The 57417-nt window shown below is 51.2% G+C and carries 58 protein-coding genes (2 of these 58 only partly in view); 28 read left to right on the plus strand and 30 right to left on the minus strand.

Annotation, left to right across the window (positions count from 1 at the left end; translation table 11 throughout):
• Window positions 1–638: the 3' portion of a hydroxypyruvate isomerase family protein gene (locus JI741_RS10640; RefSeq protein WP_369411752.1), read on the plus strand. It extends 130 nt beyond the left edge of the window; the window shows 638 of its 768 coding nt (coding positions 131–768); the start codon falls outside the window, past its left edge; it ends in the stop codon at window positions 636–638.
• 3 nt (window positions 639–641) lie between these two features.
• On the opposite strand, the gene JI741_RS10645 is transcribed toward JI741_RS10640, so the two are convergent.
• The 4 genes from JI741_RS10645 to JI741_RS10660 all read right to left on the minus strand — a co-directional run bounded on the left by JI741_RS10645 (window position 642) and on the right by JI741_RS10660 (window position 4152).
• The gene (locus JI741_RS10645) at window positions 642–1502 is read right to left on the minus strand and encodes a DUF4097 family beta strand repeat-containing protein (protein WP_202009048.1); all 861 of its coding nucleotides are present in this window, start codon (window positions 1500–1502) and stop codon (window positions 642–644) included.
• A gap of 113 nt (window positions 1503–1615) precedes the next feature.
• Window positions 1616–2167 (minus strand): hypothetical protein, encoded by a 552-nt coding sequence (locus tag JI741_RS10650; RefSeq protein ID WP_202009049.1) that lies wholly within the window; start codon window positions 2165–2167, stop codon window positions 1616–1618.
• Window positions 2168–2330: 163 nt separating this feature from the next.
• A complete protein-coding gene (locus JI741_RS10655) occupies window positions 2331–3044 on the minus strand; it encodes a methyltransferase domain-containing protein (protein ID WP_202009050.1) in 714 nt (237 codons plus the stop codon).
• A 4-nt stretch (window positions 3045–3048) separates the two neighbouring features.
• Window positions 3049–4152 carry a type III polyketide synthase gene (locus JI741_RS10660; protein WP_202009051.1) on the minus strand — a complete coding sequence of 368 codons (1104 nt, stop codon included), beginning with the start codon at window positions 4150–4152 and terminating at the stop codon, window positions 3049–3051.
• Between the two features lie 102 nt (window positions 4153–4254).
• On the opposite strand from JI741_RS10660, the gene JI741_RS10665 reads away from it, so the two are divergent.
• The gene (locus JI741_RS10665; protein WP_236675993.1) at window positions 4255–5112 is read left to right on the plus strand and encodes a UbiA family prenyltransferase; all 858 of its coding nucleotides are present in this window, start codon (window positions 4255–4257) and stop codon (window positions 5110–5112) included.
• A gap of 66 nt (window positions 5113–5178) precedes the next feature.
• Here the strand turns inward: JI741_RS10665 and JI741_RS10670 are convergent, their stop codons facing one another.
• The 6 genes from JI741_RS10670 to JI741_RS10695 form a co-directional block, all read right to left on the minus strand.
• Window positions 5179–6474: an MFS transporter gene (locus JI741_RS10670; RefSeq protein ID WP_202009054.1), complete on the minus strand. Its 1296-nt coding sequence runs from the start codon at window positions 6472–6474 to the stop codon at window positions 5179–5181.
• A 7-nt stretch (window positions 6475–6481) separates the two neighbouring features.
• Window positions 6482–6814 (minus strand): hypothetical protein, encoded by a 333-nt coding sequence (locus JI741_RS10675; protein ID WP_202009056.1) that lies wholly within the window; start codon window positions 6812–6814, stop codon window positions 6482–6484.
• Window positions 6815–6834: 20 nt separating this feature from the next.
• Window positions 6835–7422: a TetR/AcrR family transcriptional regulator gene (locus JI741_RS10680; protein WP_202009058.1), complete on the minus strand. Its 588-nt coding sequence runs from the start codon at window positions 7420–7422 to the stop codon at window positions 6835–6837.
• Between the two features lie 91 nt (window positions 7423–7513).
• Window positions 7514–7957 (minus strand): SRPBCC family protein, encoded by a 444-nt coding sequence (locus JI741_RS10685; protein ID WP_236675994.1) that lies wholly within the window; start codon window positions 7955–7957, stop codon window positions 7514–7516.
• Window positions 7958–8113: 156 nt separating this feature from the next.
• A complete protein-coding gene (locus tag JI741_RS10690; RefSeq protein WP_202009060.1) occupies window positions 8114–9109 on the minus strand; it encodes a sugar phosphate isomerase/epimerase family protein in 996 nt (331 codons plus the stop codon).
• Between the two features lie 114 nt (window positions 9110–9223).
• On the minus strand, window positions 9224–10333 hold the full coding sequence (locus JI741_RS10695) for an NAD(P)/FAD-dependent oxidoreductase (RefSeq protein ID WP_202009062.1): 1110 nt from the start codon (window positions 10331–10333) through the stop codon (window positions 9224–9226).
• A 129-nt stretch (window positions 10334–10462) separates the two neighbouring features.
• On the opposite strand from JI741_RS10695, the gene JI741_RS10700 reads away from it, so the two are divergent.
• Window positions 10463–10945 carry a hypothetical protein gene (locus tag JI741_RS10700; protein WP_202009063.1) on the plus strand — a complete coding sequence of 161 codons (483 nt, stop codon included), beginning with the start codon at window positions 10463–10465 and terminating at the stop codon, window positions 10943–10945.
• Window positions 10946–10964: 19 nt separating this feature from the next.
• On the opposite strand, the gene JI741_RS10705 is transcribed toward JI741_RS10700, so the two are convergent.
• Window positions 10965–12119, minus strand: a complete 1155-nt coding sequence (locus tag JI741_RS10705) for an aspartyl protease family protein (RefSeq protein WP_202009064.1) — start codon at window positions 12117–12119, stop codon at window positions 10965–10967.
• A 141-nt stretch (window positions 12120–12260) separates the two neighbouring features.
• Window positions 12261–12794, minus strand: coding sequence for an LOG family protein (locus JI741_RS10710; RefSeq protein ID WP_202009065.1), 534 nt, complete (start codon window positions 12792–12794; stop codon window positions 12261–12263).
• A 274-nt stretch (window positions 12795–13068) separates the two neighbouring features.
• On the opposite strand from JI741_RS10710, the gene JI741_RS10715 reads away from it, so the two are divergent.
• Window positions 13069–13623 carry a DUF2911 domain-containing protein gene (locus JI741_RS10715; RefSeq protein ID WP_202009066.1) on the plus strand — a complete coding sequence of 185 codons (555 nt, stop codon included), beginning with the start codon at window positions 13069–13071 and terminating at the stop codon, window positions 13621–13623.
• A 10-nt stretch (window positions 13624–13633) separates the two neighbouring features.
• Here the strand turns inward: JI741_RS10715 and JI741_RS10720 are convergent, their stop codons facing one another.
• Window positions 13634–15223, minus strand: a complete 1590-nt coding sequence (locus tag JI741_RS10720) for a PD40 domain-containing protein (RefSeq protein WP_202009067.1) — start codon at window positions 15221–15223, stop codon at window positions 13634–13636.
• Window positions 15224–15385: 162 nt separating this feature from the next.
• On the opposite strand from JI741_RS10720, the gene JI741_RS10725 reads away from it, so the two are divergent.
• Window positions 15386–16129, plus strand: a complete 744-nt coding sequence (locus JI741_RS10725) for a 1-(5-phosphoribosyl)-5-[(5-phosphoribosylamino)methylideneamino]imidazole-4-carboxamide isomerase (protein ID WP_202009068.1) — start codon at window positions 15386–15388, stop codon at window positions 16127–16129.
• 30 nt (window positions 16130–16159) lie between these two features.
• Here JI741_RS10725 and JI741_RS10730 read toward each other — a convergent pair whose 3' ends face one another.
• Window positions 16160–18538 carry a TonB-dependent receptor gene (locus JI741_RS10730; RefSeq protein WP_202009069.1) on the minus strand — a complete coding sequence of 793 codons (2379 nt, stop codon included), beginning with the start codon at window positions 18536–18538 and terminating at the stop codon, window positions 16160–16162.
• 55 nt (window positions 18539–18593) lie between these two features.
• Window positions 18594–18986: a hypothetical protein gene (locus JI741_RS10735; protein WP_202009071.1), complete on the minus strand. Its 393-nt coding sequence runs from the start codon at window positions 18984–18986 to the stop codon at window positions 18594–18596.
• A 160-nt stretch (window positions 18987–19146) separates the two neighbouring features.
• Between JI741_RS10735 and JI741_RS10740 the strand changes: the two genes are divergently transcribed.
• Complete coding sequence (locus JI741_RS10740; RefSeq protein WP_202009073.1) at window positions 19147–19491, plus strand: tRNA-binding protein; 345 nt, start codon at window positions 19147–19149, stop codon at window positions 19489–19491.
• Between the two features lie 3 nt (window positions 19492–19494).
• Entirely contained in the window at window positions 19495–21927 is a 2433-nt protein-coding gene (locus JI741_RS10745) for a bifunctional UDP-N-acetylmuramoyl-tripeptide:D-alanyl-D-alanine ligase/alanine racemase (protein WP_202009074.1), read from the plus strand.
• Between the two features lie 2 nt (window positions 21928–21929).
• On the opposite strand, the gene JI741_RS10750 is transcribed toward JI741_RS10745, so the two are convergent.
• Window positions 21930–22112 (minus strand): hypothetical protein, encoded by a 183-nt coding sequence (locus JI741_RS10750; RefSeq protein ID WP_202009075.1) that lies wholly within the window; start codon window positions 22110–22112, stop codon window positions 21930–21932.
• A gap of 214 nt (window positions 22113–22326) precedes the next feature.
• Here JI741_RS10750 and JI741_RS10755 point away from each other — a divergent pair, with 214 nt between their 5' ends.
• The 7 genes from JI741_RS10755 to JI741_RS10785 all read left to right on the plus strand — a co-directional run bounded on the left by JI741_RS10755 (window position 22327) and on the right by JI741_RS10785 (window position 30134).
• Window positions 22327–22560 carry a FeoA family protein gene (locus tag JI741_RS10755; RefSeq protein ID WP_202009076.1) on the plus strand — a complete coding sequence of 78 codons (234 nt, stop codon included), beginning with the start codon at window positions 22327–22329 and terminating at the stop codon, window positions 22558–22560.
• Window positions 22560–24680: a ferrous iron transport protein B gene (gene feoB, locus JI741_RS10760; RefSeq protein WP_202009077.1), complete on the plus strand. Its 2121-nt coding sequence runs from the start codon at window positions 22560–22562 to the stop codon at window positions 24678–24680. The genes JI741_RS10755 and feoB overlap by 1 nt, the downstream gene beginning before the upstream one ends.
• A 41-nt stretch (window positions 24681–24721) precedes the next feature.
• Complete coding sequence (locus JI741_RS10765; protein WP_202009078.1) at window positions 24722–25105, plus strand: hypothetical protein; 384 nt, start codon at window positions 24722–24724, stop codon at window positions 25103–25105.
• The gene (locus JI741_RS10770) at window positions 25102–27036 is read left to right on the plus strand and encodes a peptidylprolyl isomerase (RefSeq protein WP_202009079.1); all 1935 of its coding nucleotides are present in this window, start codon (window positions 25102–25104) and stop codon (window positions 27034–27036) included. Before JI741_RS10765 ends, JI741_RS10770 begins: the two co-directional genes overlap by 4 nt.
• A gap of 102 nt (window positions 27037–27138) precedes the next feature.
• A complete protein-coding gene (locus JI741_RS10775) occupies window positions 27139–28278 on the plus strand; it encodes a 5-(carboxyamino)imidazole ribonucleotide synthase (protein ID WP_202009081.1) in 1140 nt (379 codons plus the stop codon).
• Between the two features lie 5 nt (window positions 28279–28283).
• Window positions 28284–28796: a 5-(carboxyamino)imidazole ribonucleotide mutase gene (gene purE / locus JI741_RS10780; RefSeq protein ID WP_202009083.1), complete on the plus strand. Its 513-nt coding sequence runs from the start codon at window positions 28284–28286 to the stop codon at window positions 28794–28796.
• 42 nt (window positions 28797–28838) lie between these two features.
• Window positions 28839–30134, plus strand: coding sequence for a hypothetical protein (locus tag JI741_RS10785; protein WP_236675995.1), 1296 nt, complete (start codon window positions 28839–28841; stop codon window positions 30132–30134).
• Between the two features lie 5 nt (window positions 30135–30139).
• Here JI741_RS10785 and JI741_RS10790 read toward each other — a convergent pair whose 3' ends face one another.
• The 5 genes from JI741_RS10790 to gpmI form a co-directional block, all read right to left on the minus strand.
• Window positions 30140–31120 carry a TerC family protein gene (locus JI741_RS10790; RefSeq protein WP_369411753.1) on the minus strand — a complete coding sequence of 327 codons (981 nt, stop codon included), beginning with the start codon at window positions 31118–31120 and terminating at the stop codon, window positions 30140–30142.
• Window positions 31121–31306: 186 nt separating this feature from the next.
• Entirely contained in the window at window positions 31307–31723 is a 417-nt protein-coding gene (locus JI741_RS10795) for a Fur family transcriptional regulator (protein WP_202009934.1), read from the minus strand.
• A gap of 25 nt (window positions 31724–31748) precedes the next feature.
• On the minus strand, window positions 31749–33545 hold the full coding sequence (locus tag JI741_RS10800) for an ABC transporter ATP-binding protein (RefSeq protein ID WP_202009094.1): 1797 nt from the start codon (window positions 33543–33545) through the stop codon (window positions 31749–31751).
• 9 nt (window positions 33546–33554) lie between these two features.
• Window positions 33555–34190, minus strand: a complete 636-nt coding sequence (locus JI741_RS10805) for a hypothetical protein (RefSeq protein WP_202009096.1) — start codon at window positions 34188–34190, stop codon at window positions 33555–33557.
• Between the two features lie 69 nt (window positions 34191–34259).
• Window positions 34260–35786, minus strand: coding sequence for a 2,3-bisphosphoglycerate-independent phosphoglycerate mutase (gene gpmI / locus JI741_RS10810; RefSeq protein ID WP_202009098.1), 1527 nt, complete (start codon window positions 35784–35786; stop codon window positions 34260–34262).
• A gap of 167 nt (window positions 35787–35953) precedes the next feature.
• On the opposite strand from gpmI, the gene JI741_RS10815 reads away from it, so the two are divergent.
• From JI741_RS10815 to tpx, 7 genes are all read left to right on the plus strand, one after another.
• Entirely contained in the window at window positions 35954–36355 is a 402-nt protein-coding gene (locus JI741_RS10815; RefSeq protein ID WP_202009100.1) for a DUF4783 domain-containing protein, read from the plus strand.
• A gap of 84 nt (window positions 36356–36439) precedes the next feature.
• Window positions 36440–37297: a carboxylating nicotinate-nucleotide diphosphorylase gene (nadC, locus tag JI741_RS10820; RefSeq protein WP_202009102.1), complete on the plus strand. Its 858-nt coding sequence runs from the start codon at window positions 36440–36442 to the stop codon at window positions 37295–37297.
• A 44-nt stretch (window positions 37298–37341) separates the two neighbouring features.
• Window positions 37342–37878: a YcxB family protein gene (locus tag JI741_RS10825; RefSeq protein ID WP_202009104.1), complete on the plus strand. Its 537-nt coding sequence runs from the start codon at window positions 37342–37344 to the stop codon at window positions 37876–37878.
• A gap of 161 nt (window positions 37879–38039) precedes the next feature.
• A complete protein-coding gene (locus tag JI741_RS10830) occupies window positions 38040–38525 on the plus strand; it encodes a regulatory protein RecX (RefSeq protein WP_202009106.1) in 486 nt (161 codons plus the stop codon).
• A 113-nt stretch (window positions 38526–38638) separates the two neighbouring features.
• Window positions 38639–38800 (plus strand): hypothetical protein, encoded by a 162-nt coding sequence (locus JI741_RS10835; RefSeq protein ID WP_202009108.1) that lies wholly within the window; start codon window positions 38639–38641, stop codon window positions 38798–38800.
• A gap of 12 nt (window positions 38801–38812) precedes the next feature.
• On the plus strand, window positions 38813–39571 hold the full coding sequence (locus JI741_RS10840; RefSeq protein WP_202009110.1) for a hypothetical protein: 759 nt from the start codon (window positions 38813–38815) through the stop codon (window positions 39569–39571).
• Between the two features lie 83 nt (window positions 39572–39654).
• The gene (tpx, locus tag JI741_RS10845; RefSeq protein WP_202009112.1) at window positions 39655–40155 is read left to right on the plus strand and encodes a thiol peroxidase; all 501 of its coding nucleotides are present in this window, start codon (window positions 39655–39657) and stop codon (window positions 40153–40155) included.
• A gap of 83 nt (window positions 40156–40238) precedes the next feature.
• Here tpx and JI741_RS10850 read toward each other — a convergent pair whose 3' ends face one another.
• Both JI741_RS10850 and JI741_RS10855 read right to left on the minus strand, forming a co-directional pair.
• Window positions 40239–42779 (minus strand): M14 family metallopeptidase, encoded by a 2541-nt coding sequence (locus JI741_RS10850; RefSeq protein ID WP_202009114.1) that lies wholly within the window; start codon window positions 42777–42779, stop codon window positions 40239–40241.
• A 56-nt stretch (window positions 42780–42835) separates the two neighbouring features.
• Window positions 42836–43354: a DinB family protein gene (locus JI741_RS10855; protein WP_202009116.1), complete on the minus strand. Its 519-nt coding sequence runs from the start codon at window positions 43352–43354 to the stop codon at window positions 42836–42838.
• A 101-nt stretch (window positions 43355–43455) separates the two neighbouring features.
• On the opposite strand from JI741_RS10855, the gene JI741_RS10860 reads away from it, so the two are divergent.
• Window positions 43456–43932, plus strand: a complete 477-nt coding sequence (locus JI741_RS10860; RefSeq protein ID WP_202009118.1) for an RDD family protein — start codon at window positions 43456–43458, stop codon at window positions 43930–43932.
• 59 nt (window positions 43933–43991) lie between these two features.
• Here the strand turns inward: JI741_RS10860 and JI741_RS10865 are convergent, their stop codons facing one another.
• The gene (locus JI741_RS10865) at window positions 43992–44897 is read right to left on the minus strand and encodes a diacylglycerol/lipid kinase family protein (protein WP_202009120.1); all 906 of its coding nucleotides are present in this window, start codon (window positions 44895–44897) and stop codon (window positions 43992–43994) included.
• Complete coding sequence (locus tag JI741_RS10870) at window positions 44894–46003, minus strand: tetratricopeptide repeat protein (RefSeq protein WP_202009122.1); 1110 nt, start codon at window positions 46001–46003, stop codon at window positions 44894–44896. The genes JI741_RS10865 and JI741_RS10870 overlap by 4 nt, the downstream gene beginning before the upstream one ends.
• A 242-nt stretch (window positions 46004–46245) precedes the next feature.
• On the opposite strand from JI741_RS10870, the gene JI741_RS10875 reads away from it, so the two are divergent.
• Window positions 46246–47277 (plus strand): amidohydrolase family protein, encoded by a 1032-nt coding sequence (locus tag JI741_RS10875; protein ID WP_236675997.1) that lies wholly within the window; start codon window positions 46246–46248, stop codon window positions 47275–47277.
• Window positions 47278–47359: 82 nt separating this feature from the next.
• On the opposite strand, the gene JI741_RS10880 is transcribed toward JI741_RS10875, so the two are convergent.
• Complete coding sequence (locus JI741_RS10880) at window positions 47360–48094, minus strand: hypothetical protein (protein WP_202009126.1); 735 nt, start codon at window positions 48092–48094, stop codon at window positions 47360–47362.
• A gap of 112 nt (window positions 48095–48206) precedes the next feature.
• Here JI741_RS10880 and JI741_RS10885 point away from each other — a divergent pair, with 112 nt between their 5' ends.
• The 3 genes from JI741_RS10885 to JI741_RS10895 all read left to right on the plus strand — a co-directional run bounded on the left by JI741_RS10885 (window position 48207) and on the right by JI741_RS10895 (window position 50324).
• Entirely contained in the window at window positions 48207–48794 is a 588-nt protein-coding gene (locus JI741_RS10885) for a nitroreductase family protein (protein ID WP_202009128.1), read from the plus strand.
• Between the two features lie 200 nt (window positions 48795–48994).
• A complete protein-coding gene (locus JI741_RS10890) occupies window positions 48995–49534 on the plus strand; it encodes a TlpA family protein disulfide reductase (protein WP_202009130.1) in 540 nt (179 codons plus the stop codon).
• 64 nt (window positions 49535–49598) lie between these two features.
• The gene (locus tag JI741_RS10895; protein ID WP_202009132.1) at window positions 49599–50324 is read left to right on the plus strand and encodes a PrsW family glutamic-type intramembrane protease; all 726 of its coding nucleotides are present in this window, start codon (window positions 49599–49601) and stop codon (window positions 50322–50324) included.
• 8 nt (window positions 50325–50332) lie between these two features.
• On the opposite strand, the gene JI741_RS10900 is transcribed toward JI741_RS10895, so the two are convergent.
• Both JI741_RS10900 and JI741_RS10905 read right to left on the minus strand, forming a co-directional pair.
• The gene (locus tag JI741_RS10900; RefSeq protein WP_202009134.1) at window positions 50333–50860 is read right to left on the minus strand and encodes a hypothetical protein; all 528 of its coding nucleotides are present in this window, start codon (window positions 50858–50860) and stop codon (window positions 50333–50335) included.
• A gap of 47 nt (window positions 50861–50907) precedes the next feature.
• Window positions 50908–53286: a PB1 domain-containing protein gene (locus JI741_RS10905; protein WP_202009136.1), complete on the minus strand. Its 2379-nt coding sequence runs from the start codon at window positions 53284–53286 to the stop codon at window positions 50908–50910.
• Between the two features lie 188 nt (window positions 53287–53474).
• On the opposite strand from JI741_RS10905, the gene JI741_RS10910 reads away from it, so the two are divergent.
• Window positions 53475–54194 carry a hypothetical protein gene (locus JI741_RS10910; protein ID WP_202009138.1) on the plus strand — a complete coding sequence of 240 codons (720 nt, stop codon included), beginning with the start codon at window positions 53475–53477 and terminating at the stop codon, window positions 54192–54194.
• A 3-nt stretch (window positions 54195–54197) separates the two neighbouring features.
• On the opposite strand, the gene JI741_RS10915 is transcribed toward JI741_RS10910, so the two are convergent.
• Window positions 54198–54626, minus strand: a complete 429-nt coding sequence (locus JI741_RS10915; protein ID WP_202009140.1) for a hypothetical protein — start codon at window positions 54624–54626, stop codon at window positions 54198–54200.
• A gap of 306 nt (window positions 54627–54932) precedes the next feature.
• Between JI741_RS10915 and JI741_RS10920 the strand changes: the two genes are divergently transcribed.
• A complete protein-coding gene (locus tag JI741_RS10920; RefSeq protein ID WP_202009142.1) occupies window positions 54933–57020 on the plus strand; it encodes a TonB-dependent receptor plug domain-containing protein in 2088 nt (695 codons plus the stop codon).
• Between the two features lie 69 nt (window positions 57021–57089).
• Here JI741_RS10920 and JI741_RS10925 read toward each other — a convergent pair whose 3' ends face one another.
• On the minus strand, window positions 57090–57417 hold the 3' portion of the coding sequence (locus JI741_RS10925) for a hypothetical protein (protein WP_202009144.1). It continues 8 nt past the right edge of the window; the window shows 328 of its 336 coding nt (coding positions 9–336); its start codon lies off the right edge, out of view — the gene reads right to left on this strand; it ends in the stop codon at window positions 57090–57092.

The raw sequence follows: 57417 nt of genomic DNA on the forward strand, positions 1-57417 counted from the left end.
GGTCTGTGGCCCTTCGTCATGGGCTCACCTGCGCCATGGCCTATGCCAGCCCGATGGGCCTCGAAACCGGCTTCAACGATCTGTCGCTCCACGCGCAATTGTTGAAAGACTATTCCCTCAACATCCCCAAAGCGGCCGATGCCGGGCTCAAAAACGTGATTTGCTTTTCGGGAAACCGAAACGGATTGAGCGACGAACAAGGTCTGGAGAATTGCGCGCGCGGATTGGAGCCCGTCCTGAAAGTGGCTGCCAAACACAACATCACCGTGTGCATAGAGTTGCTCAACAGCCGTGTCGATCACATCGACTACCAATGCGACCGCACCGAATGGGGCGTGGCCCTCTGCGAAAAACTGGGGTCTGAAAATTTAAAGCTGCTCTACGACGTCTACCACATGCAGATCATGGAGGGCGATGTGATTGCCACCATCCGCCGTCACAGCAAATACATCGGTCACTATCACACGGGTGGCGTGCCTGATCGTCATGAGATAGACGAAAGTCAGGAATTGTATTATCCCGCCATCATGCGGGCCATTGTGGCATCGGGTTTCACGGGGTTTGTGGCACAGGAGTTCATCCCGGTTCGCGATCCCCTCACATCGCTTCGCGCCGCGGTGAACCTGTGCGACGTATAAGTGCTATTGCGCGCGAAGCTTCACGCGGGCGTCGTCGGCTTTCAGTGTCACTTTAGCCGTGCCGTTGGCCAACGCCAGGCGCGTGCTGCCTTCGTCTTCATGCAGGGTTTTGAATTTGCCTTCGGTAATCACGCGACCGTCGTCGTGATCAATGTCAAACTCCCCGCCGCCGCTGGTGATGTTGAGCGAGATCTGTCCATCCTGCGACTTCATCCAGTAGTTGCCGTCGTTGGCCAGCGAGGTTTCAATGATAAGGTCGCCATCGTCGATGTCGGCATGAATAGACGTGAAGTTGGCTTTGTAGATTTCCACATCGGCATCGTCGCCATCCACCTCCAGCTTGCCGCGACCCTGATCCATGCGGATGTCGCCGTCGTCGAGTCTGAATTCAAAACTGTCGCCCTTGCATCCGGCCAGTTCGGCGTCTGCATCGTCCATGTGCAACGCAATGGCACCGTTCACATTTTTGATGTAGTAGTCGCCGTCGTCGCCATCAATTTTCAGGCTCACACCCTCTGGCAGCTCCACGTCGATGCGATATTCTTCGGAGTAGTAGCCGATGGCCGTCACATGCGCGCTTTTCTGTTTTTCCTTAATCGACAAATTGCCGTTCGCTTCGTTCACGTCCACATGAAAACTCTCCTCGCCCCACGAAAATCCTTTCGTCGTAACGGTGCGGTCTATCTTCACGTGTGCGTTGGTTCGTGTCGACCCCGTAATAAAAACCTTGGCGTCGGAAATCTGCATTTCCAGCAATCCGTTTTTTCCAATCGTATATTCTTTGTCGAGGTGAAAGTTGCCATCGCCGGCAAAGAGATTGGAAGCCAGCGTGAGCACAACAAGCGTGAAGATGAGGTTTTTCATGGGCAGGTAGGGATTATAAACATAAGACGCAGAAGACCTGCGAGAGGTTGCACATGAAAAAGACCTGCCAGGCACGAAGCCCAACAGGTCTGATTCTACCTGTAAAGAGATCTTTAGTTCGAAGCGTCTTCGGCGTCTGCCTTCTTGATTTCTTCGTCGATAATTTTTTCAATCACTTCGCGCTGGCGCTCGTCAATGGTCTGGTCGGTTTTGGCTTGTTTCTTCAAAAAGCGGAACATGGCGTTCTTCTTTATTTCGTAGGCCATAAAAACCGTGTATTCGTTTTCCTTCTCGTTAAAAAATTTCTTCTCCCCGATTTTGCGCAGGTCGCTGATGTTAGTGTTCATCACCTGGCGCACCAGGCTTTGAAATTTGTCGGCCACATCGGCAGCCTTTTCGTTTTCGGTTTGCCCTAGATATTGGTCGGCCACTTGTTTGACGGTGGTGTTCACCTGACCGGCCAGCTGGGCCTTGGCTTCCAGGTCGGCCTTGGCGCGGGCAATGTTGTCTTGCGAGCTGGTGCCTTTGCCGGTGCCGCGAAAAAACCGGTTGTTCGATTCATAGGCATTGCCCTGAAATGGCTCCTTCACTTTCTTACCAAATGGACTCGAAGAGCAGGCGGCCAGAAATAAAGCTACGGCCAGTAGCGAACAGACGGATTTCATAGAGGTGTCCCGTTTAAAACCGCAGCAAAAGTACGAAAAATTGTGCCAGAGTAGCTCCGTTCATCCCAGACATTACGGGAAGGTAAACACACCAACACTACGCCCGTAAAATCGCCCTATCCCTTTCACAAATAACCACTTATGCGTTTCGGATGCGATTGGATCACGCCTGCCGGCGCACTATCACCTGCCATCGAAACGCCCATTTCCAGCGGATGGAGTAGTTTTTCAGCCCTGCATCTTCGAGGCACTGCACCAGTTCTCCTTTCGTGAACGCACGCAAAACCGACAACGGCGCATCAAACTGCACCATGGACGAACGCGAAAACCAGCGCGTCAGGAACTTAATAGAGTAATAGGCCAGTGGATGCCGGTGAATGTCGTTGATGATGAAGCCCACCCGCACCTGGCCGTTGAGCTTTCGAAAAAACTCAGTGAGCTGCTGTTGTGTGAAGTGATGATAGAAGAGGGTGCCTATCACAATATCAAAATGTCGTTCGGCAAATGCGGGCGCAAAGATGTTCAGCGCTTCCAGTTTGATCTGTGGCCACTTCGCCAGGTTGTGCTTTGCCGCCCGAATAATGTAGGGATTGGCGTCGATGCCCGTGAGCGATACGGCAAGATTTTTTCTTCTGGCCCACGCATCAATCAGCGCCAGCATGTCGCCCCGGCCACAGCCTAAGTCAGCGATGTGAATCGTTTCGTTGGCCGAAAGATTTTTTGTCAACGCATCAAGGGCCGCAAAGGTCACCGCGTTTCCGCCAAGCCACTTGTTGATGATCTCCAGCTCGTGCAACGTCTTGTCCATCAGTTCGCCGGCATAGTCAAGGTCGTCCATGATCTCAACCTCGGCAGAACGTTTGGAAAAGTCGGGCATCGCTCTAGTGGGTTTCTATTTTCAGGATCATGCTCTCCAAGGTCAAGCCCGGGCCAAACGCGAAGCTCAGAATGTGTTGGCCATGGTGTTCGTGTGTCAGCTTTCCAACAATGTCGTGCAACACAAACAGCACTGTGGGCGACGACATGTTGCCAAATTGATTCAACACCCGGTAGGCCGGCTCGTTGGCGATTTTGTCGAGGCCTAACGCCTGCTCTATGCTCTCCAAGATTTTTTTGCCTCCCGGGTGGATCGCAAAAAATTGAATATCGGCAAGCTGCTTATCAATACGTTCCAATAGCGAGGCCGTGAGCCGGGCAATGCCACTCTTTATTATATCCGGCACATAGGTCGACAGTTTCATTTCAAAACCCAGATCGCCAATGGCCCACGCCATGTCGTTCTCTCCCTCCATGGCCAGTTCGTTACAAAAACTTTCGGGGCGCAAGCTCAACGAGGCCGTGGTCTGCGCTTCCATCAGCAACGCCGCCGAGCCGTCGGCAAAGAGCGCGTTGGCCAGCAGGTTGTCGTCTGTGGCCACTTTTTGAAAATGCAGACTACACAACTCTGTGCACACCACCAGCACCTTGGCATGGGGATCTGATTTGCAAAACGCGTCGGCCACTTTCATGGCGTTGAAGGCCGCATAACATCCCATAAAGTTTATGCCCGTGCGTTGAACTTGTGTGGACAGACCCAGCGCTTTCACCAGGTCCACGTCAAGGCCGGGTGCATACATGCCGGTGCAGCAAACCACAATGAGGTGTGTTATCGATTTCACATCAAACCCCGGACGTTGCTGCAACATGTTGCGAATGGAAGCGGTGCTCAACGTCAACGCATGTTTTCGGAAAGTTTCCAATCGTTTGGCGGTCGACGGAAAGGGTTCGAAGTCTTCGGCATTGCTATAGAACGTGAACCCGTTGTCGCGTCCATAGTCGTCAAGCACCGAGTGGCGATGGGCGATGCCGCTGGCATTGAAGATGGCCCTGAGGCGGCGGCTGTCTTCATACGACAACTGCATGGCACGCACCATGAAGTCGGCGATTTGTGTTTGCGTGAATCGATGAGGAGGATTGGCGGTTCCGATGGCGGTGATGTGGCTCATGCATTTCAATATATTCCAAAAAACTATAATTTAGGTACGGCAGTTCTTAGCTTGAGGAAATTTAATTTTTCAGACATGTTTTCTTCGTCTTCGTGGTTGCACATGCGCATACCCTTTTCATATTTTTTGATGCCCGTGTTTCTCTTCAGCCTCGCCGTGTCTCCTAATAACAGCATGACCGGGCCAGTGTTATGGACCTTCGTGCTGGTGCACCTATTCCTCTATCCGGCAAGCAACGGTTACAACAGCTATTTCGACAAAGATGAAAAAAGCATCGGTGGTCTCAAGAACCCGCCACCGGTAAATAAAGGTCTCTATTATCTCTCGCTTTTGTTCGACACCATTGCGATTGTGTTGGGTGGGCTTATGATTAACATCACGTTTGCCGTTATGTTACTTGTCTACGGACTGGTGTCGAAAGCCTACAGTCACCCGGCGGTTCGGTTAAAGAAATATCCCATCGGTGGCTGGCTTGTGGCGGGTATGTTCCAGGGGTTCTTCACGTTTCTGATGTGCTACGTAGGCATCAACAAGTTTTCCCTCGACACCACCTTTCGCCTCTCGGTGCTCATCCCCGCCGCACTGTCAACACTCATGCTTTGGGGAAACTATCCCATGACCCAGATCTATCAGCACGAAGAAGACAGCAAGCGCGGCGACAAAACACTGAGTCTCCTGTTGGGCATCCGCGGAACATTCTATTTTGTGGGCGCCGTGTTTGGCCTGGTCACACTGGCGTTTGTGCTCTACTTCAACGCCTATTTCGCACCCCACTATGCCTTGACCTTTTTGATCGCACTCGCCCCGGTAGTAGTCTATTTTCTCTATTGGTTTGTCCAGGCCTACCGTGATGAAACCCAGGCCAACTACCAGCACACCATGTGGTTGAATTTCATTTCTGCGACATGTCTCAATGGCTTTTTCCTCTACCTCACCTTGTCCACAATGAACCTACTATAAAAAAGAAAGGCCGGCGATCATTTCTGTCGCCGGCCGCTGTTCTTTTATAAAATTATTGTTCCGTGTTTATGAAGGTGCTACTTCAGGCTCCACACTTGCCACCGGGGCAGATTTAGGAGGAGCGGCTGCCAGTTTTTGTGACACATACTGGTCAAGGAAATACATCATCACAATCGTGATCAGTGTGGCGCCCACCACTACATAGCCCAGCGTTCCGTAGTGGTCCAGCTTTCCGTTGCTGTTCTGCACCACAATGAGTCCGGCGACAAACGTGGCAATGCCACCCGAAATTTGCTGAACCGACGAGTTCACGCTCATGAAGGCTCCACGATCCAAAGGCTCGGGCACGGCCGAAATGAGCGCCGACGACGAGATCATACGCGAAGATACTCCGGTGAACATGAGCACGCTGATGACGATCACCAACCAAAGCGGAGTGATGCCAAGGTTGCAGTAGAAAATCACCACCACCGCCGTCCAGAGCGATCCCAACACAAACACTTTATACTTGCCCATAGAGTCGCTCAGCTTCCCAATGAAAGGACCTGCGGCCATGGAAAATAGTCCCGTGATGATGTAGATCAGCGGCAAATAGTCTTTGCTGATGCCAAGGTTGTTCACGCTAAACGCGCTGCCAAACGGCAGCAGCATGAAACCGCCCGTAGCCAGCAGCGTGGTGGCCGCAAAGGCCTTGGCATATTCCGGACGGGTAACCGTTTGGAAAAGATGCTTGAAGGCGTTTCGCTGCACTTTGTTGTGCAGGTGAGTGTCTACAGGTTTCATATACAACACGATGAGCACGCCCACAATAAGGCTCACTATCACAATAACCACGAAAGGCAAATGCCAGTCCCAGCGATTGGCCAGGTAGAATCCAAGTGGAATGCCCAGCACCTGGCTGCCGGCAAATGCCATCTGCACAAAGCCCATCACACGGCCACGCACTTCCATTCTGAACAAGTCGGTGATAATGGCAAAACTCACGGAGCCAATCACACCACCAAAAATGCCGGTGAAGATGCGTGCCAGCAACAGTGAATAATAGTCTTGCGCCAGCGCACAAAACACAGTGCCTACCACAAAGCCCACATAAAAAAACATGAGCAACTTCTTGCGGTCATATTTGTCGGCAAAGCCAGCCGCGAGCAATCCGGACACGCCGGCGCTAATGGCATAGCCCGACACCACCATGGCGAATTGGGCGGGAGTGATTTTTAATGTCGGCATGAGTATGGCGCCCAGCGGCGACAACACCATGAAATCCAGAATCACAGTGAACTGGAGTGTTGCCAGAATAGCGATAATAAATACTTCGTAGGATGTAAATATTTTTGGTTTTTCAGGGATAGCGGTTTTTGTCATGTTTTTTCTAATCAGTTAATTCTTCACAGTGATACCCGCACTGCCTCACCAGTGAAATGATTTCGATGGAGGCGATGCGGTGCGCTTCCACACGCAACACATTATCCACATCTTCCACATCCACACTCCATTTTTTTATGCGGGATTCTTCACCTAGAACGGGTGAAATTTTCTTTACGTCGTGATCGAGGCTAATGTTGGTTTTGAATACGTGAACGTCGGGGGTAGCTTCTGTCATAGGCGTACCCTTTGCAGGGTGGTTAAATGAGCCAGGTTTATTATTTCCATACGCGCTAGTTCTCGCATGGGTTGCATTTTTTGTAGATAAATGAATGTTCATTCTTTTTGATTAAGAAAAAATTATTTTTTCAGGGCCCGCACCACCACTTCAAACGCTTCGCGCATGCGCTCTTCGGTTAATGAAAACTTCCTGCCGGCAAGTGACTTCTTCGACATGTGAAATTTGATGAGTGTATAGAGCGGTCCATAGGCGATTGCCCAAAACACTTCCAATGGAAACTCGCGCAGCTCGCCGCGTTCAATGGCATTGCAAAAAAACGACTCCATCGCCGCCTTGAACTTCGTGATCTTGATGTCTTTGTGATTCACCAGCGGAGAGCTGCGAAACTGTTCCATAAACAAAATATGGTGCGGGTATTTCACATGATGGTTGAACCGGTTCTTCCACTGCAACCACAAGCCATCTTCAAACGACATCTCAGGATCAAATCCTTTCAAGGTGTTGTCCGTAAACACCTCGTCCACGGTCATGTAGAGCTGGTTCAAAAGATCTTCGCGATTCTTGAAATACAAATAGATGGTGGCCGGCGACACGTTGGCGGCCTTCGCCAGCTTTTGCATGCTCAGGCCGTCGAAACCCACTTTCACAATCATCTCAATTGCTTTTTCGCGGATGGCCTGTTCTTTTAATTCGTCGCGTACTCTCATGAGGCCTCAAAGATAAATGAATGTTCATTCACTTATAAAGGTCCGCACAAAAATTTTTTTCAGGCCTCCGGAAATGGTGAAAAGAAGGCTCTCAAGCCTTCTTTTCCATTAAATCCTTTAGCGTGTTCAAAACCTTGGTCCAGTTTTGCTCGCTGTGTTTTTTCTGTTTTTCGGTCTCCACACCATCTTGTGTCACCGTCAAAAGCGTTGCCGCATCGTCGGGCGTGAGGATGTAGGACACGTTGTGATAGTTTTCGGGCAGGTCGGGTGTGCCATTCATCGAACTCCAATAGGTGTAGCGCAACAGGCGGTTTGGTTCATACACCAGAATGCTGCCCTTGTCTTCATACGACTTTCCTTCCCACTCCCCCTTGAAGATTATGGCGCTACCAACGGTCCAGTCCGATTCTGTTTGCGTTCCAAACAAATACTTCTTGATGATCGACGGGGTGACGAGTGCTTTCCAGACTTCGCTCACAGGAGCATCGATGCGCACGGTGGCGTTGGCAGTCATATTCAGTTTTACCGTTTCCATGATGTGTTGTTTTGGTGAACATTTCATTTAAACACGACAGGCATGTCTACATAGATTAACTCCCGCGGCTGCGAAGAGTTCGCCCATTCACCGACGTTTTCAACAGAAAGGGCCAGTCTCCTGGCCCTCCATATAAATATCATGTCTGAAAAAAATCTACGCGATGGTGGCGCCCACTTTTTCGAGCAACGCTTTTGTGGCGCGAATGCCTTCGTCTTCCGACAGTGTGCTGCCTTCATATTCAATGCCGATGAAGCCCGTGTAGCCGGCAGCTTTCACTATGCCCAACATTTTGGCGTAGTCCGTTTCAACACAATTTCCATTGGCATCGAAGTCGTGCGTTTTAGCGCTCACGCCTTTTGCATACGGCATCATTTCGGTAGTGCCTTTGTAGCGGTCGTATTCTTCCACGCATTTGTCGTTTTCGCGCTTCAGGCAAAAATTGCCAAAGTCGGGAAGCGTGCCACAGTTGTCCATGCCCGTGTCTTTAATGACCGTGCTCAACCAAAGTCCGTCTGACGAATAGCCCCCATGATTTTCAACAATCACGTTGATGCCCGATCCCTTGGCAAACTCCGACAGCGAACGCAGTCCGTCGGTTGTCGACTTACCCACTTCCTCGCGCGTGCCTTCGCCGTGCGCATTCACGCGTATGGAATGGCATCCCAAAAACTTGGCAGCCTCCACCCATTTCTTGTGGTTGTCTACCGCTTCGGCTCGTTTCTTTTTGTTGAGATCGCCCAGACTGCCTTCACCATCGCACATGATCAGCACACTGGTCACGCCGTTGTCGCCACAGCGCTTTTTCAATTCGGCCAGATAGGTCTGGTCTTTGGCTTTGTCTTTGAAGAATTGGTTCACAAACTCAACGCCCGACACGCCATAGTCATTTTTGGCTTTCGCGGGAAAATCAAGATTGTCGAGTTTACCGTCGAACAGCGTTTTGTGAAGCGACCATTGGGCCAGCGATATTTTGAAGAACAACTCTTTGGGTTCTGCGGCAGCTTTGATGGCGGCCGAGTCAACAGCAGCGGTGTCGCCAGCGGCAGGTTTCTTGCCACAGGCGCTAAGAAATGCCGATCCGGTTGCAGCGCCCACGGTGATGAGGCCGAGCGAGCGCAAAAAATTTCTACGATTTGTTTCCTGGTTCATGCGGTTGTGTTTGATGGAGCATTGAATGTAGTCAACGCTCGCCAAAACCACACGCGCATTTTCTGTAGGTGGTGCAAAAGAAGATTTCAGAGGAGAATCGTCATCACAAAGGCATCAGAACGGATCGCCATGTGTGCTGCGCATAATGCCCAGGGCCACCGGCCGAACGTTCACCGCAAGACTCACCGCCACATGCGATGCCCAATAGCTTCCAAAAAGTTTCTGTATCTGCCGACCTCGCCACAAGCGACTTCTGAAATTTTTGTTCCACTCACGTGTGTAGGCTTCTTCCAGTTGTGCGCGGGTGATCTGCCCTTTGGCAAACTGCGTCACCACGTCGCTCAGCAGCTTTGCACCATGAATGGCCATGGCCATGCCATTGCCACACAACGGTGCAATCATTCCTGCGCTGTCGCCCGCCATCAACACATGATCCTCCACACACGACTTGGTGCGAAACGAAACTTCGTTTATCACTTCGGGCTTGTCGAAAAGAAATTCGGCTTCCGCAAACACCTTTTGCAGCAGTGGGTTTTTATACATCACCTGCTCTTCCATGTGGCTGATGTTCCTGAATTTTTTCAGGTGGTCGCGATGGGTCAGATAACACAAGGTTGTTTTTCCGTCTTCAATGTTGCTCATGCCACAGTAGCCGCCTTCAAAGTTATGCAGGGCAATGAGGTCGGCCGGGTGGTTTGTGCGCACATGATATTTCACGCCCACATAGGGCGACCGTTCCGAAATAAATCTGCGCTTCAAAAAATGATCAAGACGCGAACGCTTGCCAAACGCTCCCACCACTATGTCGCCTATGAGCATGCGCTTGTCGGTCTTTACCTGAAAACGGTTATCTCCGAAAAAAACATCCTGAACTTCTTCGCCTTGCAGAACCTCAACGCCGGCAGCCAAGACTTTTTTGAACAGAAAATGATCGAATGTGAAGCGGCTGATGCCAAACCCGCCCAAATCAAGCGCCATGGTGCTGCTGCGGCCGCTTGCCGACGACAGGGTGAAGCGCGTGATGGCTGGCGGCTCAAATTCGGCCGGAAACAAATCGTTGGCTTTCAGAAACGGCACGGCTTCGTTTGAAATATATTCTCCGCATACCCGGTGAAAGGGATATACTTTTTTTTCAATCAAAACACACGACATACCTGCCCGCGCAAGCTGCACAGCGGCCACCAAACCTGCCAATCCCCCTCCGACTACAATGATTTTTTTCAAGACTTCTTATTCCGTAAGTGAGAAAATTATAAAGAAAGAATCACCTGTGCTATTAAAATAACGGGTGGAACAGATCTTGCAGGGAAACCTTTTTCGTTTATATAAACGTTTAATGATCTAGTTTGGCTTATGGAAACAATCTCTACCTCTCTTCAAAAAGGCAAAGCCCTGGAGCCTTTGCATGTTCTGTTAATCGGAAACAATCCCATTGAAATGGGAAAGGTGCTCGACACCCTGCACAAAGTGCGCAGCCAAAAGGTGATTACCGAAATCGCGTTCGACCTGAAAAGCATCCTGGAGCGGCTCATCCGCTTTCGCCCCAACTTCATTCTCATCGACGACAACATCGGCCGTGTGGAGTTGCAGGAAACCGTGAACGAGCTTTCGTCGAACCGGCAAACAAAAGATATTCCCATCACCGTTCTGAAAAATTCGAACTACCACGAAGCCATTGCGTCGTCAAACATCTACGACTATTTGCTCAAGCAAAATCTTTCGGCCGACGACCTCTACAACACCGTGAAAAATTCGCTGCGCTTCCGCAGAACACAGGCGTTCCTGTATCAGGCCTACAAAAAACGGAAGAAACAATTGATGAAATATATGCAGTAGCGGCGTTGGCCCACTGCAATCAAATCTGATCCTGGAGCCGGATCTCTTTTTTCATGCGCTCGCCTTTGCGGGTGATCTCCACTTTTATTCGTTTGCCCGGCTTGCTGTTGAAGAAGCCGTTGATCAGATTCAAATTCAGATCGTGTGTGGGAATGCCATTGATGGTGATGATGATATCGCCCACCACAATGCCGCCCTTCTGCGACGCCGACTGATCGCGTACTTCGGTCACTTCAAAAACATTGAGCTGCGATCCTTTTGCTTTCAGCGTGAGACCGCTCAGGTTGTAGTAGAAGTTCTTGTTGAACGCCGAGTTCCGTTTCAGATACACCCTTTCTTTTGGAAAGTTGAACACCACCGTGAAGCGGCTCAACACCTCGCCGCCAATGGCACCATTACGAAACACATTGCCCACCTTAATGCTGTCGGTGTAGCTGTTGAGGTCGGGAAAATTGCAGATCACATCCTTGAGCTTATACGCACCCATCGACAGCGTTTTGATGCGACCCACTTTGCCAAATATTTCGCCGCCCAAACCACGGCCAATCAAACTGCTCACCGTTTGCTCCGGCACTTGAATGACCGAGTCGGACGAAGGCTCGAGCATCAGGCCATGGCTGGCACCGGAGTCCATCAACAGTTTTGCGTTCAGTGTGCGGCCGTCTTCAAACGTCACGGGTGCAATCATGTAGGGCTTGGTGTCTTCGATCATGATGGGGATGGCCTGAAATTTTCTGCGCTTGTGAAATTTCTCCGGCAGCATCAGCGTCAGAATTTTTTTATCGTAGTCGATTTCAATAATGAAACGGCTAAACAGTTCATAGCCCAAAATGCCATGCACGTCGGTGCCCAGGTAGTTTCTCAACTCCAGATAGTCTTCGGCCAATACCAACATCGCATGGCCGCGCCCATGCACGCCCGGCAGTTCGATAGAAACGTTGTTGGTGACATAGGCATCTACCAGCTTTTCGCCTCCCGGACCGGAGATGCTGTATTTGCGCGAATAGGTAAGGTTGAGAATGTCGCTAAAGGTTTTTTGGGTCAGGATGGTTGTGCGCACGCCGGTGTCGAGGATGAATTTTAGCGGGAGCGCATCGTTTAGCACCACCGGCACCACCACCAGGTTGTTATGAATTTCAATGGGAATACGCACTTTCTTTTTGCCGTCAGCCAAAGAAAACCCCAAATTTTGGCCGGTAACAGAATAGCCAATATTAAACAGCAGAATGAAAACCAGGATACTCCGGATCATAAAGAATCAACACCCATAATGGTCAATATAGGACAATTTTCAGAGAGTGTGATATCACCCCCGTTACGGGAATAATCGCGATAGTATCTTTTCTACATCGTTTTCGACGATAAGAAAATCAAGATTTTCGTGTTTGAGAAAACCCCCGCTAACCATGGAACGCATTTGGGCCACGAGAGGGTCGAAAAAATGCTGAATATTGAGAATCGCGATGGGTTGGTGTATCAATCCCAGTTGTCGCCAGGTGAGAATCTCGGCTAACTCGTCTAACGTGCCCCAGCCGCCGGGTAGGGCAATGAAGGCGTCCGAAAGATCGGCCATGCGCTTTTTCCGTTCGTGCATGGTGCCCACAACTTCCAGCTGGGTGAGGTTGCGATGGCCCACCTCGCGCTGCATCAGAAAATCGGGAATCACGCCAATGGCCTTGCCGCCATTTTCCAACACGGCGTCGGCCACCACGCCCATGAGCCCTATGTTTCCACCGCCATAGACCAGCGTGTGAGACGATTTTGCAAACGCCATTCCCAAGGCACGGGCAGATTGCGCGTGCACCGGGTCGGTGCCCGTGGCAGATCCACAAAAAACACAAATGTTCACGCTGTCAGCAGGCTGGAGAAAAACTGCTTCTAGAATTTATTGTCGTGCTTGTTTTTGCTCACCATTTTATTGGGGAAAATCCAAGGTGCCACAATCGCAAGAACGAAAAGAGCAATCACCACAAAGAAAGGCCACCACGATGCTATATCCTTCATAACTAAAATTTTTTAGGAACGTAAAAATAGGCGCAATGCTTTTAATTTTTAAACAAAGCGTCATAAAATTGTTTAGCTTGATAACCTTGATTTAAAAACCCTATTCTAACCGGGAATCCATGAAAAAATTCTTAGTCATCGCTGGAATCGCTGTGGCCGTTTTGATCGTTCTGGGAGCGGTCACCAACTATTTTATGAAGAAACACACCAAGTCGTTCAGCCCGGAAGAGGAAGTGGTTTTTAAGGAAGGCGAGCTCGACATCAAGGTGTTCTACAACCGTCCCTTCAAGAAAGGACGACAGATTTTTGGGTTCCTGGTGCCCTACGGCCAGGTGTGGCGAACCGGCGCCAACGAAGCTACCACCTTCGAAACCAACAAAGACCTGGAGTTTGAAAATCAAAAATTGAAAAAAGGAAAATACAGCCTCTGGACCATCCCAGGTGAAGAAACGTGGACTGTCATTTTCAACTCTGAATATGGACAATGGGGCATCGGTCCCGATGGCGAAGCAAACCGCGATCCCGCGCGCGACGTGCTCACCCTCACCGTTCACTCTGTGCAGGCACAACGCGACTTCGAGCAATTCACCATCTCGTTCGAAAAAACGGGCGAAGACGCCGAAATGGTGCTGATCTGGGATAAGACCCTCGTGGCCGTTCCTTTCTGGTATTGAATATCTCCCGCTATTGTTTTGGTCGCACGGCCACCTTTATCGTCAGCTTCTTCGGCTCGCCGGGCGTGACGGGTATGGCATTCACAAACGACGTGAGGCTGGCCGGATCCAAACCCTGTAGTTTCAAATAATCTACAATCTGTTTGGCCTGCGCCTGTGTGCGGTCGTTGTGGTAGATTGTTCGGGCCACCAGCGTGTCTTTCTTGTAGGCCTTGCCCAAACTATCGATGTCACTCACCTGCCGCATCACCGAATCGATGGTCACTTCAGTGAGGTCGGGATCTGACTTCAGCGAATCCTGCTGATAACCTTTCAGCATCACCTGAATTTCGAACTTCACCTGTGGATTGGCTTTGGCCATGCGCACAAGTTTTTTCAGTTCGGTTTGTGATGTGGGGTCCAATGTGCTGCTGTTGGGTTTGAAGGCCACAAAGTCAAGCGCAAATTCGTCGCCTGCTACTGGCTGCTTCAGCACCACGTTCACTTTTTCCTTTTGTGGTGTTTTGTCTGACGTGAGGTCAAACACCTTCGTGAAATAACTATTGTTGCTCTGCTCCGGATCGACCGAAAACTGATAGCGTGTTCCTTCGCGCAGATACACCATATACGAACCGTCGGCCGCAGGTCTTGCGCTATACACGCGCTTGTTGCTCACCACGTCCATGATGTCGATGTAGGCAGCGGTAGGCGCATTGGCAGCGTCTGTAATTTTTCCTTCAATTTTCATCATGCCTTTTGGCCGAAGTTCGTTCGGGAAAAGAAACTCCACGATCTCGCTGTTCTTGCGTGGACCGGGGGCTTCTTTCAGCAGGTATCGGCCCAGGGCTGCTACACCCACATACTGGTCGTCTTTGTCGGAGTTCACAAAATCAAGCGGCACGGGGTCGCTCCAGGTTCCATTCACCAACCGGCTTTCATAGAGATCCATGCCGCCTTTTGTAGAGGCCATTTTGTTGGAGGAGAAGATCAGCGTTTCGTCGTCGGCCATGATGCGGGGTGCTTGCGAGTTGCCGGTGTTGATGTTGGCCGGAAGCTCCTTGGGCTCGTCCCACTGGCCATTTGGTTTTTTCTTGGTCACAAACAGTTTGCAGCCGTCGGCCTTGTTCTGATCCATCTTGTCGCACCGCATAAAATACAGCGTGTTGCCATCGGCTGAGATCGACGGACAACCTTCGTTCGTTTTTGTGTTCACGGGCAGCATCAGGTTCAGAGGCTCGGTCCAGCTGGTGCCCTTCAGTTCGCTAAACACAATGTCGTAGCCGCCCACGATCGGCGATTTTGTAGAGGTATAGAATATTTTTTTTCCGTCGGCACTCAAACCAAAACCGCGCAGGAAAGTGAGGCGGTGAAACACGTTTTTCGGAACGGCCACCGGCTCGGTCCAGTCATTTTCGCGCGATGTATAGAACAGGGCCAGGGCACCATCTTCGCCGTTGTCGGAGATAAACAGCAAGGCATTGCCATCGTGGCTGATGTAGGGGCTGTAGAGGTTCAGCGAAGGATGGTTGATGATTCCGGGGAGGCGTCGGGTCTTGGCTTGTGCCAGGGCAGCGGAAGCCGGAAGGACCAGGAGCAATACAAAACAGGCTAGTGTTCTCATAGAATTAAAAAATGCTGTTTTTAAAAGTAGCGAATTCTTTACCAAGCCCACGCACCCGTCCGGTGGACGCGAAATATTTTCAGATTTTCAGCGGGCTGAAAAGGTTTTTCGGCTTAGGGGCGTAACTTGGCAGTTGCTAACAACAGTCTTAATTTTCGTGCCATGATTCAGGTTATTCCTTCAATCGCCATCCGCCAGGGCAAGGTTGTGAAGATGCGCAAAGGCGATCCAACAAGTGAAAAAGCGTACAACGAAAATCCGCTCGATCTCGCCAAGCGCTTCGAAGATCATGGCATTGAAGTGGTGCACCTGGTTGACCTTGACGGTGCCGAGAAAGGCAGCCCTGTGAACTGGCACGTGCTGGAAGCCATCTCCGGCTATACCGACCTGAAAATCGATTTCACCGGTGGCATCTCTACCGATGGTGACATCAGCAAGGCCTATGAATTTGGCGCCGACTACATCACGGCCGCCAGCATCGCCGTGACCGACCCCGAACTTTTTGCATCGTGGATCATTTCCTATGGCCGCGAAAAAATGACACTCGGTGCCGACGTAGTAGATCGCACCACCAAGCAACTGCTGTTTCGCGGCTGGCAAAACCGCTCCCAACTGACGCTCTTCGAACACCTCGAATATTTTTATTCACGCGGCCTCAAGTATGTGAAGTCTACCGACGTGTCGCGCGATGGCGTGCTGGAAGGACCTGCGTTCGAATTTTATGAAGAGATCGTTTCAAAATTTCCCGAAATGTGCGTGCTGGCCAGCGGCGGCGTGCGCGGCGTAGACGACATCAAACGTCTCAACGACATGGGCATCTTCGCCGTGATTTTTGGAAAGGCCTACTACGAAGGCATCCTGAACCTGAAAGACCTGGAGCAATTCCTGGTGAAGAAAGAGCTTTAGAAATCACTTCGTCTTTCGCGTTCGTCCCTCTTAAAAAATATACTTCACGCCCAGCGTAAAATTCCGACCCAGATCGTCGGCATAATATTTCATTCGGTTGGTGAATTCGCGGTAGCGCGTATTCAACACGTTGTCTACACCGGCGCTGATGTCGATGCGCGATGCGCCGATGTTGTGCGAAATGCCCATCGAATAGTTCAGCAGAAAATAGTCAGGCGGTGCCTCCATGAAGTCGAAGCTGGGAATGGGCTCACCCGCATCCTGCAACGCCGTGAGTTGTTCCATGGAAAGATAGGCAGGCGTGCGATTCTGGCGCGCCACGTATTTCAAACGCAGGTCGGCATAAAAATTCTTCCACGCCCTGTGCTGCTTTTGCTCATAGCGCAGACCCAACTCATAGCGGTTTGACGGAACAAACACCAGATAGTCGTGATGCGTTTCGTCGGTGGCGCGAAGCAACGACGCCTTGGCTGTTACTTTCAGGGGCGACACCAGCCAATAGAACGCCGAAACGTCGAGTCCCAAAAATGAAGCATCGGTTTGGCGGTAGTTGAAATAGGGCGTTGGGCCTGTGAAAGTTTGTGTGATGCCCGACGGCTTCAAATAGATATAGTTGAAGATGTAGTTATAGTAGCCCGAAACCTCCACAGAAAATTTGTCGCGGTTATATTCCAAAGATCCTACCCACTTCAGCGCATTTTCGTTTCGGTAGTCCGACTTGTTGATGTCGAGCACACCCTCGCTCCCGTCCAGCAAAAGCCCATACTCCACGGCCCCTGCACTCTGGTGGCGACCGAAACTATACAGCTCCGCCACGTGAGGCGGTCTCCACGCACTGCCCAACGATGTGGACAGGCTCGCATATTTTCCCAGTCCGCGACTGGCGCCCAGCGTTCCCGTCATGCTGTGAAAGTCGAGTTGGCTGCGGTAGGGCGCATTCTTATAGTCATAGCCCGAAACATTGTAATGCTTGAAGTCATAACGCCAACCGGCATCAACTATCCACGCGCCCATCCGAATTTTCTCGATAAAAAACACGCCGCCGGAAGCGCTGGTAAAGTTCGGGATGAAGGGGATGCGCTGTGTTCCAAAAATGTTGTTGTTGTCTTGCAGCATGCCATTGAGGCCCACGCTGCGGTCGGCCACGGTGCCGTTATGCGCCCATTCGATGTCGAGCGTGTGGGTGAACAACTTCAGATCGATGGATGGGATGTCGTATAGATTTCCGCGACGCACATCAAACTCTTTGCGCTTGTTGGTCTGGAAGCCATATTGAAAACGATACACGTTCTTGCCGGCGGCCCACTCGCCGTTCAGTTTCAACAGGTCGTGGCTCACCTCCTGCCGTGGGTTGTCTATGGTGTATGAAAAATCTTTTGTGCCTTGTGGCGGCTCAAGCTGCAGGGCGTTCTCGAGGTCTTCCACACTCGACGTCACCGATCCTCGCAAAATTCCGAGGTTGCTTTTGAAGTGGCTGTAGAATGCTTCGATGCTTCCGTTTTTTTTGCGATAGCCTGCCGCGGTCGAGAAGTTCAGTTCATTGAAACCTGTGTTTGTCAAATTATAGTCCGGCGCACGGTAGTCGCCACCTTTTTTGCCAGTGCCCTGAACTCGCCACCCCAGCCCTTGTATTTTTTTTGACCCGCCCTGCAACATGCCCGACACAATTCCGGAGCGGCCGTTAGAATTTGCGCGTAAATTCAATTCACCACCCAACGTGGCATCTACCGGCAGCGCAGGAGGATTCACGAGGATGACGCCGCCTAACGCATCTGTGCCGTATTTGATTGCACCCGCGTCTTTGATCACCACAATGTTTGACGCGATGAAAGGATCAATTTCCGGCGCATGCTCGGCGCCCCACTGCTGGCCTTCGTGGCGGATGCCGTTGTTGAGAATGAGGATGCGCTGACTGTGCACGCCGTGAATGACCGGCTTGAAAATAGAAGGGCCGGTCTGGATCGAGCCAACGCCCGGAATTTCGCGCAGCACTTCGCCAAACGATCTTCCCTTTGCCTCTTCCAGGGTTTTGCCCGACAGCACGCTGACCGACTGTGTTTCGTTGTCGGTCTTGAACTTGTCTTCCACCACCACTTCCTGCAACACTTCGTCCTGCTCGGCCATCACCACGTTGAGCGTTTTCGACTTCGTGAGCTGCACGGTTTCGACCTGGTCTTTATAGCCCAGATATTTTATGGAAAGGGTGTATTTGCCCGGGCACAAGGCGGTGATGCTAAACTTGCCGTCAACATCGGCCACGGTGCCTCGCTGCAGTTCTTCCACAAAAACGGTGGCGCCCGGCAGGGTTTCATTCTCTTTCGAAAACAGTGTTCCTGAGATGGTTAGCTGGCAATTGGTTTGGGCCAGAAGGCTCAACGGCAGCACAAAAAGAAAAATGAAAAATTTCAAAGGATGGACTTATTTGCAACAAAGTTGCAAATAAACGGGTGGAAAGCAAAAAGCTTTAGTCTACAATATCCTGCAATTTGTATTTCTCAAACAGGTAATAGAGGAAGTTGAAGCCGAGAATTGAATCGTCGCCATGCGAGGGTTTGGCGGTGTTCTTGGCGTTTTCGGTGGTGGTTTTGTTGGTGCGGTGAACGGATGCTCTGGCGATGGAATCTTTGGCAGCCTGGGTTTGCAATTTGTGGATGGCCTGAGGCTCGAGTTCGCTGGAGGATGTGGACGACGAAGTGGAGTAAATTACTTTCTCTCTTTCTTTTTCCGCCTCATTGTCATACGTGGCGGCGTCGAGCGCTGGAAAGGTGTTGTCCTGGGCATATGCCGATCCTGGACTTAGTAAGGATACTAAGCATAGGTTTCCGACCGCCAGTATGTAATGAAGTTTTATCTTCATGATTTGCAAAACTAATGCACGAACACCAGAATTTTATTTTTTGTTTCAGAAAATTACAAAATTAAACGGGCATTCCCATTTTCTTTGACCCCACAACGGATGGAAATCGGGGTGATGTGACCAATTTTTGTGTATTTGTACAATTTTAACCCTCAAACGGATGCTTTCACCTGTCATACAGTGGGACGATTTTATGAAGGTCGACCTTCGCGCGGGCACCATCGTGAACGCCGAACCCTTCCCCGAAGCCAAAAAGCCCGCCATCAAATTGTGGGTGGACCTCGGTCCGGAGCTTGGCATCAAAAAATCGAGTGCCCAGATCACACAACATTACGTTCCTGAAGCACTTGTTGGCCGCCAAGTGATTTGTGTGGTTAATTTTGCACCGCGCCAAATTGCCAATTTCATTTCGGAAGTGTTGGTTACGGGGTTTCCCGACGAGAACCATCATGTGGTGTTGAGCAGTGTAGACAAAACGGTGCCGAACGGCGCGCGGCTTTTTTAGAACATGATCCTTTTTTCACAACTCGAAGAAATTACCGGGGGAAAAAATATTCTTTTCACCTCAAACAACCCCGTGGCTACCCTCAGCATCGACAGTCGCAAGGCGTCGGCCACGCCCGGAACATTGTTCTTTGCCATTCACGGCGAGCGTCACAACGGCCACGACTACCTGCCCGCTTTATATGCGGCGGGCATCCGTCAGTTTGTGGTGGAAGCAGCAGTGTTGCCGGAGCAATTTCCGGAAGCCAACATTCTTCGGGTCCATTCAAGTGTAGAGGCATTGCAAAAACTGGCCACATTTCACCGCGGCCGGTTCTCCTATCCCGTGGTTGGCATCACGGGCAGCAATGGCAAAACCATCATCAAGGAATGGTTGTATCAGATGTTGTCGAAAGAAAAAATTGTGGTGAAAAATCCAGGCAGCTACAACTCGCAGATTGGTGTGCCGCTGTCGGTGTGGCAAATGGATGCCCACCACCAGCTGGCCATTTTCGAAGCGGGCATCTCGCGCCCCGGCGAAATGGAAAAGATCGCGCAGGTGATGCGGCCGTCGTTGGGAATTTTCACCACCATCGGTTCAGCACACGACGAAGGTTTTAGAAACCAGGAGGAGAAAATACGCGAAAAGCTTTTGTTGTTCGCAGGCACCGACACGGTGGTCTATTGTCGCGACCAGGCTGTTGTGCACCACGCCATTTCGCAAACGTCTATCCCAACGTTTTCGTGGGGTGCAGGTGCGGAGGCCGACGTACAGGTGTCGCGCACGCACAACGCCTGCACCGTACGCTACGGCTCACTGACCTCCACACTCTACCTGCCCTTTTCGGACGCGGCCTCGGTTGAAAACTGCCTCCACTGTGTGGCCTTGCTCCTGAAGCTTGGCTACGACTTTGGTTTCATTCAGGACAGTGTGCAGGCGTTGCGCGGTGTGCCCATGCGCATGGAGCTGAAGGAAGGCATTCATCAAAGCCAGATTGTTGACGATACCTACAACAACGACCTCGGTGGCTTGGAAATCGCGTTGCAGTTTCTCACGCACCAGCATCAAAAGAAAAAAAAGCGGGTCATTCTCTCCGACATCCTCGAATCGGGGCTTGACGAGGGGGAGCTTGTTCAGAAAATAGCAACACTGGTCTCGAAAAGTGGTGTATCGTCGTTTGTGGGTGTTGGCCCGGTGTTGAGTCGCCATCAGCATCTCTTTCCCGCGGAAGCGGCATTTTTTTCATCGACTGAAAATTTCCTGGAACAGTTCGACTTCGACCGGCTGCAACAGGAAGTGATTCTGGTGAAAGGCGCGCGTGTGTTTGCTTTCGAAAAAATTGCCCGCCGCCTGCAACGCCAGGTACACGGCACGGTGATGGAAGTAGACCTGAATGCGCTGGTGCATAACCTCAATTTTTTTAAATCGACGCTAAGGCCTTCCACCAAAATTATGGTGATGGTGAAGGCGTTTGCCTATGGCAGCGGCAGCACCGAAATCGCCAACCTGTTGCAATACCATCGCGCCGACTACCTGGGCGTGGCCTATGCCGACGAGGGTGTAGCCCTGCGGAAAAACAATATCGACCTGCCCATCATGGTGATGAATCCTTCGGAAGAAAGTTTCGATTCCATTTTTGACCACCGGCTGGAACCGGAGATCTACAGCTTCAAAATTTTTCACGCGCTGCTGCACTACCTGAAAGGAAAACCGGCGCGAATTCACCTGAAGCTCGACACGGGCATGCACAGGCTTGGTTTTGAAGAGAGCCATTTGCCGGAAGTGATCGCCCTGCTGAAAGCCAACACGCACATTCAGGTAGCGTCCATCTTCAGCCACCTGGCCGGAGCCGACGAAGCCGCGCACGACGATTTTTCAAGAACCCAGGGAGAAACCTTTCGCCGCTGGGCCGACCTCATTTCGACCGCGTTGGGCTATCGGCCGCTTTACCATGTGCTGAACTCACCCGGCATTTTGCGCCTTCGCGAACTTCAGTTCGACATGGTGCGCCTGGGCATTGGATTGTATGGCGTTGATCCTACTTCGGAAACACATCCGCTAAAACCCGTGGCCACATTGAAGACCATCATCTCTCAAATCAAAAAAATTAACAAAGGTGAAAGCATAGGCTATGGACGGCGTGGTGTGGCGGAGCGCGACATCACCATCGGCACCATTGCCATTGGCTATGCCGACGGATTTAGCCGTGCCTTCAGTCGTGGGGCCGGCAGCGTGCTGGTGCAGGGTGTTCGCGCAAGCGTGATCGGCAATGTGTGCATGGACATGACCATGATCGACATCACGGGTATTGAAGCACAGGAAGGCGACGAGGTAATTATTTTCGGAAAAGGTCTGCCTATCCAGGAAGTGGCGGCATCCATTCAAACCATTCCCTACGAAATTCTGACCAACACCAGCGAACGGGTGAAGCGGGTGTTTGTGGCCGACGGCATCTGAGGCTATCCGCAGCCTAAATTCTTTTTCAGATCGCGTTTTGGAAGGCCGCCAAAATCGAAAGGATCTTCTTCCTTTTCCGGCGTTTCGGCTGGGGGCGCGGGTTGGGGGTTTACCTGCGGATTTTTGGGATCGGTGTCTGCGGGAGCTTTATCGGTTTGAGGTCTTTCGTTTGCCATTGGCTTCATTGCGCTTGCCGCGTTTCTTTTTACAAAGTTAAAACAGTCATTCACCCTTCGTTTGTTCATCCCCGGCAATTCTTGCTTGCTTGGCTTCCAAAGGTCTGATTACGAGCGCTCCGGATCGTGGTCCTCAAACCGTTAAAACTGACCCAAATCATTGTTTGACATGGGAAGCGCTCATATATTTGCCTTGTTTAAATTAAATCTAAATAAGAAGGAGATGGCGGGCAGTTCAAAAAACGTGGCAGACATGCGTCCCGGTGAGGTGGGCATTGTTTCCGGATTCACAGACGACCATTTGTCGGTGAAGCTTATGGAAATGGGTTGTCTTCCCGGCGCTGCCGTTCGATTCAACTTCACCGCCCCGTTTGGCGACCCGGTTTGCATCAGTGTTTCCGGCTACGAACTTTCTTTGCGGCTTGAAGAAGCTGCCACGATTTCAATTCTCAATTGATGACCAGCTCCCGGAAGCCTAAAATCGCCCTGGTTGGCAACCCTAACTCAGGGAAATCCTCGCTCTTTAATCACCTCACGGGCCTCAATCAAAAAATCGGAAACTTTCCCGGCGTCACGGTCGAAAAGAAGATAGGCCATTCGTCGTTGCCCGACGGCACCTCAGCCGAAATCATTGACCTTCCCGGCATCTACAGCATTTATCCGCGCAGCCTCGACGAAAAAATCGTAGCAGAGATCCTGCTCGACCATCATGCCCCAACCGTGCCCGACAAAGTTGTGGTGATTGTGGACGGCACGAACCTGAAACGTGGGTTTTTGTTGCTCACACAGATCATCGACATGGGCCTGCCCACCATTCTGGCGTTGAACATGATGGACCTGGCAGCCAAGGCGGGCATCAGCTACGACTTTAATGCGCTCTCCAAAAAAATGGGTGTGCCCGTGGTGCCCATCAACGCCCGCAAGGGTGTGGGACTTGATGAGCTGAAAAAGCTGATGGCCAAACCTCTCAGTCCCCCCGACAGACAGATTTTTAGCATCTGGGCAAACGCCAAGGCACCTGTTCAGGAACTACGCGAAGCACTGAATGTAGATAACGACTATGAGGCCTACCAGTTTTTGGAACAACCGCAGTCGCTCAAATTTCTGAGCGCCGAAAAGCAGGAAATGGTCAATTCCATTCGTTTGAAGCATGAGTTCTTCCCCGGAAAATTTCAAGGTGCAGAAACCATTCAGCGCTACGGCTTCATTCAGGATTTGCTGAACGAGATCACGCTGAAGGCCTCCGACAATTCCTGGAAGAAAAATTCGTCGAAGCTCGATCGAATTCTCACGCACAAAATTTGGGGCTATCTCATTTTCTTTGGCCTTTTGTTTCTGATCTTTCAATCCATTTTTGCCTGGGCGCAGTTGCCCATGGATCTTATCGACAGCGGTTTCGCACGCCTCGCCGGTTTTGTGGGCTCGATTTTGCCGGAAGGTCCGCTCACCAGCCTGTTGGCCGAAGGCATCATTCCGGGCATTGGCGGCATCATGATTTTTATTCCGCAAATCGCCATTTTGTTTGCTTTCATTTCGGTGTTGGAAGAATCGGGCTACATGGCGCGCGTGGTTTTTCTCATGGACAAGGTGATGCGCAAGTTCGGGCTCAATGGCAAAAGCGTAGTGCCCCTCATGTCGGGTGTGGCGTGTGCCATTCCGGCCATCATGGCCACGCGCACCATCGAAAACTGGAAAGAGCGCACCATCACCATCTTTGTGACACCGCTCATGAGCTGCTCGGCACGGTTGCCCGTGTTCACCATTCTCGTAGCCCTCATTGTGCCCGACGAAAAAGCGCTTGGCTTCTTCAACCTTCAAGGCCTGGCCTTGATGGGATTGTATTTGCTGGGCTTCGTGGCGGCGTTGGGTTCGGCGTTTGTGATGAAGCTGCTCATCAACGTAAAAGAACGCAGCTACCTCATCATGGAGCTTCCCACCTATCGCATCCCCAAATGGTCGAACGTGGGCTACACCATTCTTGAAAAAACAAAGGCCTTTGTGCTGGAAGCCGGCAAAGTGATTATGGCCATCTCCGTTATTCTTTGGGTGCTGGCCAGCTATGGACCCGGCGATGCCATGAGCAAGGCGGAAGAAAACGTTTTGGAGCAATCGAAAAACATGCGCCTCACCGAAGAAGGTCTCAAAGACCGGGTGGCCGCCTACAAACTTGAGCACTCCTATGCAGGTGTGATTGGCAAAGGCATAGAACCCATCATCAAGCCCCTGGGGTTTGATTGGAAAATTGGCATCGCGCTCATCACGTCGTTTGCAGCACGCGAAGTTTTTGTGAGCACCATGGCCACGATCTACAGCATTGGCAGTGTGAGCGAAGACGATTCGTCCACCATCAAAGAACGCATGCAGGCGGAGGTGAATCCCGACACGGGTGGGCCGCGGTTCACACCGGCCACGGGCTTTTCGCTGCTGGTGTTCTACACGTTTGCTATGCAATGCATGAGCACCATTGCCGTGGTGCAACGCGAAACCAAAGGCTGGAAATGGCCCCTGTTGCAATTGGCCTACATGACGGTGCTGGCTTATGTTTCCGCTTTCGCGGTATATCAAATCCTGTCCTGATCTTTCGCCAGAATTCCTATCTTTAGGAATTCCCTAGCCCTATGAACCGAAATTATCAGTTGGGACTACTCCACCTTGTGCACCTGCTCATTGGTGTGGACGGCGTGACCGACGTGAGAGAACTGGAAGCTCTGTGCAAAATCAAAACCAACGAGAAAATCGCCGACGACATCCTCGCCGAGTTTGAAGAAACAAAAAGCGATAAATCGGAAAAGGAGCTCTACGACATCGGCCTCGAACATTTGCAGCAATGTTCGGACGAAGAAAAACTTAAAATCTTTTCCACACTCTACTGCCTCTCCGAAATCGACGGCCGCGTGCATGTGAAGGAAATAAGACTGCTGCTGTATTCCATCAAGTCGGCAGGCATCGATTTCAACGATGTGGTGCACTATGCCAAATCAAACCCCACAATGCTGACATGAAACACGGAGTCTATTCCCTGGCCGTTCTTCTTTCATTATTCTGCATTTTAAGTTCTTGTCAAAAAAACGGATCGCCCCAAGGCGCAAACAAATTTTCCGATACGGTTTTTGTAGCCATCGCGCAGTTTCAGGATGTGCGCGACGCCGGTGGTCTATATGCTTTCCTGGATGATAAAAACCCCGAATACAGAAAGGCTGCTGTGCTGGCATTTGCCTCTATTCAGGATTCGTTGTCGGTGGCAAGGTTAGAAAACGTTTTGATGAGCGACCCTGCAAGCGATGTGCGAAAGGCCGCTGCATTTTCGCTGGGACAAACTTCTTCCTTGCAAAGTCGAACCGTGCTTGCCAACGCCTTTGCTTCCGAAAAAGTGATTGGCGTGCAAAACGAAATTCTGGAGGCCTACGGAAAAGTGACGAAGACCTGGAGTCTGTCCACCACCCCCGTGCCCGAAGCGCTCAACATCGGGCTGGCCTGGTCGTTCTATCGCGCGGGCCTGAACGGCGCAACCGACAGCCTTGTGAACCACGATGCTGCGCGTTTGTTGGGGAAACAGTTTTCGGATTCTGTGCGCATGGCTGCGGCACACTATTTTTCGCGCGGCGCTAAAAATTTTCAGTCGCTCCAGGACAGCCTCATTCGCTCGGCCAGCCATGGCGATGCCGAGGTGCGCATGGCCGCCACGTTGGCCTTGCGGAAACTAAAAAGCGATGCCGCACGTGTGGCCGTCCAAAACATTTTGAAACACGACGACGACTATCGCGTGCGGGCCAACGCGGCCCGTGCCCTGCAGTCATTTTCGTTCGATTCCACAAAGCGTTACCTGCTGGATGCCCTAACCGACAAGAATGTTAACGTGGGCATCGCGGCATCGGAGGCGATAAAAAGCGCGCTCACACCAAACCATTCAAAAGAGATTCTGGCACACGCGCGAATCACAAAGCCGTGGCGCATTCAAGCCAATCTCTACGACGCCGTGCTGGCCCTGGGAAGCGACGACGTCGTTGAGAAAGAGATTCTGACACTCTGCAACACCACGTCGAACCCTTACCAGAAAGCAGCGCTGCTCTCCGCCCTTCAGTATTGCGTGAAATGCTACGGGTTTGTTGCCGCTCAGATGTTTGACGACAGCATCCCCGTGGTGCGCAGTGCGGCCGCGGCAGCCCTGGTGGCGATGAACTATCAAAAAGGTTTTACGCCGGCGCTGGCCAAAACATTTGGCGACATCTATGTGCGCGGCATTCAGACCAACGATCCGGGCATTGTCGGAACGGTTGCACAAGCCCTCGGCGACTCTACGCTCGGCTATAAAAAAATACTACGCGACACATCGTTTCTGTACACAGCAAAAAAGAAACTTTCGCTGCCACGCGACATTGAAACTCTGCAGCCACTGGAAGCTGTGATCGCCTATTTTGAAGGGCGCAAAAACGTGGAGCCGCTAAAGAACACATTCAATCACCCGATCGACTGGGCTTTGGTGAAGCGCATTCCCCGCGACCAGAAGGCCATCATCAAAACTTCAAAAGGCGACGTCACGGTCAGGTTCTTTGTGGAAGAAACTCCGGGGTCGGTGGCCAACTTCATTGCGCTGGTGCAGCAAGCCTATTTCAATCACAAATTCTTTCATCGCGTGGTGCCTAATTTTGTTGTGCAGGGTGGATGCAACCGCGGCGACGGTTTGGGCAACGAAGGCTATTCCATCCGCTCGGAATTTTCGGAACGGCGCTACACCACCGGCAGCCTCGGCATGGCTTCGGCCGGCAAAGACACCGAGGGAACACAATGGTTCATCACCCACTCGCCCACGCCTCATCTTGATGGCCGCTACACCATCTTCGCCGAAGTTGAGCAGGGCATGGATGTTGTTCACGGCATTGAAGTGGGCGACGAAATTGTGGACGTGGTGCTGGTGCCTGCGCTTAAACCTTAACAAGTAAGTTTCTTGCAGGTGCCAGGGTTTCATAAAATGCACGGGCCCGTCTGTTTATCCGGCGATCCTTGTTAACTTTCGCCCTTTAAATCCCTATAGGTTTTGAGTCTTTCTTTCGAACAAAATTTCAAGCTGGGCATTCTGGGCGGTGGCCAGTTGGGGCGCATGCTCATTCAGTCGGGCGTAGACTTCAACATTCCCTTTGCCACGCTCGATCCCGACGATCACGCGCCGTGTTCTACCCTGGCCGAGTTTCACCATGGCAAACTCACCGACTTCGACACCGTGATGAAGTTTGGCGCGGGCTGCGATGTGATCACCATCGAAATTGAAAACGTGAACACCGCCGCGTTGAAAGCACTGGCCAAAGAAGGCAAGAAAGTTTTCCCACAACCCGAAGTGATCGAACTGATCCAGGACAAACGCACGCAAAAAATATTCTATCGCGACTATGGCATTCCCACCGCCGATTTCATTCTGGTGGAGAACGCCGCCGATGTCAAAAAAAATAAAGACTTTCTCCCCGCCGTCAACAAGCTGGGACGCGAAGGCTACGACGGTCGCGGTGTGCAGGTGCTGCGCACACCGGCCGATCTGGACAAAGCCTTTGATGCGCCCGGGCTTTTGGAAGAACTCATTGATTTCGAAAAAGAAATTTCGGTGATCGTAGCGCGCAACGAACGCGGTGAGATCTCTGCATTTCCCGTGGTGGAAATGGTTTTTCATCCCGTTCACAACCTTGTTGAATATTTGTTCGCGCCCGCCGAGCTTCCACAACACATTGCCGAAGAAGCCGAAAAAATTGCACGCTCCATCATTCACGAATTGAAAATGGTGGGCCTCCTCGCCGTGGAAATGTTTGTGACCAAAGACGGAAAAGTGCTGGTGAACGAAGTGGCACCACGCCCGCACAACAGCGGTCACCAAAGCATTGAAGCCAACGTGACCTCGCAATACGAACAACATCTGCGCGCCATTCTAAACCTGCCCCTGGGCGACACCACGCTGATTCAACCCAGCGCCATGGTGAACCTGCTCGGCGAAGCGGAACATACGGGGCTTGCCAAATATGCAGGCCTTGAAGATGTGTTGAAGGTTTCGGGTGTGCACGTGCATCTCTATGGCAAGCGCTTCACAAAACCGTTTCGAAAAATGGGCCACGTCACGCTGATGGATGCCGACGTGGAACGACTGAAAACGAAAGTGGCTTTCGTTAAAAAAACATTAAAAGTCATCGCCTGAAAAATATGAGCAAACCACTGGTTGGAATTATCATGGGCAGTCAATCGGATCTGAAGATCATGAAAGACGCTGCCGAAGTGTTGGAAGAACTTGGCATTTCGTATGAGCTCACCGTTGTGTCGGCCCACCGCACGCCGCTGCGCATGATTGACTATGCCACTGCTGCCCGTGGCAAAGGCCTGCGGGTCATCATTGCCGGTGCGGGTGGTGCGGCACATTTGCCGGGCATGGTGGCGTCTGTCACGTCGCTGCCGGTCATTGGTGTGCCTGTCAAATCGTCGAACTCCATCGATGGCTGGGATTCGGTGTTGTCTATTCTGCAAATGCCCTCTGGCGTGCCAGTGGCCACCGTGGCGTTAGACGGCGCGCGCAATGCCGGCATTCTGGCAGCGCAAATTCTGGGTGCTTCAGACAAGGCCATCGGCAAAAAGCTGGATGCCTTTAAGCGCGCGCTGAAAACAAAAGTGGAATCGGCCGCCAAAAAAATCGAATCGAAAGGCTGGCGCGACAATTTGTGAAAAGGCGTGTGAGTTGAATTGCCCGAAAAATCTGTATCTTCATTGAGCAGAACACCAGGCATGAAACCACACGACAAAGGCTGGCTGAAAGACTACCTTGATTTCCGCAAAGAACTGCTCACGGACATTGCCGCTCCCCGCGACGGCAGGAAGTCTTCACATCCTGAACATTCACTCTACCGCATTATTCAACCCACAGGGCTGATGTATGGCCAGTCCGTTGGCGAACTGTCGCTTCCCGACGTTGACGACTGGGACGAAAAAGAGCGCATGAAAGTGCTGCTGGCCGAAAGCCTCATCAGCAGTTCGCTTCTCCACTACGACAAGCCCGTGAAAAACGCCGAAGAACTTTCGGACGTCATTCTCAAAACACTGGAGAGCATCGGCAATTTCTACAACAATATTTTTCCAGAGCTGTCAACGCCCACCAAAACGTTGTTGGGTCGAAAAAAATCGCCGCTCGAGCTGGCCGAAAAAATTCTTGACAAGCGCATCGAACACACCGGCAAATACGAAAGCAACTTCTGGTCCTACTTCTTTCACAACAGCCTTCTCTTTCTCGATGTGTTCATCTATGGCCAGTGGATACACACCAACGCCGATCGCATTGTGGCCGATTTTTTTCGCTACGAACGCGAAGAGCTTCGGTTCTCGGTGGTGAAAGTGATTGCCGCCGCCGCGCATGCTAACAAAGAAGTGGTGTTTGAAGAACGAAGGCTTTATGAACTGTTCATTCAAAGCACCGACCTGTCGTCGGAAAAAAGAAAAGAGGCTTACAAAATTTTTGAAGAAGGATTTGCCATCGAAGACATCAACCTGCCCACAGAAAATTCGTGGCTGTTAAAAAAGTTTTTTCTCGAGGTCGCCATTCTCACTATCTGGTCCGACAAAAAAGTGGAGCAGGCCGAGCTTGATTTCCTGAAACGCTTCACGCACTACCTGGGCTCGAGCGACGAGGATCTTGAAAACAGCATGATTGCCATCGAAGGATTTGTGCTGGAACATTGGGAGCAACTGGAATACCTGCAAGACAAACAAGACTATCAGCAGGTGAGCGACCAGTTTATCAGGCGTGTGGCCCGTGTGGCCGAAAAAAATAAGACCCGGCTTTTTAAGGAGATGCGAGAAAACGAACACATTCTCAACCTCATGCGCAAGGCACGTTCCAATGAACTAACACTCGAAGAAAAAGAGCAGGTGCGGCTGGAGCTGATACAGGTGTTGAAAACTATTCCCACGTTTGTGATCGTGTCGCTGCCACAGCGTTTTCTGACGCTGCCCATCCTGTTAAAAATTCTGCCTAAGAATCTTTTCGCCGACGGGATACCGGAGGCCTGAGAAAATTAACTTTCCTCGCCTTCTGTTTCTTTGCGCGGCACAATCACCGAGAAGATGATCGACAATGTTAGGGTGGCAATGATGACGGAAAACGACGTGTAGACGCCCACGTTGATGTCGAAAATTTCCAGGAGCATTTTGGCGCCGATGAAGAAAAGGATGATGGAAAGGCCTTTCTGCAACAGATAGAATTTGTCGATGATGCCCGCCAGCAAGAAGAACATGGCCCGCAAACCCATCACAGCAAAGATGTTGGACGTGTAGACCAGGAATTCGTTTTGGGTGATGGCAAATGCTGCGGGGATGGAGTCGACCGCAAAAATAAGATCGGTGGTTTCGATGAGCACAATCACAAGAAACAACGGAGTGAACATGAGCCGCCCGCCCTCGCGCACCACAAAGCTGCCACCATATTCGCCCGATGTCATGGGCAGGTAGCGGCGACAGATGCGCATAATCGGATTCTTCTCGGGTTCAATTTTCTCGTCGCCGTCTTCAAAATAGATGCGGATACCCGAATAGATCAGGAACACGCCAAAGATGTAGAGAATCCAATGGAATTTGTGAATGAGCAGCGCGCCCACAAAAATGAAAATGCCGCGGAACACCAGTGCACCCAGGATGCCCCAGAAAAGCGTTTTGTGATAATATTCCTCCTTCACCTGGAAATATTTCAGAATGAGCAGGATCACAAAGATGTTATCGACCGAAAGTGCGTATTCGGTGAGGTAGGCCGAGAAGTATTCTACCGCGCCGTCGGCACCGCTTTCGTCGTATTTGTAAATGAAGAATCCGAAGAGGGTGGACACGATCACCCAGAAGATGGACTGATAGAGCGCCGATTTCGTGGAAATCTTATGGGCTTGCTTATGCAACAGACCGAGGTCCAAAATCAGGAAAACGATGATGATAAGCGCGAAAATGCCAAACAGAATAGTCTCCCTTTCGCTTTGATTTCTAAAGAGGGAAAATAGAAGTATGTTCACCAATGATAGCAAGGAGGAGGATATTAACCGGTTATTTCAAGCCTAAAAACATCAAAAAATCACAGTCTATGGAATCTGTGGATTTCAAAACTACAAATATATTTTAATCCCAAAAACTTACACGGCTGATTTATCCTAAAGGAATTCGAAAAGAACCTCCTGGCCCTCAAACTTCGTGGGCAATTTTCAGGCACAGCGCTCACAAACGCCCTGAATCAGCAGGTTGGTTTCGGTGGCCCGGTATCCCTTGGGGAGCTTCACCAGTGGAACTTCCACATTCAAACAGTTGGTTTGGCCACATTTCGTACACTTGAAATGCACATGGTCGTGGTGGTGGCCTGCGGTGGTGCAGGCTTCGTTGCAAAGCGCATATTTCAGGCTCCCCTCGTCGTCGAGCACTTTGTGGATAAGGCCTTTGTCCAGAAACGTCTTGAGCGTGCGGTAAACGGTCACACGGTCGAGCGCATTGTCTATTTCTTTCTCAATGTCGCCGTGCGACAGGGCGTAGTTTTTCCGGAGAAAGAGGTGCAGTATCTCCTGCCGGTTTGGCGTGGAGCGAAGGTTGAAGTTCTTCAGCAGCGTATCCGATATGCCATTGTTCATAACCATTGCCCGGCACCCGGGGGTTTTATTGAAGCTGAAGTTTCAGCAGGTTGTTATAAATGCCGTTGTTCAGTTTGGTCAGCTCGGTGTGCGAGCCCACTTCCGCCAGTGTGCCTTCCTTGATCACAAAGATACGGTCAACTTTTTTAATGGTGCTCAGGCGGTGTGCTATAATTATCGAGGTGCGTCCTTCCATCAGTTTCTCCAGGGCTTCCTGCACCAGCACTTCGGCGTGGGCATCGAGCGAGCTGGTGGCTTCGTCGAGGATGAGGATGGCCGGATCTTTCAAAATGGCGCGGGCAATGGCCACACGCTGACGCTGACCTCCCGAAAGTTTCACGCCGCGGTCGCCCACAACCGTCTTGAATTTCTCAGGGAAACTTTCAATGAATTCCAGTGCGTTGGCCTTGCGGGCGGCTTCCTTCACTTCTTCGAGCGACGCACCCGGTTTGCCATAGGCTATGTTTTCTTCGATGGTGCCTCCGAAAAGAATTACCTCCTGCGGAACGATGCCAATGTTTTTGCGATAGGCCGAGAGATTAAACTGATCTACCGGTGTGCCGTCAACACGCACCGTGCCCTTTTCTACGGCATAGAACCGCATGAGCAGGCTGATGATGGTGGACTTGCCCGAACCGCTCTGGCCAACCAGGGCAACTTTTTCGCCCGGCTCTATCCGGAAATCAAGACCCTTCAGCACGGTATAGTCAAGCCGCGTGGGATAGGAGAACCACACATTTTGAAATTCAATCTCGCCATGGAGCTTGATCGCTTCTGACGCGCTTTGTGACGACGACTCGTCCTTTTCATCCAAAATCTCCAGCAAGCGCTCCGACGCGCCAATGGCCCGCTGCATCTGGGCATAGATGTCGCCCAGACCGGCGATAGAGGCACCGATAAAGGTTGTGTAGAGCACAAAGGTGAAGAGCTCGCCCACGGTGATGTTCCCGCTTTGCACCTGCATGGCGCCATACCACGCCACGGCCACAATGCCGCCCAGCATGGTGAAGATGGCAAACGAAATGAACATGCCGCGGTAGCGTGCCGTGCGGATGGCTGTAGCCACCACGTCGTTCATAGACCGCACGTAGCGGCCAATCTCGAAAAGCTCGTTGGTGAAAGCCTTCACTACCGATATCGATTGGAGCGATTCCTCCACAATAACATTGGTCTCGGCCAGCTTGTCTTGTGTTTGTTTCGACAGCTTGCGGATATATTTTCCAAACACCAGCACCAGCAACACCAGCACGGGGAACGTCAGCAGCATGAACACGGCGAGGCTGGGTGTCAGAAACAAAATCAGCACCGTTCCAAAGATCAGCGTGAGCAACTGTCGCATCATTTCGGCCAGCGTGAACGACAACAAGTCGTTGAGTGTGGAGACGTCGGACGTGATCCGGCTCATGAGCTCGCCCACTCTGCGCGAGTCGAAAAACCGCATGGGCAGCCAGATAATTTTTTGGTAGACGGTTTTGCGCACATCGGCCAGCGACTTTTCGCTCACCAACGAAAAGGTGTAGACCCGCGTGAAGGAGAAGAGCGCCTGCAACGCCAGGATGGCCACCAACGCCAGGGCTACCTGACCTATGGTGGTGAAATAGGGCACCGGCTTGCCATTGGCAATGTCGAGCAGCTTGCCGGCCATGAACGGAAATGCCAGAATGGTGCCCGTGGAAAAGGCCAGACACAGCAGGCCGATGGCAAACGGAATTTTATAGGGCCACACAAACCGGAAAATTCCGGCAAGCTGTGCCATTGTTTTTTTGTTGATGGGTCGTTTGTCTTCCGGGCTCAATGCTTCCCCTCGTTCTCTTTTCGCCATTCTGATATTTTAATGTGGTATGGTAACAGAAGCCTGGATGGTGTAGGCAACCGAGTCGCCCAGAAACATTTTCTGGCCTCCTCCTATGAAGTAGGATGTGAGCACTGTTTTATTGTAGACTTCCTGAAATTGAAGGGTCAGCAAATGATTGCTTTTGTAAAGGGCGTTTTCTTCTTCGTAGCCGGCTTCAATTTTCCGAACGTTGGCCATGGTTCCGTGGTAGTATATGCGCAGATATTTCACCGGCGGTGAAAACTGTGTGTTGGGATCTTTTTTTTCGGTGAAGGCCTTCACCAACAGGTTGCTCCTGGGGTCCGAAAAACGTTCGATGGTGTAATATCTCTGATTCAGCGGTTTGTTCACGCTTTCCACTTCTCTGAAAATGTTGAGCTCATTTTCCCAGGCGAGGGAATCTTTCGGCTTCACTACGGCTTTCTTTTCGTCATTCCCCAGCACAGACACCTTTTGCAGACTTGCATTGCTTTGAACAAGATATTGCGCCTGCACCGACAAAAGGCTGTCGATGTTGTAGAGCATGCCGGTGGTCTCGGCTGCCTTTTGCTCGCACGAGACCAGGGTGGTCAGAAGAAACCCTGCGGCAAGCATCACATGTGTTTTCTTAACGATCACAAAAGAAATCTCCAAACAATTGTGTTTATTCAAAAACCATTCATTCCCCGGAGTTCGCCTCCGGGGAATGAAATGTTTCAAGGTCTAGTTGTCGAGCAGAACATTTCCGCTCATCTGCGGTGGAATGGCAACGTCCATCAGCGTGAGGATGGTCGGTGCGAGATCTCCCAGTTTGCCGTTTTTCAGTTTTCCTTTGTAGCTGTCGTCCACCAGGATGCAGGGCACCAGGTTGGTGGTGTGGGCGGTGTTGGGTGTGCCGTCTTCGTTGATCATCATGTCGGCATTGCCGTGGTCGGCGATGATGATGGTGGCGTAGCCGTTTCGCAATGCGGCCTCGGTCACTTTTTGTGCGCAGGCGTCAACTGTTTCCACGGCTTTCACAGCGGCAGAAAACACACCGGTGTGGCCCACCATGTCGGGGTTGGCAAAATTGAGACAGATAAAGTCCGGTTCTTTCTTGTCAAGCTCCGGAATGATTTTGTCTTTGATGTCGTTGGCGCTCATTTCGGGTGCCAGGTCGTAGGTGGCCACTTTGGGCGAGGGGCAAAGAATGCGCGACTCGCCGGGGAATGCCACTTCGCGTCCACCCGAGAAAAAGAAGGTTACGTGGGGATATTTTTCTGTTTCGGCAATGCGGATCTGTTTCTTGCCAGCATCCGACACCACTTCGCCCAAGGTCTTCTCCAGATTGTCTTTGTTGAAGATGAGCTTCACGTTTTTGTAGGAGTCGTCGTAGTTGGTAAGCGTCACGTAGTAGAGCGAAAGCTTCTTCATGCCGTGGTCGGGAAAATCCTGTTGCGTGAGCACTTCGGTGATTTCGCGACCGCGGTCGGTGCGGAAGTTGAAACACAACACCACGTCGCCTTCCTTGATGGTGGCCACAGGTTGCTGCTGTGCGTCGGTGACTACAATGGGCTTTATGAATTCGTCGGTCACGTTATTGTCGTACGACTGCTGGATGGCCTTCAGGGGGTCCGTGGTTTTTTCGCCCACGCCATTCACCATCACGTCGTAGGCCAGCTTCACGCGCTCCCACCGTTTATCGCGGTCCATGGCATAGTAGCGCCCCACGATGCTGGCCAGTTTGCCGGTGGTTTTGGCCATGTGGTCGGTCACCGTTTTCAGATAGGCCAGGCCTCCTTTCGGGTCGGTGTCGCGACCGTCGGTGAAGGCGTGAATGAACAGGTTTTTGATGCCGTTGTTGTGGGCAATGGTGATGAGGCCGTTGAGGTGCTCGACGTGCGAATGCACGCCGCCGTCTGACACGAGGCCCATAAAATGAACGCTTTTGTTGTTCTTTTTGGCATAGTCAAACGCTTCGAGCAACACGGGATTTGTGTCCAGCTCTTTCTCTTCGATGGCTTTGTTGATGCGCACCAGGTCCTGATAGACCACGCGGCCTGCGCCGATGTTCATGTGGCCCACTTCAGAGTTGCCCATCTGACCCGCCGGGAGGCCAACGGCCAGGCCGGAGGCTTCAAGTTTACTATGGGGATATTTGCCGTATAAAGAGGAAATGAATGGCGTTTTGGCGTTGTCGATAGCCGATACTGCTTTGTTGGTGGCGATGCCCCAGCCGTCGAGTATCATCAATAAAACTTTCTTGTTCATGAACGTAAATTTTTTGAGCCCAGGTGTCTTAAAATCAGGGCGTAAATATAATCAGGATTGCACGATTACAGTTGTTAGGATGCCCATGCCTCCTGACGCTTGCAGGCCGTTATAAGTTAATTCCTTATCTTTCGACAATGGCACAATTTTAGCCTATCCCTAGCATCATGAACTTGAACAGATTTTTTTCATCCTTAGTTTTCGTTGTGTTGAGTGCCCAGGCCGTGTCGGTGTTTGCCCAGGCAGACGTGATTAACCAGGTTAGAGAAACCATCAAAGCCGGCAGCGCAAAAGAGCTTTCCAAATACCTCAATCAAACGGTTGACGTGACGCTGGACGGCACCGTGCAGTCCTACAGCAAAGCGCAGGCTGAGTTTGTGTTCCGCGATTTTTTCAAACAACATCCTCCCGAAGAGTTCAACATCATTCACCAAGGTTCGTCCAAGGGCGGTCAGCCATTTGCCATCGGCCAGTATAAAAGCGGGGCCGAGACCTACCGGGTATTCATGAAAATCAAGGCCGTGAACAACCAGCAGCTGGTACACGAAATTTCATTCGCCAAAGAATAGGCATTTCGGGATCGTTTAACCTTCCGCATCAAAATTTTGGCGGTCCGGGGCTTATCCTAAAAATCTCTCTTCTATTTTTGCACGGTGCTGCCACCCTACATAACTCCTGCATTTCTCGACCATTTCATTTCTACTGCTTTAGCAGAAGATGTGGGCGATGGCGATCACTCCACGCTGGCGTCGATTCCCGCCAATGCCACCAAGCGTGCCCGCCTGCTGGTGAAAGACGACGGCATTTTGGCCGGCGTGGTGCTGGCCGAACGGATTTTCAAGTTTTTTGACGCGTCGCTCACCCTCCAGATCCTGAAAAACGATGGCGACGCTATTAAAAAAGGCGATGTGGCGTTCACGGTCGAAGGGTCGTCGCGGTCCATTCTCACCACCGAACGGCTTGTGCTTAACTGCATGCAGCGCATGAGCGGCATTGCCACCAAAACCCACCACCTGGTTTCGCTGGTGGCCGGCACAAAAGCCCGCCTGCTCGACACCCGGAAAACAACCCCCAATTTCCGCTTTCCCGAAAAGTGGGCAGTGGTGATTGGCGGCGGCATGAACCACCGCATTGGCCTCTACGACATGATTATGCTCAAGGACAACCATATTGATATGGCGGGGGGCATCGAGGCGGCAATCCATCGAACAAAAGACTATCTTCGCGCCTCGCAGAAAAATCTGAAGATCGAGGTCGAAACGCGGAACCTGCAGGAAGTTGAAAAAGTGCTCGCGGTGGGAGGCATCGACGTGATCATGCTCGACAACATGACGAACGACCAGATGCGCGAAGCGGTGGCCCTGATTGGCGGTCGATACCCGACAGAGGCGAGTGGCGGCATAACCGAAACCACCATCCGCGGTGTGGCCGAATGCGGGGTCGATTTCATCTCCGTGGGCGCGTTAACCCATTCGATGAAGAGCCTCGACCTGAGTCTGAAGGCTTTTTAGATTGTCTATTGAAAAGTGATTGAAATTTTGGTGAATTAATAGTTATGATAGTTAAAACGAAAAATTACAAACTGGAAAAGAAGTTATACATCAGCCTGGCGTTGAAACGTGTGTTGAAGAAGCAAGGATGGATGGCTGCCGTGGGCGCGGTGGTGATTTGTTTGGGATATGCCATTCCGGGTGCTCAAAGCATCTGGTGGTTTATCGCGGCATTCATTGGTGTGTTGCTCTACGTGCTTTTCTGGTGGATACAGTTCTATGGCGTCACCCAGCTTGAGCAGGGCAAGATGCTGTTCGAAAAATTCAGCTACGAAATCAGCAGCCAGCAAATTCTGATGAAAATCAATCCACGCGAAGGCATGCCGCTGAAGTGGGACCAGATTGAAAGCGCCACCGTGGGCGAAGACCACTATGTGTTGTTTGTGAACAAGGCGCAAATGATCTACTGGCCCTTCAAAATCTTTAACACCGAAAACGAACGCAAATTTGTGGGCAGCGTGCTTCGCAGCAAAGGTTTGGTGAAAGACCTTCCGGCGAAAGCCGAAACACCCGCCAAAGTGGAAAGCGGAAAGAAGGCCTGATAAAAATCGGGTTCTAAAAAATTCTGAAAGAGCATACTTGTCGACGCAAAGCGTTTGACGGGTATGCTCTTCTTCTTTGCAGACCTTCACCAAAAAACGGCAGCTAAACTTTCCCTCGCGGGAGCTTCCGTACTTTCCGAGTTAGGCGTTACTTTTAGGCCGTGCAGAAGACACCCAAAAAACTTTCCGTCACCGAGGCCCGGCAGAAGATCTACAACTACTGCGCCTACCAGGAGCGCTCGCACCAGGAAGTGAAGAACAAACTGTTCGACTACGGGTTATATGCGAGTGAGGTGGACGAACTGCTGTCGCACCTCATCACCGAAGGCTACCTCAACGAAGAGCGGTTTGCCAAGGCATTTGCGGGAGGCAAATTCCGGATGAAACACTGGGGCCGGGTCAAGATCGTGCACGAGCTGGAAGCGCGCGGCCTCACCAAAAACTGCATTCGCATCGGGCTAAAGGAAATTGACGCAGGCGACTACGAAGCCACCCTACTGTCGCTGATCGAGAAGAAGGCCGCGGCCATGGACGAAGAAAATCCTTTTGTGAAGCGCGACAAGCTGGCGCAGTATGTTATCCAGAAGGGCTTCGAACCCGAGCAGGCCTGGCGCGCAGTGAAAGAAGTGGTGCCCGTGAAGTCGTGATGCTGACGCGACCCGTTATGCCTTGACATTTCGACTTTACGGCCGAAAGGGTTTTTAACAGGATATGTCACTTTTTTATGATATTTTGCGTTAACACTGGAAGAGTTTACTCTATGAAATCAAAGACCGACAACAAGCAACACTGGGTGTCTAACAAAGTGAAGAAAAGCCGGGAGCTGGTGTATAAGCTGATCGACATCAACAAGGAAATCGATGGCGAGGGCACAACGTTCCGCGTAGGCGAAAAGGTGTATTTCGTGCGCGAACTTGGTTAAACACTGTTTGCCGTGGCGTTAGCTGTCTCTACTCTCTTTCTGTTTCTGTTCATTCTTCCGGGCATCACGTTCAAACAGGCCTATCTTTCCTCCGCCTTTTCGCGTCAGCTAAAATTTTCGGGCATCCTCGACGAAGTTTTCTGGGCGCTGTTCCCCTCCATTATCATGCATTTTCTGGCCTATGCCCTACTTGTGGGACTGGAGCGCGTTTTTTCCTTCACGTTCGATCTCAAACAACTGCTCAGCATGGCCCTGCTCCAGGAAACGGGCCGCCAGTATGCCGACATTTTTGTGTCGTATCTCTACTACTGCACGTTCGTGATGAGCGTGTCGTTTTTTGCCGGCCACGCCAGTCGCAAAATAATTCGTGGGCTCAAGTTCGATCGTAAATTCAAGCTCTTCCGCTTTTCGAACGAGTGGCATTATTTGCTGAGCGGCGAGTTTCTTGATTTTCCGGAAGTGCCCGATCATCCGGAGCAGGTCAGCTTCAAGTTGGTGAATGCACTGGTGAGCACCGGCAACCAGCAGGTTATTTATATCGGCGAACTCATTCACTTCACGCTTTCCGATTCGGGTGGCCTTGAAAACATTGTGCTGAAAGATGCCAAACGCCGACTTCTGCAAGACGACCTTCTCGAACGCAACCGCTACTACGAAATTCCCGGCCGCTACATCACCATTCCCTACAAAACCATTGTCAACATCAATGTGCGTTATTTCTACCTCGAAGAAGTGACAGACGACTATAGTGCTGACGAAAAATTATTGTAGATCGCATTCCAAAAAACAAAATCGCTTCAAACCGGTTAATCTTTTCTCGATTCACAAAACCAATTTTAAATTCAATCTATAGTATGGCACAAACAAAACTCGGCGACAATGCCGTGAACACCAATGGAAATCTGCCGGCCACCGGCACCACCGCGCCCGACTTCACGCTGGTGGGAAACGATCTGAAAGAAGTGCACCTGAAAGACTTTGCCGGCAAGAATGTTGTGCTTAATATTTTCCCAAGCATCGACACAGGCGTGTGTGCCACGTCGGTGCGCGAGTTCAACAAACGCGCCGCGAGCGTGAGCGACGCCGTGGTGCTTTGCATCGCCAAAGATCTTCCCTTTGCCTTCAAACGTTTTTGCGCTGCCGAGGGCATCAGCAACGTGGTGACCTTGTCGGACTTCCGTCATAAAGGTTTTGCGGCCGACTATGGTGTTGAGATGGTAGACGGTGGCCTCGTGGGGTTGCTGGCCCGCAGCATCGTGGTGATCGACAAACAAGGCCATGTGAAATATACAGAGCTGGTGCCGTCTATCGGTCAGGAACCAAACTATGACGCGGCTCTGAAAGCCATTTCCTGAGCGCTTAACCTTATTCAAAAAAAATGCGTTGCCGTTTCACAAAGAAACCGGCAACGCATTTTCTATTTCTTCAAACTATTTTATCAGCGCGCTCCCACCATAAACACGGCGTTGGAGAACAACAGCTTTCCGTTTTCCCAGAAGCAACGGAACAACGGGTTGTCGGCGAGATAGACCACCGAGCCCTGCCCTTTTTGCTCCACACCAAACAACAGACTGTTGTCCAGTTTTTTGTTGATGCGCAGGCCGGCAAACCCTTGCACAGGTTTCGCTTTTCCTTTCAGGATGCCCACGTTGCCGCCATGTTCCAGATAGCCAAAGCGAAGTTCGTTGGTCTTCAGCGTGTAGTAGGTGTCTTTCAGCCCGAACGCCAGCGGGTGCGAGCTGTCGAGGGTCACTTTATAGATGGCACCCGAAATGGCGTCCGACATCTGGTTGCGTTCGTTGTTTTCGTAGCGGATCAGTGCTTCTTTTTCTTTCCACTCTTTATCTTTTTTCTCCATCTCGCTTTTCTCTGCATCCGACGTGTAGGGCTTCAGTGAGAAACCTTTGCGGTCGGTGAAGGCGTTGAGGCCGTTGGCCACCACAATGAGCTTGCCACCGGCCGAAACCCACGCAGACACTTGCTCCAGTGTGGCGTCGTCAAACACTCTGTAGTTGCCATCGGGCACGATCAGCACGTCGTATTTTTTCAGGTCTACCGTTTTGAAATAGTCGGTGCCCAGTTGGGTGATGGGGTAATGAATTTGTTGTTCGAAGAAGTGCCAGATTTCGCCGGTCGACAACGAATAGGTTTGTTCGCCAAACAACACGGCAATTTTCGGTGCTTTCAAAAATTTCACTTCGGGCGAGCCGGCATCATAGCCTTTGTCGGCAAAGCCTGTCGTGGCCGTGTAGATCTTGCGGTCGAGCGCTTTGGCGGCGTTCACCACCACGTTGTCGAAATCGTTCACCACTTCGTTGTTACGTCGGGTCACAATGAGCGTGCCCGGCTCGAACGACTGGCCGCTCACGCTAAAACCCTTCTCGGCAAAACGAACTCTCACCCCGCTCTTCAGCAAGGCCGTTAACAGCTCAACATCTTTCAGGCCTTGGTATCTGAAAATGTAGGAGTATGGTTTGGTGGCCACCGCCGTGTTGTCGGCAGGTTTGGGTTGAAATGTTTTCGCTGGGTTTATGCGTTCGTTCACGGCAAAAGCCTTCAGGTTGTAGGCATACATGAGGTTCCAGGCCGTGATGTCGTAGGTGATAGAATCGGAAAGCTTGGATTGTGGTTCGAACACCGTGGTGATGAAGCGTGACTTGGGCTGATACACGTTCACCACAATGTCGTCGGTGGTGAGGTTGAAGCCAGCCGTGGTTTGTGTTTGATAGTCGTAGCCACGGCTTGCTTTTCCGGCCGCGGGGTGGCCGTATTTAATGGCGTGCGTGTCCATCCACTGCGTGATCTTGGTCAGCTTGTCGGCGTTGTTGTCGCCTTTGATCACGTAGGTCTTGTAGGGCGACGCCGGTGTGTTTATGTTCTCGCGAAAAAACTTTTCGAATTCGTCTACCACTTTTGTCGCGTTTTGCGAGGTGATTTCCACCGTCGACAAGCCGGACGTGTAGTGATGTGTGAGGCGGTCTTTCAGCGTGAGGGCGTCGCCTTCTTCGGCAATGATGCTGAGGCCGCCATAGCCTCCCCCACCCTGCTCATAGGTCATGCCAATGGCGCCGTTGTAGGTGGGATAGGTGTCGCCATAGCTGGGGTAATACAAATCGAAACGTTCTTTGGTGAAATAGAGCCAGCCGTTTTCATCGAAGTGTTTGGCGTTGTTTTTTCCGATGGTGATTTGAAACTCGCGCTGCCAGGGTGTAATCACTTCGTGAAACGGCTCTGCAGCAGGAGCAAAATAGTAAGGTTCGTTATAGCCCTGTTCGTGAAAGTCGATGTGCACGTGGGGCATCCATTGGTGATATACTTTGAGGCGTTGCTGCGATTCTATTTGGGTTTCCCATGCCCAGTCGCGATTCAGGTCGAACAGGTAGTGGTTTGCTCTTCCGCCGGGCCAGGGTTCGTGGTGCTCTTTGGCATCGCCGCTGGTGTTGGCCGGTGAGTTAAAATATTGATTATAGAAGTTTGCATAGCGGTCGCGGCCGTCGGGGTTGATGCAGGGATCGAGAATCACCACGGTGTTCTTTAGCCACTCCTGAGTTTTTGCATTGCTGGTGTTGGCCAGGTCGTAGAGTGTCCACATGGCGGCTTCGAGCGAGCTGGCTTCGTTGCCGTGCACGTTGTAGCTCATCCACACAATGGCTTTTTTGTTAGCCGACGGCGTGCCGTCGAGCAGGCCGGTGCGCTTCAGGTTGTCCTGGCGGATTTGTTCGAGATTGGCAAAGTTTTCGGCCGAGGCCACCACGGCATACACCAGGGGGCGGTGTTCGTAGGTTTCGCCGTAGGAAACCAGCTCCACGTTGGGCATCACGTCGGCCACGTGTTTAAAATATTCCATCACCTTATAGTGACGGGTGAAACGGTCGCCCAATTCATAGCCCAGAAATTCTTTGGGGCTAAGAAGCTTTTGGGCCTGGAGAAAAGAACTGCTGGTTAGAAACAGGAGCAGGATTAGGTAGATCTTCTTCATATACAGGTTTTGACGTGGCAAGATGCGGAAAGGGTTTGAACGACTGCTATAAATTCTTATAGAAGGCGTTTGATTTGCGGTAAGTGGTGGTCGAAATGTTCGCGCATAAATTCAAGCGACTGCAAAACATCGAGCATGCCGGCTACAGGATGTTTATAGATGAGCTTGCGCAGATTTTTTTCGTCGATGGGTTCCAGAAAGTTTTTCAGTTCAGCCCGGGCCGTTGCCCAGCGCTCGGCAAGTTCGGGCAGCGAAGTGGTGGCGGGTGTGTTCTGCACCAGATAGCGGGGTGCGTTGTATTTGAACGGAAGACGTTGTGAAACTTTCAGCATCACCATTTTCAGGTCTTCCAACGCACCCGAGTTTTTTAGCGTGGCAACGCCCAGCGATTTCTTTTTCATGTAGGCCAGCGACAACTGTTCGGCCGTGATGAGGTGGTTCACGATGTAGTTCACCGACCACTTGCCATCGCGACTCGCGTTCAGCTTCGCGTCGGGCAGCGACGTCAGTTTTTGAAGCAACATTTGCTGCTCGTGCTGCAGGCGGTCGAATTGTTTTTGAAGTTTGGGGTGCATGTCGTTTTCGGATTTCTAAATTAATCATACAATCAACACCGTTGTGCCTTTTGCCTGCATCATTTTTATCGCTAGATTTAAGCAAACCTAATCCCTATTATATGAATACAAATTATGCTGGCTTCTGGCTCCGTTTCGTTGCAATCATCATTGATGGAATCATCGTTGGTATCGTTCAAGGTGTGTTAATCATGCCCGTGTTAGGCATTTTTGGACTTGGCATAGCAAAGTCTGCTCAAAACCTCGAAGCTGGCGACGAAGCACAGGCGCTTTCCATGGTGGCTGGCATCATGGCCTTGATGGGCATTGCCCAACTGGTGTTCTGGGTCATTCAAATCCTGTATCATACATTAATGGAGTCGTCCAAATATCAAGGCTCTGTTGGGAAAATTGTGCTGGGCCTGAAGGTGACTGACCTCGAAGGCAACAAGCTGGACTTCGGAAAAGCCTTTGTCCGTAACCTTTGCAAGGTGGTGTCGGGCCTTATCCTGTGCATCGGCTACATCATGGCCGGTCTCACCGAAAAGAAACAAGCCCTTCACGACATGATTGCCAGCACGCTGGTGGTGAAGAAATAAAAAGCGTTCGATTTAAAAATCTATAGAGAAGCCGGTGGAAGAAATTTCACCGGCTTTTTTTATATCAGAAATTTCAGTTTGCGTTCCACCATTTCGATGGTGGCCGGAAGCACGCCCAAAAATTCGCCATCGGCCTCAATGCAACAACGCGCGTCCGAAACAATTTCAATGCGTTTGGCCTGGCGATATGAAACGTCGGGGTGAATGATTTTCCTCCCTTGTTTCATGGATCCTGAATAGCGGATAAAGTCGAACACCGAAACTTTGCCACACACAAAGGCTTCAAACACGCCGTCGTCGGGTCGGGCGTCGGGCGCCACGCAAAGGCCGTGTCCATAATATTTGCTGTTGGCCACTGCCAGGGTGCGCAGCTTGCCTTGCCACTGCCACGTGTCGGCCGTCAACGTCACGTGCACGGGCTGATAGGTGAAGAACGTTCCGAGTATCGCCTGATAATACGACATGCCCGAACCAAAAGGCCGGTCGCTGGCCATCACTTTCTTCACCACCTCCGGCCCCATGCCCACGTCGGCTACGTTCACAAAATATTGCTGTCCTTCTTTTCCGTCTTCGGTGGTGAAGGTCACTTTGCCCACATCGATTTCTGCGGGCGAAAAATTTTTCAGCAGTCGCGTCAGCTCTCCTTCGTCGGCCTGAATTTCCATGCCGCGTGCAAAATCGTTTCCGGTTCCAATGGGAATCACGCCGAGCACGGGCAGGTGTTTGGAATCTTCTCTTCCTTCCAGCACGCCGTTCACCACCTGGTTCACGGTGCCGTCGCCACCGGCTGCAAAAATAATGTCGAAGTGTTTTTCGGTGGCCTTCGACGCCAGCGCGGTGGCGTCGTTTATGGAACGTGTTTCAAAAATCTGGGGCGCGCAAAGCACCTCGAGGGCAGGAAGAAATTTATTGTAGAAGTTTTTCTTCTCCAGAGAAATGCCATTCAGGACAACGGCAACTTTCACTTGCAATTTTTCTTGATCGCGGCTTTGGCATCGGCCGAACCCAGGTCTTCGGCGCGTTTAAAATCCAGACACGCGTCGTATTTGTTGTTCATGCTCAGCTTCACCAGCCCGCGTTGATAGAATGTTTCCGGATCGTTGGGATACAACTCGATCGATGATGAGTAGTCTTCTACGGCGCCCGCAAAATCTTCCTTCTCGGTTTTGCTCAGCGCACGATTGTCGAAGTACACCGGGTTGGTGGCGTCCATGGCGATAGCCTTTGTGTAGTCGGCAATGGCGCCGTCGTGATCTTCGATGCTGTATTTGGTGACCCCGCGAAGGTTGTAGGTTTCGGGTTCCTGAGGGTCGAGCTCAATGGCTTTGGTATAGTCTTCGATGGCGCCTTTAAAATCCAGTTTTGCGCCTTTGGCAAGCGCGCGGTTTTCATACATCTGGGCGTCTTTCGTTTCCAGCTTGATGGCCTCGTTGTAGTCGGCGATGGCCAGGTCAAGATTGCCCACGTTGTAGTGCGACACACCACGGTAGTTGTAGAGGCTGGCGTCGGTTTTATCGAGCTCAATGGCTTTGGTATAGTCGTCGATAGCGCTCACAAATTCGCCCAGCTCGGCTTTGGCCACCCCACGGTTAAAATATTTGTCGGCGTCGGCAGGGCCCAGTTCCAGGGCTTTCGAAAAATCGAAATAGGCGCCCTGCAAATCTTCCACGTCATACTTCGCCAAACCACGGTTGGTATAGGCTTCAGTGAACTTGGCGTTGAACTTTATGGCCTTTGTGAAATCTACAATGGCACCTTCGGCATCGCCCAGGGCCATCTTGGCTTCGCCCCGGTTGTTGAGGGCTTCGGCATAGGTTGAATCGGTTTCCAATGCAAAGTTCAAATCGCCAATGGCGCCATAAAAATCTTCGAGGCCCATTTTGGCTTCACCGCGAAGGGTGAGCGCCACTTTGTTTTTGGGATTGGCATCGATGATCTTCGACAGGTCTGCTTTTGCTCCGGCAAAGTCATTGGCCGCCAGTTTCTTTTTGGCGGCTTCCAGTGGAGCATCCTGCCCGGAGGCTGCGCTAAAAACGATGAGCGATAAAAAAATGAACAAAAGCTTTCTCATTGACGCTGATTTAATCGAGAGCCAAGTTAAAAAAATTAATCCGGCCCGGCGCCATGACGTGTTGAAATCGGAGGTGACTTACATCCGGTTTAGTCCGTCTGCAAAATTTTTATTCATCGCTGCCGTATTCCCCCTATCTTGAAACATCATTATTTTACCCATCCGGAATGAAAAAGATTTGCGTAGGCACCCTCGCGTTTTTCGGTATCGTTTCTGCCTTTGCCCAGGAAAAACCGTTGGACATGAAAATGGATTTCGAAGACTATGATCCGCCGTCCACCCTGGTGGTGCCGGAACATGTGTTGACGCGCGCCAAATATCCCTTCATCGACGTGCACAATCACCAATGGAACATGCCCACCCAGGACCTGAATGCCTTGCTGAAGGAAATGGACGCGTTGAACATGGCCGTGATGGTGAACCTGAGCGGCCGCGGCCGCGGCAGCACCGAACACCTGGAGCGCTCCCTCGAAAATGTGAACAAAACCAATCCCAAGCGACTCATCGTTTTCACCAACATGGACTTCGCGGCCATCGACGACCCCGAGTGGCAAGGGCGTATGTTGAAACAGTTGGAAGACGATGTGAAGAAAGGAGCCAACGGGCTGAAGATTTTCAAAACCCTGGGCATGTTTGTGAACGACAGCAAAGGCAACCGCATTCACATAGACGACCCACGCCTCGATCCCATCTGGGACAAGTGTGGTGCGCTGGGCATTCCGGTGCTCATTCACTCGGCCGATCCCAAATCGTTCTGGGACCCGATCGACAAAAACAACGAGCGCTGGCTTGAGTTGAAGCTTCATCCCGGGCGTCGTCACGACACCGACAAAGTATCGTGGGAGACCATCATTGAAGAGCAACACAACATGTTCCGGAAACATCCGAAAACAAAATTCATCAATGCCCACATGGGGTGGTATGGCAGTGACCTCAAAAAACTTGGCGCGCTCATGGACCAGCTTCCCAACATGTATGCAGAGATCGGCGCCGTCATTGCCGAGCTGGGCCGGCAGCCTCGTGCCGGGCGCGACTTCCTCATCAAATATCAGGACCGCGTCATGTTTGGGAAAGACTCGTGGGTGCCCGAAGAATACGCCACCTACTTCCGCGTGCTCGAAACAGCCGACGACTACTTCCCCTATCACAAACGCTATCATGCCTTCTGGCGAATGTATGGTCTTGCGCTTCCCGACGAGGTGCTGAAAAAGATCTACTACAAAAATGCATTGAAGGTGATCCCCCACATCGACGCGAGCCTCTTTCCCAAATAGCCTTCGATTAAAAACCATAAAACAAAAACGGCCGCCGTCTTTCAGAGACAGCGGCCGTTTTCTTTTGCGTAAAGTGGATCCTTTATTTAGCAGGTTCGCCTGCCGTTTCTTTTTTCAAACCTCCGAAGCGGAAACCGATGCCGGTGGAGAGTTGCACGTTTCTATATTCGAAATAAATGTTCGAGCTGGCGGGCACAGCGATGCCGGCCTGAAACACAAAGAAGAGGTGGTTGTCCATCATGTTGATGCGGCCCATAAAGGCAGGTTCCAGAAACACCTTCGCGTTTTTGTCGAGGTGAATGCTGGTGGCGTCTGTCGTAAACTCCGTGAAGTTCACCACCGACACGCGCGGGATGAACGAGAAGTGCATGATTTTTTTGTTGAAGCCAAAGGCAGGCTGAATGAAATAGCGTTCAAATTTTCCGGTGGCACGGGCGCTGGTGGTGCCCCAGAATTCGTAGTCGGCATAGCTCGAACCTTCGCCTTTTCCATAGCCTGCAAAAATTTCGTAGCACCAGTTTCCATCATTTTCGAAATAGCCCAGGCCACCTTCCAACAACTTATGACGATGATATTCGTCTTCCTGATCGGCATCGTAGCTGGTGCGGTCGGCAAACGAATAGTTGCCGATGACGCCGATGTGTTTGGTGATCGACAGTGCGGCTTGTGCATCAAGGCCGTTGCCAAACTGCATCGATCCTTGAAACTCACCGCCCTTTGTGAACATGGGCGAATTGCGCATGTTGGGAACGTACACCGGGGCGCACGATGCCAGCAACACAAGAGCAAGGAGGAAGACAGGTATACATTTTTTCATGCTGTTTTTATTTTATATCCATTTCACCATCGTAAAGTAATCTGCGGTACATGCCCGAATATTTCATGGTACAGAACGCCGATCGCTGTAAATTTACGGAAAAAGAAACCAAATGAATTTCAATCCCGAAAGTGCAAACGCGCTCATCCAAAACCGGCGTTCGGTGTTTCAAGCGCAATATAGCGGAGCCAAGGTAGACGATGCCATTGTGGAGCAGATGCTTGCCAACGCCAACTGGGCCCCCACACACAAACTGACCGAGCCGTGGCGCTTTGTGGTGTTCACAGACGAGGGCATCAAAAAACTTGCGGAGTTCCAGGCCGCGCTTTACAAAAAAGTGACTACAGCCGATGGTTCATTCAAAGAAGATAAATTCAACAATCTGCTCACAAAGCCGTTGCTGTCGTCGCACATCATTGCGGTGGGCATGAAACGCGACGAAAAAAAATCGCTCCCTCAGATCGAAGAGATTGGCGCCGTGTTTTGCGCCGTCGAAAACATGCACCTAACGGCCACGGCATACGGCGTGGGCGGCTATCTGAGCACGGGCGGTGTGACCTACTTCGAAGAAGCGAAAACATTTTTTGGCTGGGGCAACGACGACCTGCTCCTGGGATTCTTCCACATCGGTATGCCTAAGGGCACGCTGCCCGATGGACGACGAAAGCCCATCGAAGAAAAAGTTACGTGGGTGCGATAATGCACGCATTTACCTTTGTCTGGCTTAAATGTATTCACACCTTGACGGAGATGTTGCGGTTGTTGTTGCGCTGATTTGCGAAATGTCATCCAACGTCGTTCTGCTGCTTTACGGCTTGCAAAAGCCCTGGCATGAAGAGCACACAACGTTCATTCTGGTATGGTTTTCGTACCTTCCAAAACCTTAAACAAAAATGTTTTATGAAAACAATCGGTCTACTTTTTATGGGTTTTCTTTTGTCGACATCGGCACTTGCCCAGGTCATTGGAAAAACTTTTCCCGACATGGAGGCAGAATCGGTAGAAGACAAAAAGGTGAAACTTCCCCAGGACGTGAAGGGAAAATATACGCTGCTGGGATTGGCCTACTCCAAAAAATCGGAAGACGAACTCAACTCTTGGTTTCAACCAGTGTTCGAAAAATTTATTCAGAAAAACACGGGCCTGCTCTCGGGCTTTGGCTATGATGTGAATGTGTATTTTGTTCCCATGTTCACCGGTGTCAATGCCGCAGCAACAGGTACAGCCAAACGGAAAGCCATGAAAAACATTGACCCGCAATTGCTGCCCTACATTCTGTTCTATCGCGGCGAACTAAAGACCTATAAAGAAGCACTCGACTTCGAAAAACGCGACATTCCCTACTTTTTTGTGTTGGATGCCGAAGGAAAAATCATTCACGCCACGTCCGGAAAATATACCACAGCCAAGATGGACGCCGTGGAAGGTGTTTTAGAATAACCTCAAGGTACATCTCCCCGTTAAATTGACGATTTAAGTTTACCTTAGGTCGTCAATTTTTTTTATGAATGTGCTAACGTTACTGGCATTGGCGCTCGCCCCGGGTTGCGCCATCATGCTCTACATCTATCTCAAAGACAAACACGAACGTGAGCCCATCGGTCTGTTGGCGCTTAGCTTTGGCTATGGCCTGCTCAGCGTGCTGGTCACGCTATTCATCAGTTTTCCGGTAGATTCGTTTCTGCTGTTGAAAGAGAACGACGTGGTGCAGCAGTTTTTTAATGCGTTTTTCAAAGTGGCACTCATCGAAGAGTTCAGCAAGTTCATTTTTGTGCGTTTCATTCTCTACAACAACAAAAACTTCAACGAACCTTTCGACGGCATTGTCTACGCCGTGATGGTGAGCATGGGTTTTGCAACACTCGAAAACATCATCTACGTCTTTCAATATGGCTTTGCCACGGGCGTTTTGCGCGTGTTCACCGCGGTGCCCGCGCATGCCACGTTTGCCGTGCTCATGGGATTTTTTCTGGGGAAGGCAAAATTTTCGAAACGCCACGGCCTGTTGCTCAGTGCGCTTGCGCTGTTTGCGGCGGCACTCTTCCATGGTGCCTACGACTATTTCTGGTTCATCTCGTTCATTCCCGGGCTTTGGCTGGGCGCTATCGCATCGCTGATAGCGGGCTTCATTTTGTCGCGCAGGGCCATACGGCTGCACCAGCAATCATCGCCGTTCATTGTGCAGCCCGTGGCCGAAACCACCGTCGAGGCTCAGGAAACAATTGAATAGAAATTTTTTCAGGAACTGATCTTTTGCATCACCAGGGTGCGCTTGAAATACCCTTTCTTGATAAGCTTCATCAGCTGTTTTGCCGACGGGCGAATCTGGTAGAGCTGTTCGCCGTTCACGATCATTGAATCTACACGCACTTCTTTGGTGAGGTTACGCAGGGTGCTGTTGAAATTTTTTTCCTCCACGTCCATGGAGTAGTAGAGCAGGTCGCCGTTGGCATCGCGCTTTACAATGCGCAACAGCCACTCCGGGTTTTCATTGATGCTGAGAAAATAATATCCTTTGTAGAGCTTCAATACCAGGCTGTCGCCCAGCAAATTTTCTTTGCGGTCGCTCACCACGCGATAGCCACTTTCGGAAATCACCAGTGTGTCTTTCGATGTGCCCTTCTCGTCCGATAAAAGATACATGCCCCGAAGTTCGGTGGGCACTTTGGCGAGCGAGGCTTTTCCCTCCGGCTGTGCTTCGTGATAGGAGATTTCCTTGCACGAGACAATAACCGCAAACAAGCATACGACCAAAAGCTTATTCATACAAAATGAAACGGGTTATGCCGACCAAGGTAGCAAACCCGCTTCATTTAATGAAGCCTCAGCGCATCTTCTATGTCCTTCAGCAAATCGTCTTTTTGAAGGGCCGGTTCTTTTTGTTCGTCGGTCAGTGTGATGCGCAAGGCGCGCAATCCGTTGGCACCGGGCAGCTCTTCCAACTCGAGCTCTTCAATGTCGCCGGTGATGAGTTTCTTGCCGGCCAGGTAATGGAAATAGCGACGGTATTCGTCCTCCACTTTTGCCTGGTTGTAGACCACCGCAATCTTGCCGGGTTGTGTGAGGCGCTCGCCCGTGGTTTTCACGTGGGCCTTGTCTATGCGTTTCTTCACAATCTCGTAGCGTATGTCGTAGGCGCCATCCACATCGAAACGTTTTTCGTCGGCGCGGAAACGGATGGAGATGGGCTGATCATATACCAGCATCAGCTGGGTGATGTCGAGGTTGTTTTTCAGTTTGGGTTTCAGCGCTTCCATCTTGCGATAGATCTCTACCATGGTGACCAGTTGCCACAAGTGAAAATTTTTCAGATAGAACGTGTCGAAGGCTCTTCCTTTCACCAGCGAACTTCCCACATAGAGCGTGAATTCGACACCGTCGGTTTTATATTTTTCGAAGTAGTGCGGAAACATTTCCTGCGCGCTCACTTCGGCTTCGTCGAGGTGGTCGCCAATAGTTTTGTTGATGAGGGCCAGGTCTTCTTCAAACGCTTTGCGTCGTTTGTAGACCACACCAAACACAGGGTCGAGGTGCGCGCGATAACGCACGATGTGTTTCTTCAACTCGGCGTCTTCTTCAAAGTGCTGGATGAGCGGATGGATTTCGGTTTTCAAAAATTCGATCACGTTGCTTTCGTCGCCCGACGCGAGCCCGCGATTGATTTTTTGTTGCTGCTCTTCTGTCTTGAAAATCACTTCCTCCACCAGCGGCAGTTTCTTTTGCTCGTATATTTTTTGAAGGAGGTCTTTGGCCAGCTTCAGGTTCTGTTGAAAATCTTTTTGGATGGCGGCGCTGCGTTCAATAGACGAGTTGCGCACGTCCGAAAGGCCGAACAGCGGATACACGTCTTTGAATACAATTTCATCCATCAACGCTTTCTCGTCTCTGCGGCGCAGGTTCATCAACTTCACACCGGCTTCAAAGAAGCGCCACTGCACGCTGCTGTGAATGGCCGTGCATTCTTCCTGAATGAGCGCCCGCACTTCAGTAGACATTTCTTCCTTCACACGCTTCACGGCCGCCGTGAACATGGGCAACACGTTCTCTACTTTGTGAGCACTCACCGGGTTGAGCTTGCCTGCCGTGGGCGTAGCCAACTCGAGCATGCCGATGGTTTCGCCTTCTTCAATGAGCGGCGCCAGCAAAATGTTGTTGATGCCATTGGCCAGCAACGACTCTTCTATTTTAGAGGGGAAAGGATATTCCTTGAGGTTCTCTACCGTCACGTAGCGTTTCTCGATCCAGCTTCTTTCATATACCGAGCCGGTGTAGTCCTCGCACGGCTTGTCGTCTGTGGGGCGTTCGGCCAGGCTTCTCCAGCAACCGGAGGCAGAACTGTTGTTGAGAATGATGTTGTTGCTGGGGTCCATGTAGGCGATGCCCAGTTTCATTTCGGGTATGTTGAAAAGCGAGCGCAGCTTGTGCTGAATGGCCGAGAAGCTTGCTTCGTTCACCACGGCATCTTTTTTCAACAGGTCGTATTTGATCGACGACAACATTTCCTGCTCCGTCACGTCGATGAGGCGCATTTCGATGAAGCCGTGAAATTCGTAGTCTTCGGGATGGATGTATTGCAACCAGAGGTCCACGTCGTAGATTTTCTCCATCAAAAACTTCAGCACATGTTTTTCGATGGGCGTGGGTGTGGTGTTGCACACAATGTCGCAAAATTGGTGACTGATCTCCACCTTATAGACACGGTCCAGTCCGCTTTCGGGGTTGCGCAGGGTGAAGAGAATGGGCTTATCGTTGTCCATTTTCACACCATAAAATTTTTCGAGGATGAGCAGGCACGCTTTCACGGTTTTGCCCAAGGTCATGTGATTGTCGGGGAAATTAGTGGTCACCATTTCCTCGATGCGTTTCATGTCCAGGGTGCGGTCGAAGGCGCGTGTGCTGTATACGGACGTGAATTGAAAAGGCAGAATGGCCGCAATGCGTTCGGTGTCCTGGTTGGCCGGGGGCATCACCGCCGTCATCAGGAAGTTGATGAATGTTTTGTGTTTTTCCACGATCGAAAAATCTTCGATGGGCAGGCGGAGTTCCGGCGCCGTGTCGAGATAGTCCATCATGCCCTTCACAAAATCGGGCACTGCGCCTTGTGCGATGTTTCGTTCCCAATATTCAATGAGCAACCTTAGGCTCAAGATGGAGCGAAAGGGAAAATTACTATGGAGTGTAGAATGTTGCATAGGCGGCGAAAACAATATAATATAGCTTGTGAAACGAGAGTTTGAAAACGAGAGTTCGTTTAAAGAGACGCAAGTGTCAAATATTTAGTGTGGGGTGTTGTGCGTGCCAGACCAGGTGTTGGCCACCGACTTCCAACTTTTGGGGTAGCTCCCGTGTCTATGGGTATGTGAAAACAAGAACAAAGAACATGTGGGGTAAGCGTTTTGGTATCGTGTTAACGTTTGTGTTGGCGGGCTGTGGCCTGGCCAAAGAGGAAGGCAGCATCCAGGTGTCGTCCTATAGCTACGACTTTGCCGTGTCCCCCGACAATTGGGAGGCCGATTTTTCGGATTTCCCTTCGGGTGTCGACGACTCCTCTTTCTATGAATTGAAATTTGCCTATACCAACCGGCCCGCCAGCGTGGGCGGCGAAAAATCCTATATGCTGTCGGGCAACAACCACAGCGACGATCTTTTCATGTTCATGAAAAAAAAGATCACCAGCCTCGCACCCAACACCGACTACACCGTGGTGTTTGATGTAGAGCTGGCCACAAATGCCGTCAAAGGTTCTTATGGTGTGGGCGGCGCGCCCGGTGAAGGCGTTTTTCTAAAAGCAGGCGCCTCGGGTATGGAACCGAAAAAAGTTATCGACGGCAACACCTATGCATTCAATCTCGACAAAGGCAACCAGGCCAACGCTGGTGTGATGTCGACCGTGTTGGGCAACATTGCCGCGCCCGAAGGAACAAAAGATTATGTGCTGATCACCCGCACCAACGCGAGCAGCAATGTGGCGCCATTCATTGCGCGCACCAACCAGGATGGCGAAATCTGGCTTTTTGTGGGAACAGACTCCGGGTTCGAAGGAATCACCACGGTATACTACACGAAAGTGAGTGTGGTGTTCAGCGCGGTGGTGAAATAGGCCCTATTCTTCCTTTTTCTTCTTTTTCTTTTTTGGCTTGGGCACTTTGCCGATGCGCACGTCGCCCTTCAAAATAAGCCGGCAGGCTTTCAGCACTTCTTCTTCGAAGCCGTCGGAATCTTCGGGCAATATCTGCCAGCCGCTTTCCTTCACGCCAAAAACACCGATGGTGCGCAACGAAGCAAAATCCTTTCGCAAGCTTTCGTGGTGCTCGTGACTGGTGGCCACCCAAACGCCATTGTCGTCGGTGTGGGTGTCGCGGCGGCGCAGCATCATCATAACTTTTCCATTTATATAGATCGCATAGCCGCCAAACATAGGTCGCACCAGCGGATCCGCGGGCATCAAGGCTTCGAGCACAAAATCGAACGGAATGGTGGCGGTTTTTTTGCCTCCGGATGGACGTGGACTGCTTTTCTTTTTTATGGCCATGGCTACGAATGTGTTGGTGTGCTTCACAATTAACCTAAAAACCTGATAAAAACCCCGTTTGCATTGCCTGTGCCAAAGTATAATAATCGGAACTTTCCGGCGCACAGGGTCTAGCCTTTGCCTGCACCATTTCTTCATCCCGGGCCTTCAAAGGGCTTTTTTTGTAGTGGCATACAGCGAATTTCGGTAGTTGCGTTTTGTTGAAGACATCTGATAATCAAGTGAATGTAAGGTTGACCAAAGTTTTCAAATCCTTGCGTTATCGGGGCGTCGTACTTTTGCGGACCCTTAATTAACGTAAAAAGTATGCCCTCAAAAATTACCCTCCCCCTGGCATGTGCGGTCATGCTGGCCTTTGTTGTTCCTACCCGAGCCCAGGAGCAACCCAAAGAAGAAGACCTTTATGAATTGTCGCTGGAACAGTTGATGAACGTGCCCATCAATTCGGCCTCCAAGAAAGACGAGACCTTGTTTGATGCTCCCCTTTCGAGCTACACCATTACCCGCGCCGACATCGACAAAGCCGGATCTACAAGCATCATGGAAGCCCTGCGCCTCGCCCCCGGTGTCATTGTTCGCGAACAAACCAATGGCGTCTATGACATCCACATTCGTGGCTTTGATAACATTCTTCGCACAAACGAAGAATACACCAAATCGAACCTCGCCACGCTGGTGATGATCGACAACCGTCCCGTGTTCAACAACAACCTCGGTGGCACATTCTGGGAATCGCTCCCCATCGATCTCAATGATGTTGACCGCATTGAAGTTGTGCGCGGTCCTTCGGCACCATTGTTCGGTCCCAATGCCGTTACCGGCGTAATCAACATCATCACAAAACGTCCGAAAGACGCCGGCATCATGGCCCATGCCAATGTGCAGGCTGCCACACCCTCCACCTTCATTGTCAACGGTTCGTTTGGAAAGAAAGTCAGCGAGAAGTTCAACTTTGTGCTTTCCGGAAACTACCAGGACCGCAAGCGCTTTGATGACACCTACTACACGTCGGCTGCCTTGAACACTTATGTGCCGGTGGATCAGATTTCGACACGACCTGCAGAACAGTATCCCAATCCCGACCGGGCCATGAATAAGTATGGCGCCAATGCGTTTGTGAATTTCAAGCCGGCCGATTCGGTGTCGGTTGATGTAACGCTTGGTCTTCAGAAATCGGAGGTTCAAAAGAATTTCCTGGGTGGCAACCTGTCTACGCCGTTCACCACCAATCGCACCGAAAGTCAGTATGCCAACATTGCCGCATCGATCTATCATTTCAAGGTGCGTGGCTCGTTTGTGATGGGCAACGAAGACCTGAACGTGGCTTCGCCTCCTAACAAATACGATTTCAAGAACACCAACGCCGAAGCTGAATACGAAATTCATCTTGGCAAAGTGGCCACCGTTGTGCCCGGTGTGAGCTACCAGCAAGCACGCTACAACGACAAAGATTACTACACTGTGCCTACAGGTTCATTCCTCAACGGCCAGGAAGTTACCATCAACACCACTTCCGGATTTTTGCGCACCGACATTCGCCCTGTGAAAGCACTGCGTGTGATTGCCGCCGTGCGTGTTGACAAGTTTTCGGTACCCGACAAATCTTACTTCGCCTACGAGTTTGCCACCACTTATAAACTGAACGAAAGCAACCTGGTGCGCGCAGCCATTACCCGCTCCAACAGCGGCTCGTTTATTGGCAACGACTACCTGAACCTCGTCATCCCTGTGGGGCCTGGCACAAATTATACGCGCACCGGCAGCCAGAACCTCAGCCTCTTCCGCATCGACATGGTGGAGTTTGGCTACCGCAGCCAGCTGTCGAAAACTCTGCAACTCGACATCGACGTGTTCCATCAAAAAGCAGAAAACTTCACGGCGCTCATCACCACGTCGCCCATTTCGCAAGAGTTCCGGAATGTGCCCACCCTGGCCAAACAAACCGGCATCACGTTTTCGCTCAACCTCGTGCCCAACGAGAAGCTGCAGTTCAAACCTTTTGTGACATTCCAGAAAACAAAAACAGAAGCGTTGCCCGATGCCTATGTGGTGAACGTGACCACCACAACCGACAGCGATCACAAAAACACACCGTCGTTCTATGGTGGCTATTACCTGAACTACAAGCCCGACAAAAAAATCAACGTGAACCTGAACGGATACTATTTTGCCGCACACCGCCAATACAGCTCCGACAGCCCCACGGCCACCAGCGCTGCGGGTGACATCGCGGGCAAATTTCTCGTGAACCTGAAAGCTGCCTACAACATCACCGACAAATTCAATGTGTTTGTGAATGGCCGCAACATTCTGAACAGCAACACGCGCGAATACTACGCTACCGACCAGATCGGCGGTGTTTATGCCGTGGGCGCATCGTTTCACCTGAATTAAAACGTTGGTCTGAACGTACCGTTAGCCTAAACTGAGCCTAGGGCTGTTCTCTCCGGAGGGCAGCCTTTTTTATGGTATCGCTTTCAGAACGGTGCCGGTGCGCTGCAAATGAGCCTGACCATAGCGCTCGATGTAGTCTACCAAAAACATGAAAGGGTGATAGACTTCCATTTCATGCTGTTGCCGCAACCGTTGGGATATGCGCTCAATAAGTTGGGAGGCTTCGGGAAAGGCTTCCGGCAGGATCTCGTGGAGCACGGTGGTGATGTGGTGCGTTCGTTGCTTCAGTTCCAGGTCGGCCCACTCGGTGTTGAAGATCCGGAAAATGAACCGGCGCTCCTCGAAACCGGGAACAAGTTCGTGCAGCACAGGACAAAGGCGGTCGAAGAATTCGGGA

The sequence above is a fragment of the Chryseolinea lacunae genome (genome assembly GCF_016735595.1).
Classification (GTDB): Bacteria; Bacteroidota; Bacteroidia; order Cytophagales; family Cyclobacteriaceae; genus Chryseolinea; species Chryseolinea lacunae.

Bases quoted from the DNA above. Each gene is read 5' to 3' on its own strand.
- JI741_RS10880 (WP_202009126.1), bottom strand. From the start codon at position 48,094: ATGAAAAAATGTATACCTGTCTTCCTCCTTGCTCTTGTGTTGCTGGCA.
- JI741_RS10815 (WP_202009100.1), top strand. From the start codon at position 35,954: ATGAACTTGAACAGATTTTTTTCATCCTTAGTTTTCGTTGTGTTGAGT.
- JI741_RS10765 (WP_202009078.1), top strand. From the start codon at position 24,722: ATGAACCGAAATTATCAGTTGGGACTACTCCACCTTGTGCACCTGCTC.
- JI741_RS10890 (WP_202009130.1), top strand. From the start codon at position 48,995: ATGAAAACAATCGGTCTACTTTTTATGGGTTTTCTTTTGTCGACATCG.
- JI741_RS10885 (WP_202009128.1), top strand. From the start codon at position 48,207: ATGAATTTCAATCCCGAAAGTGCAAACGCGCTCATCCAAAACCGGCGT.
- feoB (WP_202009077.1), top strand. From the start codon at position 22,560: ATGACCAGCTCCCGGAAGCCTAAAATCGCCCTGGTTGGCAACCCTAAC.
- JI741_RS10675 (WP_202009056.1), bottom strand. From the start codon at position 6,814: ATGAACATTCATTTATCTACAAAAAATGCAACCCATGCGAGAACTAGC.
- JI741_RS10735 (WP_202009071.1), bottom strand. From the start codon at position 18,986: ATGAAGATAAAACTTCATTACATACTGGCGGTCGGAAACCTATGCTTA.
- JI741_RS10655 (WP_202009050.1), bottom strand. From the start codon at position 3,044: ATGCCCGACTTTTCCAAACGTTCTGCCGAGGTTGAGATCATGGACGAC.
- JI741_RS10915 (WP_202009140.1), bottom strand. From the start codon at position 54,626: ATGGCCATAAAAAAGAAAAGCAGTCCACGTCCATCCGGAGGCAAAAAA.
- JI741_RS10770 (WP_202009079.1), top strand. From the start codon at position 25,102: ATGAAACACGGAGTCTATTCCCTGGCCGTTCTTCTTTCATTATTCTGC.
- JI741_RS10725 (WP_202009068.1), top strand. From the start codon at position 15,386: ATGATTCAGGTTATTCCTTCAATCGCCATCCGCCAGGGCAAGGTTGTG.
- tpx (WP_202009112.1), top strand. From the start codon at position 39,655: ATGGCACAAACAAAACTCGGCGACAATGCCGTGAACACCAATGGAAAT.
- JI741_RS10855 (WP_202009116.1), bottom strand. From the start codon at position 43,354: ATGCACCCCAAACTTCAAAAACAATTCGACCGCCTGCAGCACGAGCAG.
- JI741_RS10850 (WP_202009114.1), bottom strand. From the start codon at position 42,779: ATGAAGAAGATCTACCTAATCCTGCTCCTGTTTCTAACCAGCAGTTCT.
- JI741_RS10755 (WP_202009076.1), top strand. From the start codon at position 22,327: ATGGCGGGCAGTTCAAAAAACGTGGCAGACATGCGTCCCGGTGAGGTG.
- JI741_RS10910 (WP_202009138.1), top strand. From the start codon at position 53,475: ATGTGGGGTAAGCGTTTTGGTATCGTGTTAACGTTTGTGTTGGCGGGC.
- purE (WP_202009083.1), top strand. From the start codon at position 28,284: ATGAGCAAACCACTGGTTGGAATTATCATGGGCAGTCAATCGGATCTG.
- JI741_RS10665 (WP_236675993.1), top strand. From the start codon at position 4,255: ATGCGCATACCCTTTTCATATTTTTTGATGCCCGTGTTTCTCTTCAGC.
- JI741_RS10800 (WP_202009094.1), bottom strand. From the start codon at position 33,545: ATGGCGAAAAGAGAACGAGGGGAAGCATTGAGCCCGGAAGACAAACGA.
- JI741_RS10905 (WP_202009136.1), bottom strand. From the start codon at position 53,286: ATGCAACATTCTACACTCCATAGTAATTTTCCCTTTCGCTCCATCTTG.
- JI741_RS10720 (WP_202009067.1), bottom strand. From the start codon at position 15,223: ATGAGAACACTAGCCTGTTTTGTATTGCTCCTGGTCCTTCCGGCTTCC.
- JI741_RS10875 (WP_236675997.1), top strand. From the start codon at position 46,246: ATGAAAATGGATTTCGAAGACTATGATCCGCCGTCCACCCTGGTGGTG.
- JI741_RS10900 (WP_202009134.1), bottom strand. From the start codon at position 50,860: ATGAATAAGCTTTTGGTCGTATGCTTGTTTGCGGTTATTGTCTCGTGC.
- JI741_RS10895 (WP_202009132.1), top strand. From the start codon at position 49,599: ATGAATGTGCTAACGTTACTGGCATTGGCGCTCGCCCCGGGTTGCGCC.
- JI741_RS10920 (WP_202009142.1), top strand. From the start codon at position 54,933: ATGCCCTCAAAAATTACCCTCCCCCTGGCATGTGCGGTCATGCTGGCC.
- JI741_RS10645 (WP_202009048.1), bottom strand. From the start codon at position 1,502: ATGAAAAACCTCATCTTCACGCTTGTTGTGCTCACGCTGGCTTCCAAT.
- JI741_RS10750 (WP_202009075.1), bottom strand. From the start codon at position 22,112: ATGAAGCCAATGGCAAACGAAAGACCTCAAACCGATAAAGCTCCCGCA.
- JI741_RS10700 (WP_202009063.1), top strand. From the start codon at position 10,463: ATGGAAACAATCTCTACCTCTCTTCAAAAAGGCAAAGCCCTGGAGCCT.
- JI741_RS10715 (WP_202009066.1), top strand. From the start codon at position 13,069: ATGAAAAAATTCTTAGTCATCGCTGGAATCGCTGTGGCCGTTTTGATC.
- JI741_RS10745 (WP_202009074.1), top strand. From the start codon at position 19,495: ATGATCCTTTTTTCACAACTCGAAGAAATTACCGGGGGAAAAAATATT.
- JI741_RS10795 (WP_202009934.1), bottom strand. From the start codon at position 31,723: ATGAACAATGGCATATCGGATACGCTGCTGAAGAACTTCAACCTTCGC.
- JI741_RS10835 (WP_202009108.1), top strand. From the start codon at position 38,639: ATGAAATCAAAGACCGACAACAAGCAACACTGGGTGTCTAACAAAGTG.
- JI741_RS10690 (WP_202009060.1), bottom strand. From the start codon at position 9,109: ATGAACCAGGAAACAAATCGTAGAAATTTTTTGCGCTCGCTCGGCCTC.
- JI741_RS10825 (WP_202009104.1), top strand. From the start codon at position 37,342: ATGATAGTTAAAACGAAAAATTACAAACTGGAAAAGAAGTTATACATC.
- JI741_RS10650 (WP_202009049.1), bottom strand. From the start codon at position 2,167: ATGAAATCCGTCTGTTCGCTACTGGCCGTAGCTTTATTTCTGGCCGCC.
- JI741_RS10660 (WP_202009051.1), bottom strand. From the start codon at position 4,152: ATGAGCCACATCACCGCCATCGGAACCGCCAATCCTCCTCATCGATTC.
- JI741_RS10685 (WP_236675994.1), bottom strand. From the start codon at position 7,957: ATGGAAACGGTAAAACTGAATATGACTGCCAACGCCACCGTGCGCATC.
- JI741_RS10860 (WP_202009118.1), top strand. From the start codon at position 43,456: ATGAATACAAATTATGCTGGCTTCTGGCTCCGTTTCGTTGCAATCATC.
- gpmI (WP_202009098.1), bottom strand. From the start codon at position 35,786: ATGAACAAGAAAGTTTTATTGATGATACTCGACGGCTGGGGCATCGCC.
- JI741_RS10870 (WP_202009122.1), bottom strand. From the start codon at position 46,003: ATGAGAAAGCTTTTGTTCATTTTTTTATCGCTCATCGTTTTTAGCGCA.
- JI741_RS10670 (WP_202009054.1), bottom strand. From the start codon at position 6,474: ATGACAAAAACCGCTATCCCTGAAAAACCAAAAATATTTACATCCTAC.
- JI741_RS10680 (WP_202009058.1), bottom strand. From the start codon at position 7,422: ATGAGAGTACGCGACGAATTAAAAGAACAGGCCATCCGCGAAAAAGCA.
- JI741_RS10740 (WP_202009073.1), top strand. From the start codon at position 19,147: ATGCTTTCACCTGTCATACAGTGGGACGATTTTATGAAGGTCGACCTT.